At 62.4% G+C, this 54,717-nt stretch carries 59 protein-coding genes and 1 riboswitch (2 of these 60 cut by a window edge); of the genes, 36 read left to right on the forward strand and 23 right to left on the reverse strand.

What is annotated here, in order from left to right:
• Window positions 1–177 carry the 5' end (the start) of a cobalamin biosynthesis protein CobW gene (cobW, locus tag LOY53_RS14015; protein WP_099429505.1) on the reverse strand. The gene continues 891 nt to the left of window position 1, outside the view, so 177 of the gene's 1,068 nt are visible here — the first part of the coding sequence; its start codon is at window positions 175–177; its stop codon lies off the left edge, out of view.
• Window positions 178–276: 99 nt separating this feature from the next.
• A riboswitch (cobalamin riboswitch) is annotated at window positions 277–491 on the reverse strand.
• A 111-nt stretch (window positions 492–602) separates the two neighbouring features.
• On the opposite strand from cobW, the gene LOY53_RS14020 reads away from it, so the two are divergent.
• From LOY53_RS14020 to LOY53_RS14040, 5 genes are all read left to right on the forward strand, one after another.
• Complete coding sequence (locus LOY53_RS14020) at window positions 603–980, forward strand: glyoxalase superfamily protein (protein ID WP_099453964.1); 378 nt, start codon at window positions 603–605, stop codon at window positions 978–980.
• Complete coding sequence (locus LOY53_RS14025; RefSeq protein WP_085273476.1) at window positions 977–1,336, forward strand: hypothetical protein; 360 nt, start codon at window positions 977–979, stop codon at window positions 1,334–1,336. Before LOY53_RS14020 ends, LOY53_RS14025 begins: the two co-directional genes overlap by 4 nt.
• Window positions 1,337–1,579: 243 nt before the next feature.
• A complete protein-coding gene (locus tag LOY53_RS14030) occupies window positions 1,580–2,599 on the forward strand; it encodes a branched-chain amino acid aminotransferase (protein ID WP_027594823.1) in 1,020 nt (339 codons plus the stop codon).
• A gap of 158 nt (window positions 2,600–2,757) precedes the next feature.
• On the forward strand, window positions 2,758–3,438 hold the full coding sequence (locus LOY53_RS14035; protein WP_027594822.1) for a response regulator transcription factor: 681 nt from the start codon (window positions 2,758–2,760) through the stop codon (window positions 3,436–3,438).
• Complete coding sequence (locus tag LOY53_RS14040) at window positions 3,416–4,807, forward strand: HAMP domain-containing sensor histidine kinase (protein ID WP_099453962.1); 1,392 nt, start codon at window positions 3,416–3,418, stop codon at window positions 4,805–4,807. The genes LOY53_RS14035 and LOY53_RS14040 overlap by 23 nt, the downstream gene beginning before the upstream one ends.
• Here the strand turns inward: LOY53_RS14040 and LOY53_RS14045 are convergent.
• Window positions 4,720–5,565, reverse strand: a complete 846-nt coding sequence (locus LOY53_RS14045; RefSeq protein ID WP_252824402.1) for a helix-turn-helix domain-containing protein — start codon at window positions 5,563–5,565, stop codon at window positions 4,720–4,722. The two genes, LOY53_RS14040 and LOY53_RS14045, sit on opposite strands and share 88 nt — an antisense overlap.
• Window positions 5,566–5,678: 113 nt before the next feature.
• On the opposite strand from LOY53_RS14045, the gene LOY53_RS14050 reads away from it, so the two are divergent.
• Window positions 5,679–6,569 carry an EamA family transporter gene (locus tag LOY53_RS14050; protein WP_252824404.1) on the forward strand — a complete coding sequence of 297 codons (891 nt, stop codon included), beginning with the start codon at window positions 5,679–5,681 and terminating at the stop codon, window positions 6,567–6,569.
• A 42-nt stretch (window positions 6,570–6,611) separates the two neighbouring features.
• Here the strand turns inward: LOY53_RS14050 and cysS are convergent, their stop codons facing one another.
• Both cysS and LOY53_RS14060 read right to left on the reverse strand, forming a co-directional pair.
• Window positions 6,612–7,994, reverse strand: coding sequence for a cysteine--tRNA ligase (gene cysS, locus LOY53_RS14055; protein ID WP_252824405.1), 1,383 nt, complete (start codon window positions 7,992–7,994; stop codon window positions 6,612–6,614).
• A gap of 9 nt (window positions 7,995–8,003) precedes the next feature.
• Window positions 8,004–9,707, reverse strand: a complete 1,704-nt coding sequence (locus tag LOY53_RS14060; RefSeq protein ID WP_027594817.1) for a glutamine--tRNA ligase/YqeY domain fusion protein — start codon at window positions 9,705–9,707, stop codon at window positions 8,004–8,006.
• Between the two features lie 249 nt (window positions 9,708–9,956).
• On the opposite strand from LOY53_RS14060, the gene LOY53_RS14065 reads away from it, so the two are divergent.
• Window positions 9,957–10,460 carry a peptidylprolyl isomerase gene (locus tag LOY53_RS14065; protein ID WP_252824407.1) on the forward strand — a complete coding sequence of 168 codons (504 nt, stop codon included), beginning with the start codon at window positions 9,957–9,959 and terminating at the stop codon, window positions 10,458–10,460.
• Window positions 10,457–11,179: a UDP-2,3-diacylglucosamine diphosphatase gene (locus tag LOY53_RS14070; protein ID WP_252824409.1), complete on the forward strand. Its 723-nt coding sequence runs from the start codon at window positions 10,457–10,459 to the stop codon at window positions 11,177–11,179. The genes LOY53_RS14065 and LOY53_RS14070 overlap by 4 nt, the downstream gene beginning before the upstream one ends.
• Window positions 11,180–11,220: 41 nt before the next feature.
• Here LOY53_RS14070 and LOY53_RS14075 read toward each other — a convergent pair whose 3' ends face one another.
• Window positions 11,221–13,512, reverse strand: coding sequence for an acylase (locus tag LOY53_RS14075; protein ID WP_258702811.1), 2,292 nt, complete (start codon window positions 13,510–13,512; stop codon window positions 11,221–11,223).
• 197 nt (window positions 13,513–13,709) lie between these two features.
• Here LOY53_RS14075 and LOY53_RS14080 point away from each other — a divergent pair, with 197 nt between their 5' ends.
• On the forward strand, window positions 13,710–14,084 hold the full coding sequence (locus tag LOY53_RS14080; protein ID WP_252824412.1) for a fe2+ zn2+ uptake regulation protein: 375 nt from the start codon (window positions 13,710–13,712) through the stop codon (window positions 14,082–14,084).
• A 36-nt stretch (window positions 14,085–14,120) separates the two neighbouring features.
• Here LOY53_RS14080 and LOY53_RS14085 read toward each other — a convergent pair whose 3' ends face one another.
• A complete protein-coding gene (locus LOY53_RS14085; RefSeq protein ID WP_099453956.1) occupies window positions 14,121–14,309 on the reverse strand; it encodes a hypothetical protein in 189 nt (62 codons plus the stop codon).
• Between the two features lie 149 nt (window positions 14,310–14,458).
• On the opposite strand from LOY53_RS14085, the gene LOY53_RS14090 reads away from it, so the two are divergent.
• The 4 genes from LOY53_RS14090 (at window position 14,459) to LOY53_RS14105 (ending at window position 16,935) form a co-directional block, all read left to right on the forward strand.
• Window positions 14,459–14,917 carry a hypothetical protein gene (locus tag LOY53_RS14090; protein ID WP_252824414.1) on the forward strand — a complete coding sequence of 153 codons (459 nt, stop codon included), beginning with the start codon at window positions 14,459–14,461 and terminating at the stop codon, window positions 14,915–14,917.
• Between the two features lie 250 nt (window positions 14,918–15,167).
• Entirely contained in the window at window positions 15,168–15,575 is a 408-nt protein-coding gene (locus tag LOY53_RS14095; protein ID WP_258702812.1) for a Mor transcription activator family protein, read from the forward strand.
• A gap of 40 nt (window positions 15,576–15,615) precedes the next feature.
• Window positions 15,616–16,314 (forward strand): DUF2589 domain-containing protein, encoded by a 699-nt coding sequence (locus tag LOY53_RS14100; RefSeq protein ID WP_258702813.1) that lies wholly within the window; start codon window positions 15,616–15,618, stop codon window positions 16,312–16,314.
• A 60-nt stretch (window positions 16,315–16,374) separates the two neighbouring features.
• Window positions 16,375–16,935 (forward strand): DUF2589 domain-containing protein, encoded by a 561-nt coding sequence (locus LOY53_RS14105; protein WP_252824417.1) that lies wholly within the window; start codon window positions 16,375–16,377, stop codon window positions 16,933–16,935.
• 9 nt (window positions 16,936–16,944) lie between these two features.
• Here the strand turns inward: LOY53_RS14105 and LOY53_RS14110 are convergent, their stop codons facing one another.
• From LOY53_RS14110 to LOY53_RS14120, 3 genes are read right to left on the reverse strand one after another with little or no spacing between them, the layout of a single operon-like run.
• On the reverse strand, window positions 16,945–20,619 hold the full coding sequence (locus LOY53_RS14110; protein WP_258702814.1) for a translocation/assembly module TamB domain-containing protein: 3,675 nt from the start codon (window positions 20,617–20,619) through the stop codon (window positions 16,945–16,947).
• On the reverse strand, window positions 20,616–22,358 hold the full coding sequence (locus tag LOY53_RS14115) for an autotransporter assembly complex family protein (RefSeq protein ID WP_258702815.1): 1,743 nt from the start codon (window positions 22,356–22,358) through the stop codon (window positions 20,616–20,618). The genes LOY53_RS14110 and LOY53_RS14115 overlap by 4 nt, the downstream gene beginning before the upstream one ends.
• 51 nt (window positions 22,359–22,409) lie before the next feature.
• On the reverse strand, window positions 22,410–23,060 hold the full coding sequence (locus LOY53_RS14120; RefSeq protein WP_099453951.1) for an N-acetyltransferase: 651 nt from the start codon (window positions 23,058–23,060) through the stop codon (window positions 22,410–22,412).
• Window positions 23,061–23,223: 163 nt separating this feature from the next.
• On the opposite strand from LOY53_RS14120, the gene xthA reads away from it, so the two are divergent.
• Window positions 23,224–24,036 carry an exodeoxyribonuclease III gene (xthA, locus tag LOY53_RS14125; RefSeq protein WP_099453950.1) on the forward strand — a complete coding sequence of 271 codons (813 nt, stop codon included), beginning with the start codon at window positions 23,224–23,226 and terminating at the stop codon, window positions 24,034–24,036.
• A gap of 179 nt (window positions 24,037–24,215) precedes the next feature.
• Window positions 24,216–25,463, forward strand: a complete 1,248-nt coding sequence (locus tag LOY53_RS14130) for an IS256 family transposase (protein ID WP_258702816.1) — start codon at window positions 24,216–24,218, stop codon at window positions 25,461–25,463.
• A gap of 120 nt (window positions 25,464–25,583) precedes the next feature.
• On the opposite strand, the gene LOY53_RS14135 is transcribed toward LOY53_RS14130, so the two are convergent.
• Window positions 25,584–26,336: an anti-sigma factor gene (locus LOY53_RS14135; protein ID WP_099453949.1), complete on the reverse strand. Its 753-nt coding sequence runs from the start codon at window positions 26,334–26,336 to the stop codon at window positions 25,584–25,586.
• Complete coding sequence (locus tag LOY53_RS14140) at window positions 26,333–26,854, reverse strand: sigma-70 family RNA polymerase sigma factor (protein ID WP_238214916.1); 522 nt, start codon at window positions 26,852–26,854, stop codon at window positions 26,333–26,335. Before LOY53_RS14140 ends, LOY53_RS14135 begins: the two co-directional genes overlap by 4 nt.
• Window positions 26,855–26,978: 124 nt before the next feature.
• Here LOY53_RS14140 and LOY53_RS14145 point away from each other — a divergent pair, with 124 nt between their 5' ends.
• The 5 genes from LOY53_RS14145 to LOY53_RS14165 all read left to right on the forward strand — a co-directional run bounded on the left by LOY53_RS14145 (window position 26,979) and on the right by LOY53_RS14165 (window position 30,779).
• Window positions 26,979–28,031, forward strand: a complete 1,053-nt coding sequence (locus LOY53_RS14145) for a catalase family peroxidase (RefSeq protein WP_252824419.1) — start codon at window positions 26,979–26,981, stop codon at window positions 28,029–28,031.
• Entirely contained in the window at window positions 28,028–28,561 is a 534-nt protein-coding gene (locus LOY53_RS14150; RefSeq protein WP_252824420.1) for a cytochrome b, read from the forward strand. The genes LOY53_RS14145 and LOY53_RS14150 overlap by 4 nt, the downstream gene beginning before the upstream one ends.
• An 85-nt stretch (window positions 28,562–28,646) precedes the next feature.
• Window positions 28,647–29,852 carry an MFS transporter gene (locus LOY53_RS14155; protein WP_099453945.1) on the forward strand — a complete coding sequence of 402 codons (1,206 nt, stop codon included), beginning with the start codon at window positions 28,647–28,649 and terminating at the stop codon, window positions 29,850–29,852.
• 79 nt (window positions 29,853–29,931) lie between these two features.
• Complete coding sequence (locus LOY53_RS14160; protein ID WP_027594799.1) at window positions 29,932–30,477, forward strand: cupin domain-containing protein; 546 nt, start codon at window positions 29,932–29,934, stop codon at window positions 30,475–30,477.
• 2 nt (window positions 30,478–30,479) lie between these two features.
• Window positions 30,480–30,779, forward strand: coding sequence for a hypothetical protein (locus LOY53_RS14165; protein WP_258702817.1), 300 nt, complete (start codon window positions 30,480–30,482; stop codon window positions 30,777–30,779).
• On the opposite strand, the gene LOY53_RS14170 is transcribed toward LOY53_RS14165, so the two are convergent.
• Window positions 30,752–31,366, reverse strand: a complete 615-nt coding sequence (locus LOY53_RS14170) for a 2-hydroxychromene-2-carboxylate isomerase (RefSeq protein WP_258702818.1) — start codon at window positions 31,364–31,366, stop codon at window positions 30,752–30,754. The genes LOY53_RS14165 and LOY53_RS14170 overlap by 28 nt on opposite strands.
• A gap of 31 nt (window positions 31,367–31,397) precedes the next feature.
• Entirely contained in the window at window positions 31,398–32,129 is a 732-nt protein-coding gene (locus LOY53_RS14175; RefSeq protein WP_258702819.1) for an SDR family oxidoreductase, read from the reverse strand.
• 89 nt (window positions 32,130–32,218) lie between these two features.
• On the opposite strand from LOY53_RS14175, the gene LOY53_RS14180 reads away from it, so the two are divergent.
• On the forward strand, window positions 32,219–32,782 hold the full coding sequence (locus tag LOY53_RS14180) for a TetR/AcrR family transcriptional regulator (protein WP_252824424.1): 564 nt from the start codon (window positions 32,219–32,221) through the stop codon (window positions 32,780–32,782).
• Window positions 32,769–33,362 carry a DUF4157 domain-containing protein gene (locus LOY53_RS14185; RefSeq protein ID WP_252824425.1) on the forward strand — a complete coding sequence of 198 codons (594 nt, stop codon included), beginning with the start codon at window positions 32,769–32,771 and terminating at the stop codon, window positions 33,360–33,362. The genes LOY53_RS14180 and LOY53_RS14185 overlap by 14 nt, the downstream gene beginning before the upstream one ends.
• Window positions 33,363–33,562: 200 nt before the next feature.
• On the opposite strand, the gene LOY53_RS14190 is transcribed toward LOY53_RS14185, so the two are convergent.
• Window positions 33,563–34,555 carry a bile acid:sodium symporter family protein gene (locus tag LOY53_RS14190; protein WP_099429524.1) on the reverse strand — a complete coding sequence of 331 codons (993 nt, stop codon included), beginning with the start codon at window positions 34,553–34,555 and terminating at the stop codon, window positions 33,563–33,565.
• Window positions 34,556–34,674: 119 nt separating this feature from the next.
• Here LOY53_RS14190 and ampC point away from each other — a divergent pair, with 119 nt between their 5' ends.
• Window positions 34,675–35,817 carry a class C beta-lactamase gene (gene ampC / locus LOY53_RS14195; RefSeq protein WP_258702820.1) on the forward strand — a complete coding sequence of 381 codons (1,143 nt, stop codon included), beginning with the start codon at window positions 34,675–34,677 and terminating at the stop codon, window positions 35,815–35,817.
• Window positions 35,818–36,141: 324 nt separating this feature from the next.
• Window positions 36,142–36,474, forward strand: coding sequence for a hypothetical protein (locus tag LOY53_RS14200; RefSeq protein WP_027594791.1), 333 nt, complete (start codon window positions 36,142–36,144; stop codon window positions 36,472–36,474).
• Window positions 36,475–36,520: 46 nt separating this feature from the next.
• Here the strand turns inward: LOY53_RS14200 and LOY53_RS14205 are convergent, their stop codons facing one another.
• From LOY53_RS14205 to LOY53_RS14230, 6 genes are all read right to left on the reverse strand, one after another.
• Entirely contained in the window at window positions 36,521–36,826 is a 306-nt protein-coding gene (locus tag LOY53_RS14205) for a hypothetical protein (protein ID WP_027594790.1), read from the reverse strand.
• A 144-nt stretch (window positions 36,827–36,970) separates the two neighbouring features.
• A complete protein-coding gene (locus LOY53_RS14210) occupies window positions 36,971–37,159 on the reverse strand; it encodes a hypothetical protein (RefSeq protein ID WP_027594789.1) in 189 nt (62 codons plus the stop codon).
• 139 nt (window positions 37,160–37,298) lie between these two features.
• Window positions 37,299–37,619: a YbjQ family protein gene (locus LOY53_RS14215; protein WP_258702821.1), complete on the reverse strand. Its 321-nt coding sequence runs from the start codon at window positions 37,617–37,619 to the stop codon at window positions 37,299–37,301.
• Between the two features lie 61 nt (window positions 37,620–37,680).
• Window positions 37,681–38,568 (reverse strand): EamA family transporter, encoded by an 888-nt coding sequence (locus LOY53_RS14220; protein ID WP_252824427.1) that lies wholly within the window; start codon window positions 38,566–38,568, stop codon window positions 37,681–37,683.
• Between the two features lie 141 nt (window positions 38,569–38,709).
• The gene (locus LOY53_RS14225; protein WP_252824428.1) at window positions 38,710–39,465 is read right to left on the reverse strand and encodes a class II aldolase/adducin family protein; all 756 of its coding nucleotides are present in this window, start codon (window positions 39,463–39,465) and stop codon (window positions 38,710–38,712) included.
• A 41-nt stretch (window positions 39,466–39,506) separates the two neighbouring features.
• A complete protein-coding gene (locus LOY53_RS14230) occupies window positions 39,507–40,550 on the reverse strand; it encodes an ABC transporter substrate-binding protein (RefSeq protein WP_252824430.1) in 1,044 nt (347 codons plus the stop codon).
• A 177-nt stretch (window positions 40,551–40,727) separates the two neighbouring features.
• Here LOY53_RS14230 and LOY53_RS14235 point away from each other — a divergent pair, with 177 nt between their 5' ends.
• From LOY53_RS14235 to LOY53_RS14250, 4 genes are all read left to right on the forward strand, one after another.
• A complete protein-coding gene (locus LOY53_RS14235; RefSeq protein WP_258702822.1) occupies window positions 40,728–42,680 on the forward strand; it encodes an FAD-dependent oxidoreductase in 1,953 nt (650 codons plus the stop codon).
• A 38-nt stretch (window positions 42,681–42,718) separates the two neighbouring features.
• Window positions 42,719–43,321 carry a cupin domain-containing protein gene (locus tag LOY53_RS14240; RefSeq protein ID WP_027594783.1) on the forward strand — a complete coding sequence of 201 codons (603 nt, stop codon included), beginning with the start codon at window positions 42,719–42,721 and terminating at the stop codon, window positions 43,319–43,321.
• Window positions 43,322–43,359: 38 nt separating this feature from the next.
• Window positions 43,360–44,415: a GlxA family transcriptional regulator gene (locus LOY53_RS14245; protein WP_252824435.1), complete on the forward strand. Its 1,056-nt coding sequence runs from the start codon at window positions 43,360–43,362 to the stop codon at window positions 44,413–44,415.
• Window positions 44,416–44,496: 81 nt separating this feature from the next.
• Window positions 44,497–45,702: an NAD(P)/FAD-dependent oxidoreductase gene (locus LOY53_RS14250; protein ID WP_252824437.1), complete on the forward strand. Its 1,206-nt coding sequence runs from the start codon at window positions 44,497–44,499 to the stop codon at window positions 45,700–45,702.
• A 121-nt stretch (window positions 45,703–45,823) separates the two neighbouring features.
• Here LOY53_RS14250 and LOY53_RS14255 read toward each other — a convergent pair whose 3' ends face one another.
• Window positions 45,824–46,435: an FMN-dependent NADH-azoreductase gene (locus tag LOY53_RS14255; protein ID WP_252824439.1), complete on the reverse strand. Its 612-nt coding sequence runs from the start codon at window positions 46,433–46,435 to the stop codon at window positions 45,824–45,826.
• 132 nt (window positions 46,436–46,567) lie between these two features.
• Here LOY53_RS14255 and LOY53_RS14260 point away from each other — a divergent pair, with 132 nt between their 5' ends.
• Window positions 46,568–47,470, forward strand: a complete 903-nt coding sequence (locus tag LOY53_RS14260; RefSeq protein ID WP_258702823.1) for a LysR substrate-binding domain-containing protein — start codon at window positions 46,568–46,570, stop codon at window positions 47,468–47,470.
• A complete protein-coding gene (locus LOY53_RS14265) occupies window positions 47,463–47,822 on the forward strand; it encodes an MmcQ/YjbR family DNA-binding protein (protein ID WP_186702706.1) in 360 nt (119 codons plus the stop codon). The genes LOY53_RS14260 and LOY53_RS14265 overlap by 8 nt, the downstream gene beginning before the upstream one ends.
• A gap of 3 nt (window positions 47,823–47,825) precedes the next feature.
• Here LOY53_RS14265 and LOY53_RS14270 read toward each other — a convergent pair whose 3' ends face one another.
• Together LOY53_RS14270 and LOY53_RS14275 are read right to left on the reverse strand one after the other, a co-directional pair.
• A complete protein-coding gene (locus LOY53_RS14270; protein WP_252824443.1) occupies window positions 47,826–48,230 on the reverse strand; it encodes a DUF1294 domain-containing protein in 405 nt (134 codons plus the stop codon).
• 1 nt (window position 48,231) lies between these two features.
• Window positions 48,232–49,062 carry an undecaprenyl-diphosphate phosphatase gene (locus LOY53_RS14275; protein WP_027594776.1) on the reverse strand — a complete coding sequence of 277 codons (831 nt, stop codon included), beginning with the start codon at window positions 49,060–49,062 and terminating at the stop codon, window positions 48,232–48,234.
• A 296-nt stretch (window positions 49,063–49,358) separates the two neighbouring features.
• On the opposite strand from LOY53_RS14275, the gene mcpP reads away from it, so the two are divergent.
• The 6 genes from mcpP to LOY53_RS14305 all read left to right on the forward strand — a co-directional run.
• The gene (gene mcpP, locus LOY53_RS14280) at window positions 49,359–50,993 is read left to right on the forward strand and encodes a methyl-accepting chemotaxis protein McpP (RefSeq protein ID WP_252824445.1); all 1,635 of its coding nucleotides are present in this window, start codon (window positions 49,359–49,361) and stop codon (window positions 50,991–50,993) included.
• A gap of 99 nt (window positions 50,994–51,092) precedes the next feature.
• Window positions 51,093–51,659 (forward strand): nicotinamide riboside transporter PnuC, encoded by a 567-nt coding sequence (pnuC, locus tag LOY53_RS14285; protein ID WP_238214891.1) that lies wholly within the window; start codon window positions 51,093–51,095, stop codon window positions 51,657–51,659.
• Window positions 51,656–52,207 (forward strand): AAA family ATPase, encoded by a 552-nt coding sequence (locus LOY53_RS14290; protein ID WP_252824447.1) that lies wholly within the window; start codon window positions 51,656–51,658, stop codon window positions 52,205–52,207. The genes pnuC and LOY53_RS14290 overlap by 4 nt, the downstream gene beginning before the upstream one ends.
• A 298-nt stretch (window positions 52,208–52,505) precedes the next feature.
• On the forward strand, window positions 52,506–52,943 hold the full coding sequence (locus LOY53_RS14295; protein WP_252824448.1) for a hypothetical protein: 438 nt from the start codon (window positions 52,506–52,508) through the stop codon (window positions 52,941–52,943).
• Window position 52,944: 1 nt separating this feature from the next.
• Window positions 52,945–53,517, forward strand: coding sequence for an adhesin (locus tag LOY53_RS14300; protein ID WP_252824450.1), 573 nt, complete (start codon window positions 52,945–52,947; stop codon window positions 53,515–53,517).
• Between the two features lie 51 nt (window positions 53,518–53,568).
• Window positions 53,569–54,717, forward strand: partial view of a heme utilization protein gene (locus LOY53_RS14305; protein WP_252824452.1) — the 5' portion only. 351 nt of this gene lie beyond the right edge of the window; the window shows 1,149 of its 1,500 coding nt (coding positions 1–1,149); the start codon lies at window positions 53,569–53,571; its stop codon lies beyond the right edge, outside the window.

Consider the following 54,717-nt stretch of genomic DNA (forward strand, 5'->3'; position numbering starts at 1 on the left):
ACCGATGCTGCACTGTTTGAGGATCTCGCCATCAATGCCCAGTTCGCCAAATTCATTGACGATCACCGCGATACGGCGGCCCTGGGCGTTGTCGAGCATGTGGCGAAGCAAGGTGGTCTTGCCCGAACCGAGGAAGCCGGTAACGATGGTGACGGGGAGTTTGGCCAGTGTTTTCATGTCGCGATGCCCTTGGCAAGATGGCGCGGGCATGCAGGACGAAAGCCACGGGCCAGGTCGGCCGGGCTTGTTCGCCACCGGATCACCCCGCCCGGTTGAAAGTCGAAATCGCCTCGAGGCAGGTCTCCTGGCTTGCACCGTACCTGCCGTGCTTTGAATAGCAGGGCTGGAGGGCGCGACGCCTTCCCGCGCGCTTGCGCAGTGGCTGTGTCGGCCCGTTGTCGGTGCTTACAGTTGCGGGGGCAGCCGCGGCTTGTACCGCGTTCCCGTCTTAGCTTCGGCCTGGCCGAAGAACCTCGAAGTGGCAAGGCTACGCAGTGGCTGGCAGGTGGTCAACCATTGCCGTCGGCCATTGCGCGACAGGCGCACAAGCAACGGCGCATCTACGCTACAGTTGCACCTTCATCAACGGCCAAGGACGCCCTATGCCGCTCGCCCCCGCCATCCCGGTACTGCGTATTTTCTCGGTCGAAAAAGCCAAAGAGTTCTACCTCGACTTCCTCGGCTTCAGCCTGGACTGGGAACACCGCTTCAGCCCGGACCTGCCCCTGTACGCGCAAATCCACCGCGATGGGCTGATCCTGCACCTAAGCGAACACCACGGCGATGCCACCCCGGGCTCGACCGTGTTCGCCCGCCTCGACGACCTGCGCGCCCTTGAGCGCGAACTGCAGGACAAACGCTACGGCTACGCCCGCCCCGAAGCCGAGCGCCTGGACTGGGGCCTGCAGATGCAGGTCCATGACCCGTTTGGCAACCGCCTGCGCTTCTGCCAGCAAATCGATGATGAGGCCGCGCAATGAAGGCCATGGGCAAGCGCGAAATGGCCCGTGTGGAGCGTGAGCTGGTGGTTTGTTTGACGGAGGCCTGCGAAACGGCCAAGGCAGAGATTGTCGGGTTCACCTGGCTTACCCATCACCTTGACCCCGACAGTTTTCCTGCCAGCCTGCGCATTACCTGGGTATTTGAGCGCGAGGCAGACAAAGCTGCAGCGCTGGCTGGGGTGGCCAAAGCGCGGATGCTGGCGTTGACCTGTCAGGCGCTTGATGAAGTGGGGATACGGCTGGATCACCCGGCCTGGCATGTGCGCTTTGACAGTGAAGAGGCTTGTAGCCGTAGCCACGGCGGGGATTGGGGTAAGCGGTTGCGGGGGCGCTGAGATAGAAGTAGTGGCCCGGGTGTATGGCGGAGGGTCTTCGGCGCTCTCGAGATCGAGCCCCGCGCGGGCGGCGCTCGGCCTCATAGCCGCCGCAAAACCCCAGACATACGCCCTCCCCCCACCCAATCGCACGCTGTTTCGTGACTGGCCGTTCCCGATCCGCGACGGATGTATTATCGTGGCGTGGTGCGCATATAACAGCAGCCCGAGCGATCGGGCATCTGCAAGACAATCGAGGGTGTCATGAGTAACGAGAGCATTAACTGGGACAAGCTGGGTTTCGACTACATCAAGACCGATAAACGCTACCTGTCCGTATGGCGCAATGGCGAGTGGGACAAGGGCACCCTGACCGAAGACAACGTACTGCACATCAGTGAAGGCTCCACTGCCCTGCACTACGGCCAGCAGTGCTTCGAGGGCCTGAAGGCCTACCGTTGCAAGGACGGCTCGATCAACCTGTTCCGCCCGGACCAGAACGCCGCACGCATGCAGCGCAGCTGCGCCCGCCTGCTGATGCCACACGTGCCGACCGATGTGTTCATCGAGGCGTGCAAGCAAGTGGTCAAGGCCAACGAGCGTTTCGTGCCGCCCCATGGCAAAGGCGCCCTGTACCTGCGCCCGTTCGTGATCGGCACCGGTGACAACATCGGCGTGCGCACCGCCCCCGAGTTCATCTTCTCGGTCTTCGCCATCCCGGTTGGCTCGTACTTCAAAGGCGGCATGAAGCCGCACAACTTCCAGATCTCCAGCTTCGACCGCGCCGCCCCGCAAGGCACCGGCGCGGCCAAGGTCGGTGGCAACTATGCCGCCAGCCTGCAGCCGGGCGCTGAAGCCAAGAAGGCCAACTTCGCCGACGCCATCTACCTCGATCCGCTGACTCACACCAAGATCGAGGAAGTCGGTTCGGCCAACTTCTTCGGCATCACCGCCAACAACGAGTTCGTGACTCCGAAATCGGCCTCCGTGCTGCCAGGCATCACCCGCCTGTCGCTGATGGAACTGGCGTCCTCGCGCCTGGGCCTGAAAGTGATCGAAGGCGATGTCGAGATCAACAACCTCGACCGTTTCATCGAAGCAGGCGCTTGCGGTACCGCTGCGGTAATCACCCCGATCGGTGGCATCGAGTACAACGGCAAGCTGCACGTCTTCCATGACCTGGAAAAAGTCGGCCCGGTAACCCAAAAGCTCTACAACGAGCTGACCGGCATCCAGAGCGGTGACGTCGAAGCACCAGCAGGCTGGATCGTCAAGGTCGCCTGAGGCGCCATGCTAGCCTGACAAAGGGGCATGCCAGATGATGGCATGCCCCTTTTTTTGGCTGCAGGGTCGGGCCCGATCCGCCAGATGAATTTTTCTTAAATCGCCGTTTGTCTATTCTTTGGCACAATCAAGCCTCTATTCGCCGCCCAGGAACCAGCATGCCACGCGTACTGACCATCGAAGACGACGCCGTCACCGGCCAGGAAATCGTCGCCGAACTCTCCAGCCACGGCCTGGACGTGGATTGGGCCGACAATGGCCGGGAAGGCCTGGCCAAGGCGATTGCCGGTGGCTACGACCTGATTACCCTGGACCGTATGCTGCCCGAAGTCGATGGCTTGACCATCGTCACGACCTTGCGCAACCTGAAAATCGCCACGCCGATCCTGATGATCAGCGCCCTGTCCGACGTTGACGAACGCGTGCGTGGCCTGCGTGCCGGGGGGGATGACTACCTGACCAAGCCGTTCGCCTCGGACGAGATGGCCGCCCGTGTCGAGGTGCTGCTGCGCCGCAACAGCGTGCCGATGACCCAGACCCGCCTGCAAGTCGCCGACCTGCAGCTGGACCTGATCAGCCACGAAGCACGCCGCGGCGAGCACACCCTCAACCTGCTGCCGACCGAGTACAAACTGCTCGAATACCTGATGCGCCACAGCGGCCAGGTGATCACGCGGATGATGATCTTCGAGGAAGTCTGGGGCTATCACTTCGACCCGGGCACCAACCTCATCGACGTCCACATCGGCCGCTTGCGCAAGAAGATCGACTCGCCCGGCCAATCGCCGCTGATCCGTACGGTACGGGGCTCCGGCTATGCCATTGCTGAACCCGTCTAAGGGCTGGAGCTCGTCAACCAGCCGCTTGCTGGCGCTGTACAGCTTCCTGTTCGTGGCCTGGAGCAGCATCCTGATGGGGGTGCTGTACTTTGAGGTCTCCAGCTACCTGAACAAACTGACCCGCCATTCCATGCTGCAGCGCCAGCACCTGTTCGCACACATGAGCGGCAAGCAACTGGACGACGCCTTGATTGCCAGCCAGGCCTTCGAAGAGCGCAGCTTCGACGCCTACGGCCTGTTCGATGCCCAACTCAACCCGCTTGGCGGCCGCCTGCGCACGCTGCCTTCAGAGCTAGGCTTGGACGGCAAGGTGCATGAGCTCAAACGCTGCCTGGACGCCGATGACCCGCACATGCCACGCGACAGCTGCGACGCCGTGGCCATCAAAGTGCAGGATGGCCGTTGGCTGGTGCTGGTACGGGACAATGGCTCGTTGTTCGTGGTCACGCGGATCATCCTGCATGCCCTGCTCTGGGGTATTTCCCTGACCTTGATCCCCGGGTTTGCCGGCTGGTACCTGCTGCGGCGCAGGCCGCTCAAGCGCATCCGTGCGATTCAGGCCCAGGCCGAGCTGATTGTCGCCGGTGACCTCACCCACCGGCTACCGCTGTCAGCCCGTCGCGATGAGCTGGACATGCTTGCCGCCATCGTCAATGCCATGCTCGACCGCATTGAGCGGTTGATGCACGAGGTCAAGGGGGTGTGCGACAACATTGCCCACGACCTGCGCACGCCGCTGACCCGCCTGCGCGCGCAGCTGTACCGAATCCGCCAGCAGAGTGCCACCGACTCGGCGCAGGCCGAGGCGCTGGACCAGGCAATTGGCGAAACCGATACCTTGATGGCGCGCTTTCGCGGCTTGTTGCGCATCAGTGAACTGGAGGACCGTCAGCGGCGTGCGGGGTTTGTACAGCTCGACCCGCAGGGTCTGTTGGTAGAGCTGCACGACTTCTACCTGCCACTGGCCGAGGATGGCGGTATTCGCCTCGAGCTTGAGCAGCCCGCACAACTACCGGCGCTGCACGGTGATCGCGAACTGTTGTTCGAGGCACTGGCCAACCTGGTGGGCAACGCTATCAAGTTTACCCCGGAAGGTGGCCGCGTGCGCGTATTAGCGACGCAGGACGACCAAGGCCTGCACATCGCCATCGAGGACAGCGGCCCGGGGATTCCTGAAGAGGAACGTACGGCGGTACTGAAGCGGTTCTATCGCAGCGAGGAAGGTCACCGGCACCCAGGCTTCGGGCTGGGCTTGTCGATCGTTGCCGCGATCGTCGACCTTCATGGGTTTGGGCTGGAGGTAGGCGCCAGCGAACTGGGCGGCGCCAGGCTGGCACTGCATTGCCCATTGACGGGGGCATCGAAGTAGCGGCTGGGCACCTCGCCCAGCAAGCGCTTGAACACGGTCGCAAAGGCGCTCGGGCTGCTATAGCCAAGCGCCAGCGCGACGCCGGTGACCGGCTCTCCTTTGCCAAGCCGAACCACGGCGTCCAGCAAGCAGGCCTGCTGGCGCCATTCGATAAAGCTGACCCCGGTGTACAAACGAAACTGGCGTGTGAACGTGCGCCGACTCATGCAGGCCCAGTCCGCCATGCCATCGATGCCTGTTTGCAGCGAGGGCGCCGCCAGAAACGCTCTGCATGCCCGCGCAAGGCGCGGCTCCTCGGGGATCGGCGCATTCAGCGAGAGCGCCGGCATGTCGGCAATCTCATGCAGCAGCAAGCCCATCAAGCAGGCATCACGCCCCTGCAAGGGGTACTGCGCAGGCACGTCGATCGCCTTTTCAAGCAGCTGCTGCACCAAAGGGGAAACCGCAAAGACCTGGCAATGCCCAGGTAACCCAACCCGCTCGGCGGCCTGTGGGCAAATATAGGCATTGAGCATGGTCACCGGGCCCCGCATCTGCATGGCATGGGCCACTTGCGCAGGTACCCAGATGGCCCGCAACGGCGGCACGGCCCAATTACCTGACTCGGTTGCAACCGTGATCACGCCGCAGGCGGCAAAGGCAAACTGCCCCCGGCCGTGGCAGTGCATAGGGAACAGTTCGCCATCGGCAAAGGCCTTTCTCGTCACCACCACATCACAAGGCGTGTCGTCGTACAGCGTATCTTCAACGTAGGTCATGGCCTGATTTTAATTATATTCGACCTTGAATTGAAAGCGGGCCAAACCGTCGCGGCGGCATAGTGACTGAAGCGTCAAGGCGCACTGCCGCGACCTCAGAAGATTGCCAAACCATGCACAGAAAACACCTGATCCTTGCCGTCCTGGTCACAGCCCTGTGGGGCCTCAACTTCCCGGTCACAAAACTGGGCTTGGCCCACGTCGACCCACTGCTGCTCACTGGCTTGCGCTTCGCGCTGTGCGCATTGCCATGGGTGTTTTTCATCAAGCGCCCGAAGGTTGCCGTCCGCTGGTTAGGTGCCTATGGCCTGATCTTCGGCGTAGCCATGTGGGCACTGATCAATCTCGGCATCGCCATGGGCGTGCCACCGGGCAGCGCTTCGCTGCTGATTCAGTTCAGTGCATTCTTTACCCTGGCGTGGGGCTGCTTGCTGTTTCGCGAGCCCCTGTCCGGCCCGCAACTGGTCGGTATCGTGCTGGCGGCGACCGGCTTGCTTGGCATCCTCGCAACAAGCCCGGGCAAAACCACGACAACAGGGTTGCTGCTGGTCTTGATCAGCGCGCTGGCCTGGAGCATCGGCAACGTCATCATCAAGCTGTCAAAGGTGAAGGAGATCTTTGCCTTCGTGGTATGGGCCAGCCTATTTGCGCCAATACCCTTGCTGTCGCTCACTTGGTGGCTGCATGGCGCAACCCCGTTCGTGGCACTGGCAGCGCAGACGAATGCTGTCGTGGCCTTTTCCCTGATATTCCAGGTGTATGCCGCGACGCACTTCTGCTATTGGGGATGGAATTACCTGTTGCGCGAATACCCGGTGTCCACGGTAGCGCCGCTGTCGCTGCTGATTCCGGTATTCGGCATCGTCAGCTCAGCCTTGATTGTGGATGAGGTGCCTAGCGGCTGGGAGTGGCTGTGTATTGCCCTGATCTTGTCGGCGCTGGCGGTCGGCATGAAGAAAGGGCCAGCGGTGTTGGGGAGAAAACCGCTGCCTGCTGTTTCGTAGCGTGTCGCGAAAGGGCTGCGTGGCAGCCCCTCGCGCCATTGATCAGTCGGCCAAGCGCCAGGTAGTCCCGCCCTTGCCGTCTTCCAGCACCACGCCCATGGCGGTCAGCTGGTCACGGACACGGTCGGATTCCGCCCAGTTCTTGTCTGCACGCGCCTGCAGGCGCGCCTGGATCAACGCTTCCACTTCAGCCGCATCGACCTTGCCTTCTGCGCCTGCACGCAGGAAGTCATCAGCCTCCAGCTGCAGCACACCCAGCACATCACCCAGCTCACGCAGGCGGCCAGCAAGGCCCGCTGCCGCGTCGAGATCGCTGTCGCGCAGGCGATTGATCTCGCGCACCAGGTCAAACAGCACGGCGCAGGCTTCGGGTGTGCCGAAGTCGTCGTTCATCGCCATGCTGAAGCGCTCGACAAACACCTCGCCACCCTTGGCCGCCACCCGTGGCAAGCCGCGCAGAGCGTGGTAGAAGCGCTCCAACGCGCCTTTTGCATCGCGCAGGCTGTCTTCGGAGTAGTTGATGGCACTGCGGTAATGGCTGGCCACCAGCAGGTAGCGCACTACCTCCGGGTGATACTTCTCGAGCACGTCACGGATGGTGAAGAAGTTGTTCAACGACTTGGACATCTTCTCGCCGTTGATACGGATCATGCCGCAGTGCATCCAGGCATTGGCGTACTGCTTGCCGGTGGCCGCTTCGCTCTGGGCGATCTCGTTCTCGTGGTGCGGGAACTCCAGGTCGCTGCCGCCACCGTGAATGTCGAAGCTCTCACCCAGGCAGCAGGTGGACATCACCGAGCACTCGATGTGCCAGCCCGGACGGCCCGGGCCCCACGGCGATTCCCAGCTCGGCTCGCCCGGCTTGACGCCCTTCCACAGCACGAAGTCCAGCGGGTCCTGCTTGGCCTCGTCGACCTCGATGCGGGCACCGATGCGCAGGTCTTCGATCTTCTTGCGCGACAGCTTGCCGTAGCCGACGAACTTGCCTACCCGGTAATACACGTCGCCGTTACCTGGCGCGTACGCGTAGCCCTTGTCGATCAGCGTCTGGATCATGGCGTGCATGCCCGCGATGTGATCGGTGGCACGTGGCTCCTGGTCCGGCGGCAGGATGTTGAGGCGGCGCTCGTCTTCGTGCATCGCGTCGATCATGCGGGCGGTCAGCGCGTCGAAGGTCTCGCCGTTCTCGTTGGCCCGGTTGATGATCTTGTCGTCGATGTCGGTGATGTTGCGCACATAGGTCAGCTCGTAGCCGCTCTTGCGCAGCCAACGGGTGACCAGGTCGAAGGCCACCATGCTGCGGCCGTGGCCAAGATGGCAGTAGTCGTACACGGTCATGCCGCACACGTACATGCGCACCTTGTTGCCATCTAGCGGCTTGAAGGCTTCCTTGGTTTTGCTCAGCGTGTTGTAGATGTTAAGCACGACGGTTCCTTAGCTGCCCCAGGAGTCACGCAGGGTGACAGTGCGGTTGAACACCGGGCGACCCGGCTGGCTGTCCTTGAGGTCGGCGCAGAAGTAGCCTTCGCGCTCGAACTGGAAGCGGTCTTCAGGCTGTGCCTGGCCCAGCGACGGTTCGGCGCGGCAGCCGGTCAGCACTTGCAGCGAATCTGGGTTGATGTTGTCCAGGAAGCTGCCGCCGTCCTCGGTCTTTTCCGGGTTTGGCGAGCGGAACAGGCGGTCGTACAGGCGCACTTCGCACTCGACGCTGCCTGCGGCCGGCACCCAGTGGATCACGCCCTTGACCTTGCGGCCTTCCGGGTTTTTGCCCAGGGTGTCCGGGTCGTACGAGCAACGCAGTTCGACGATGTTGCCGTCGGCATCCTTGATGGCTTCATCAGCGCGAATCACGTAGCTGCCACGCAGGCGCACTTCACCGGCCGGTTCCAGGCGCTTGTAGCCCTTTGGCGGTTCTTCCATGAAGTCGTCGCGGTCGATGTACAGCTCGCGGGCGAACGGCAGTACACGTACACCCATGTCTTCCTTCGGGTGGCGCGGCAGTTCGAGCTGCTCGACCTGGCCTTCCGGGTAGTTGGTGATGACCACCTTCAGCGGGCGCAGTACGCACATGGCACGTGGCGCGGTGCGGTCGAGGTCGTCACGGATGCTGAATTCGAGCATCGACATGTCGACCACGCCGTCGGAACGATTGGTACCGATCATCTCGCAGAAATTGCGGATCGACGCCGGCGTGTAACCGCGGCGGCGGAAGCCGGACAGGGTCGACATGCGCGGGTCATCCCAGGCATCGACGTGTTTCTCGTCGACCAACTGCTTGAGCTTGCGCTTGGAGGTGATGGTGTAGTTCAGGTTCAGGCGGCTGAACTCGTACTGACGTGGGTGCGCCGGCACCGGCAGGTTGTCGAGGAACCAATCGTACAGCGGACGGTGGCCTTCAAACTCCAGGGTGCAGATCGAGTGGGTAATGCCCTCGATGGCGTCCGACTGGCCGTGGGTGAAGTCGTAGTTCGGGTAGATGCACCACTTGTCACCGGTCTGGTGGTGGTGGGCATGACGGATGCGGTAAAGAATCGGGTCGCGCAGGTTCATGTTCGGCGACGCCATGTCGATCTTGGCCCGCAGTACGCGCTCGCCGTCCTTGAACTCGCCGGCTTTCATGCGTGCGAACAGGTCGAGGTTCTCTTCGACGCTGCGCTCGCGGAACGGGCTGTTCTTGCCAGGCTCCTTGAGGTTGCCGCGGTATTCCTTGGCCTGATCAGGGGTCAGGTCGCAGACATACGCCTTGCCACGCTTGATCAGCTCGACCGCCCAGTCGTGCAACTGGTCGAAGTAGTTGGAGGCATAGCGCACGTCGCCGGCCCAGTCGAAGCCCAGCCACTTGACGTCGCTCTGGATGGCGTCGATGTATTCCTGGTCTTCCTTGGCCGGGTTGGTATCGTCGAATCGCAGGTGGCAGACGCCACCGAATTCCTTGGCCAGGCCAAAGTTCACGCAGATCGACTTGGCGTGACCAATGTGCAGGTAACCGTTGGGCTCCGGCGGGAAGCGGGTGACGATGCTGCTGTGCTTGCCCGAGTCCAGGTCGGCCTGGATGATCGGCCGCAGGAAGTTCGCAGGGACAGCGGGGGCGCCTTTGGCAGCGGCGTTGGGCGCGTTGTCGGCAGTGGGCTTGCTCATAGGATCCTTGAATGCACGTGTCCGGCCTGGGTAGGCCGATTGAATCAAAGGGCCTATCATAGCCGAAGCAGTCAAGCTGCTGACAGCCGGGCTCGGACAAACTGGCGTGATTTATCACGGCTTTTTGCCGCAGGCTGGCAAAATGGCCTGTGCGCGCCATTGTGTCGCGATCGCCTGATACTGCGTCAGGTGATAACCCGCGCACTGCGCACCCTAATTCCTTAATGCCTTGAAAGAGCGAATTTCAGCATGTCCAAAGTTAAACTGAGCACCAACCACGGCGACATCGTCCTGCAACTGAACGCCGAAAAAGCCCCGCTGACCGTTGCCAACTTCCTGGCATACGTTGAAGCCGGTCACTACTCGAACACCGTGTTCCACCGTGTGATCAAGGGCTTCATGATCCAGGGCGGCGGTTTCGAGCCAGGCATGAACGAAAAGCGTGACAAGCGTGCCAGCATCCAGAACGAAGCCGACAATGGCCTGAAGAACAAGAAGTACAGCATCGCCATGGCCCGCACCATGGAGCCGCACTCTGCCTCGGCGCAGTTCTTCATCAACGCTTCCGACAACGACTTCCTCAACCACAGCGGCAAAAACGTGCAGGGTTGGGGCTACGCGGTATTCGGCGAAGTGATCGAAGGCCGTGAAATCGTCGACGCCATCGAAAAAGTCGCCACCGGTTCGAAAGCGGGCCACCAGGACGTACCGAAAGAAGACGTGATCATCGAGAAAGCCGAGATCATTGGGTGATACTGCTGATCTCCGATCTGCACCTGCAAGAAGAACGCCCGGATATCACCCGGGCGTTTCTTGATCTGCTCGACGGCCGTGCGCGGCATGCCAACGCGCTGTATATCCTGGGCGACTTCTTCGAAGCGTGGATCGGCGACGATGCCATGACGCCGTTCCAGCAGTCGATCTGCCAGGCCATGCGCCAGTTGAGCGACAGCGGTACGGCGGTCTACCTGATGCATGGCAACCGTGATTTCCTGATGGGTCAGGACTTTTGCGATGCCGCAGGCTGCACCTTGCTGGCCGACCCGAGCGTTGTCGAACTGGGCGGTGAGCAGGTGCTGCTGATGCATGGTGACACGCTGTGCACCCGGGACGTGGCCTACATGAAGCTGCGTCGTTACCTACGCAACCCGTTGAGCCTGTGGATTCTGCGGCACCTGCCGCTGTCCACGCGACACAAGCTGGCGCGCAAGCTACGCAGTGAAAGCCGCACGCAAACGCGCATGAAAGCCACGGAAATCGTCGACGTCACGCCAGCGGAAGTACCCAAGGTGATGGCGGCGCACGGTGTCAGGACGCTGGTTCACGGCCATACCCACCGGCCGGCGATTCACAAGCTAGTGGTGGACGGGCAACCGGCACGGCGCATTGTGCTGGGGGACTGGGACCGCCGGGGCTGGACCCTGCAGGTCGATGAGCAGGGCTTTCAGTTAACGCCGTTTGAGTTTTCCTGAATACCCGGAAATCTGGGGCCGCTTCGCAGCCCCAGATTCACTTATCTATCCCCTTCGCTGATCACTGTCTCGCGATACTCAGGATCTGCCTTTATCTGCGCCTCGGTAAACGGAATCATTGCCAACAGCTTGGCCGAGAACGCCTTGGTCTGGTCATGCGCATGTGCAGAGCCCGCCTCGCTCGACTGGGAAAACGCCAGCAGCCCGCGCGCCTGCGGCCCTTGTTCGGTAAAGCTGACCAGTTGCAGGTAGCTGGTACCACTGACCACCAGGCGCTTGCCCGGCCCATGCGGCACACTGTGGATCGCGTTATACACCCCAAGCCCCTGCGGCCCGCCAGGCACCGGCGTACCATCGATAGCCTGCTGCACCTGCCCCCAACGGCTATCGCCCCCTACCCCGCTTTTGGCCACTTGCTGCTGGGACGCCAGCGCCGCCTGGTGCAGCAGCTTGCGCACTGCCGCCTGCTCGACCGCGAGGCCACGCGGCGTATGCTGCGGGTCGGCCGGGTTGAACGCTACCCGCCAGCTTTCAGGGTGAGCCGCCAGGGCCTCGAGCATGTTTTCGAAATGCACCAGGCCAACGCCGCTGTCCAGGTCTGCCTTGCCATTCCAGGCGACCAGGCTGGCACAGACAGGCTGCACATCTGCCTCGGCACCCTTGCACCACGCCAGCAGGTCCGGCAGCAGCAAACTCGCGAGGTAGACTTCATCGTCCATCACCATGCGCTGCAGGTCGTCTACACCCAGCTTGGCCGTGCCTTGCAGGCGCTGCAGGGCAAAACGCCCACGCATGCCGAGCGGCTGGTCATCGCGGCTGACCAGCGGCGAAAACCCGGTCAACGGCTGAGCCGGGTTGGCCATCCAGGCAGGGTCGTTGGAGTTCTGCACGAAGTCCTCGCGCTCGAGGCTCGGCAGCAATCGTGCCGGGAAGATGCCGGGCTGCGCGGCCTGCGCGTCGACCTTCCACTGGCAGGCACTGCGCGAGCCATCGAGCACCACCATGCGCCCTTGCGCCTTGGGGTTGCCGCACTCACTCAGCAGTTGCTGGTCGACGTACGGCACCACCGACTGGTTCAGGTACAGCGCCCCGCCCCCCTCATCGACAGCAAGCGTGTTAACCCAGGGAATGCCCTGTAGCTGCTGCACCGAGCCCTTCAACGCGTCCAGGCTGTCGGCGCGGTTGATGCGGTACCACTGCTGCAGCACCCGCGTATTGCCCAGGTTGGCGTCGCGCAGGCTGTAGGCCGCGTGCACGTCCCAATCCAGGCGCCCAGGCCATTGCACCACTGGCCCGAATTCCGAGCTGTAGACCTGGCGTTCTACCTGGCTCAAGGTGCCATCCTCGGCCTTGACCGTGACGCTGACGGCCTGCCGCATCAGCGGCAGTGACTTGCCATCGAGCAAGTAGCGGGTCGGGTCCTTCGGGTCGAGCTGAAGGCGGTAAAGGGTGAAATGATTTGACGTGTCGACCGTATGTGTCCAGGCCAGATGCCGGTTGAAGCCGATGTTCACCACAGGCAAGCCCGGTAGTGCCGCCCCCATCACATTCAACTGGCCCGGTATGGTCAGTTGCATCTGGTAGAAGCGCATGCCGCCCATCCAGGGAAAGTGCGGATTGGCCAGCAGCAGGCCGCGGCCATTGGCCGAGCGCTGCGAACCGACGGCTACCGCGTTGCTGCCGCGCTCTGAGGCAAAACGCTCCTGCCGGGCCAACGCCGTGGCAAAGCCTGTGGCCTCGCGCTGGCTGGTCAGTGAGGGAGGCTGTGCCCCTGCCAACGCTTCGGCGAACTGTCCTACGCCCCCCTCAGCCAACAGGCGACGGGTCAACTTGATCAAGTCTTCGCGGGTGATCGGCCGCACCCAGTCCCCCTTCCCGCACTCTGCCGGCAGGCCTTGGCTGCGGCGCTCGGCGAGGGCACGGTTGAAGCCGCGTGCATAGCCATCGAGCAGATCACGCACCGGTGCCGGTTGTGCCTGCAGAAATGCCCCCACAGCGCTCGGCGTATTGAGCCAGGTGAAGAACAGGTCGCTGGCAAGGTTATCCCGTTGCTCGACGGTCTTGGCCTTGGCACCGAAGTGCCGCGATCGCTCGCCACTAACCGTCAACACTTCGTTAGCCAACAGGCAGAGATTGTCCTGCGCGTAGGCATAGCCAATGCCATACCCAAGGCCGCGCTCATCCTTAGCCACGATGTGCGGCACTCCGTAGCTGGTACGCCGAATCTGCGCACTGGCATCCGTGCTGGCGGGCTGCGCCAGCGCGGCAGTGCTGAAGGCTACCAACGCAGCCGCCAGCCCTGCGCGGGTCATGGGACGAGAAATTGAGAACACGGGCACACCTCGGATCCAGGGGTCATCCCGATCAGACGAATGGCTGAATGAAAATTTTACGTATTACAAGGCGATAGAACGTCTTGATCAGGAACAGGCATATTTTTTTTCGAGCGGGCTGCAGATTTTCCGTTCTCATTCGTCCTAGTAAGTGAGGCAACCACATTTCGGGTTAGTCCACGAAAAGGAGCATTCACATGTACAACCCGCAACCCTCAATGCAGGCTGCACGCGTACCCGGCAAAGCGCCCAAAGGACAGGACGTTTTTGTCGAAGAACGTGTCGGTAACGAACAGATTCGCGAACTCTTACGCACCTTTGGCCTGCGCACCAGCCTGATCCGCTTGAAGGTGATCGATGCGTTGCATGCAGCCGACCGTAATGGTCGCAGCATTGGCGTGCGTGGCGTGCACGCGCAATTGGAACAACTGGACATTCCGCTGTCGTTCCTAAGTGTGCGTGAAGTGCTCAAGCGGCTGTGCGCCGAAGGCGTCATCAACCTGGGCAGCGACAAATGCTACAGCCTCAACCCCCAGGCCCGCGCCGTGCTGGATCAAGCGTCCCCACGCTGAGCGTACGGCCGGCCACGCCTGGCCGGCCCGCACAGGTCAGGGCTTGACCTTGCGCCGCAGAATGCCGTTGATGACCACCACGACCACTGCAATGGCGATCGCCAGCATCTGGAAGGTCTGCTCACTGATCGTGCCCTGCTTTTGCAGGTGGGACAGGCCAACCATGAGGCCCAGTACCACCAGGATGATCAGAAGTGAATATTTGAGGCGCTGCACGTGTGTCATTGAAAGTTCCTTGCAACATCAGGGGCAAAAGGCTCGCAGCGAGCCGCGGCAATGATACAACGCCCGCCCGCACCGGCGCTGCATTTCCTGCTTAGCGTGGTGCCATTCGCCTGAAAGCATGGGCCCTCATCGCCCGTGCCGGAGGCACCATGTACAAATCCCTGCTGCTCGCATCCCTTGTTGTGACGCCCCTCCCTCTTTACGCGCTGGACACGCGCCAGACGCCCACCGAACAGTTGCTCAAACTAGGCAGTGAACTGGCGGCCAACGCCGGGTCCAGTCAATGGCAGCAGCTCTGGTACAGCGTTCGCGAAGCGGGTTACTTGCAGGCTCATGCCACCCAGGTGCACTTCAGCGTGCCGGCAACCCTGCTACCGGAATTGGCCCGACAAACGCTGGCACAGGCCGACCAGGTGCACGCCGTGCAGCAGACCCGGGCACTTTATCGCCGAGATTTTCCCGGTCGCATTGTAGGAAAACGCGCCGAGCACGCGTTCAGCGCGCTGTGCCTGCTGGTCGACTGGCGCGCCCTGCCCCAAGGCATGAGCACAACCCCCAAGGCATACCTGAGAAGCGCAAGCCTGCTGAGCAGCTATCCGTGTGACTGAGGGTCACTGGCCCCAGCAGGTACGCCACGGCGTGTCCTAACGGGAATTCAACGGCTGCAGCAAATAGTTGAAGGCAAGTCCTACAAGAACGGAAATCACTGCCTGCAAGCACTGTTCAACGAGGCTACAAACCCCAGCCTATATGGCGCCTAGCGACGCACCTTGGCTCTACCTGAGAATTCAGTCACGCCTTCGACCCAACGTCGCAGGTGATCGCTTACCACATCTACACCGAACGATGGAGCGTCGCATGGAGTTACCAGACCTTACCCGAATAGACATCAGCCAGTTACCCCATTCACTGCAAGCGCTGATCGACTGCATCGGTATCGACAATGCATTCCAGCTCACCTGCGCCTATGGCGGCAGACCCAAATACATCCCCAAGCACCGCGAGCGCACCAAGCTCGCCGATGTGCTCCCGGCCGACGCGCTCGATGCGCTGATCAAGCGTTTCGCTGGCGTGGCCCTGGAAATCCCCAAGGCCGACCACTTCATGCGCCAGTTGCGCAACCTGCAGATCCAGCAGGAAAGCGCCGATGGCTTGTCGCGCAGCCTGCTGGCCGACAAGTACGGCCTGAGCCTGCGGCAGATCGGCAATATCCGCCGACAGGACCCCCTATGTTCGCTAGTCGATAACCCTTGTGGTCGCCACTGACGGCCACGTTTGCAGCACCCATTAAAAAGAGAATCCAGCTATGTCCCTAGACAACAGCCTCATCGGATCCGTCATCAATGCCTTGCCGATGGACCGCATGATCGCAGGCCCCCTGCAAGCCATGGTTCAGGCACAAGTTACCGCGAGCAAGTCCTACGCCGACTTCCTGATGCAAGTGTGCGTTCAGGAAGGCAAGGCCGTCGCCATCCAGTTCGACTATGACGAAACCATCGTCGATGAACAGGGTGAGTACCAAGGTGTCGTCAGCAAAACCATGAAAGTGCCGCTGGTAGCGGCGATCACCCACCCGAACATCGCCATCGAGGAAGGTAATGTCGAGTTCGAACTGACCATCAACCAGATGTCGGAGGACGTGACCGACAAGAACTTGGCTGCAACCGCAACCGGGTCGCTGGGTTGGGGGCCGTTCAAACTCAACGTCAAGGGCAGCATCAGCCACAAGTCCACGCAAACCCGCAAGACCGACACCCGTGCCCGCTATGCCTTCAACACAACCCTGAAACGCCAAGACCCGCCTGAAGCGATGATGAGGGTCATCGACTTCCTGACCGAGGCCGCCACCAAACCCACTGTCGTGAAGTCCACAAAGCTCAATAGCCCGGACATGATCTCGCAAGCCGACACGCTCAACGGCCTCACGAACGCTATCAAACCAGCGCCCGCCGCCCAGAACGGGCCTGGCAACCAAATAACGCCTGGGGCACCTGCTGCTAACTGAAGTCGGTAACGATCGCCCCCTCGCAACAGGGGGCACCCCCTGAACCCAGGAGCCGAACGTTTGGACAAGCCCCTTGCCCCCATGACATCCATCGATCTACGCGAGATCACACGCGGCCTGCAAGAAGCCGCCAGCGCCACCAACAGCCTGATAGCGCAGCAGTACATCAATCTGTTCGATCAATTCTTCGACTGCGACACCGACGCACTGGGTGCGCCCATGAAGGCCAAGATGGTCGAAATTGCCATGGATGAGCAGCACATCATGCGTGTGCCCTTGTTCGCACTGGTGTCGCCCAAGGGCCTGGCGCTTGAGCGCATGCAGGTTGACCTGTCGGTCCGCGTCAAGGGCACCGAGGCGCAGCAGGCGCTGCTGGCGGCCAGCGAGACGAACGCCGCCAGTTTCAAGGTGACCATTGGTAGCCAGGGCCGTCAGGGCGACAGTCGCGACCCTGACGAGGTGCAGATCCGCATGCAGTTCCAGGCCAGTGAGCCGCCTGAAGCGCTTAACCGGCTGATCGAGGAATACACCAGCCTGATCACACCGGTGCGCATAGCCAAACCCACACCCTCGCCTACTCCCGATACCAATGAATTCGTCGAAGCTGCCACGGTCCGCTGACCGCGGCGATCAGAAGTCCCGTTTGTAGAAGATGTCCAGCGAGCTTGCCAAGCCGCTGGCAGCCTCCAGGTACACCATCCGGCTCAACTTGTAGCGCAACGCGATAGTGTTGGCAGGCTCGAACACCCCCACCCCGTAACGCAAGCTCAGCTTCTCGGTCAGGTTGCCGCTGGCGACCACACTGGTGGTATTGCCTGAGCCTTCGGTATCCAGCTGGAAGTCATCGATACCCAGGCTCGATGCCAGGCTGCCGGTAATGCCGGCACTGCCTGCCAAGCCCAAGCCCAGCGCGGCCTCGGCGAGCATGTTGTTGTCCTCACCCGACGTGCCCAAGGGGCGGCCCAGCACCAGGTACGACAGCGCCTGTTCCTGGCTCATGGCAGGTTCGGAGAACACCTGCGTGGTGGGCTGCTCGGCACTGCCGCTCAAGCGAATGCCGGCAATGACGTCATCGACTTTGCGAATCGCTTCGATGTCCAGATACGGTTGGTCGATTGGGCCGGCGAACAGCAAGCGCGCCCGGCGTATGGTCAGGCGCTGCCCGTAGGCGCGGTAACGACCATCGGCCAGGCTCAGCTCACCGCGGGTATCGAGGTTGTCGCCGATATGCACATGGCCCAACAGGTTGGCCGTGAGACCAAAGCCTTTGAACGACAGCTTTTCGCGCCCGACATCGACATCGATGTCCATGGCCATGGCCATGGGCGGCTTGCCCTCTTCGGTCTGATGGCCAACGATGACGGTGTCATCAGATACCTTCACCGTCGAGGGCGGCAGCTCGCGGACTGTGATCTTGCCTTTTGGTACCTGCACCTTGCCGGTTATCGCCAGCTTGTCGTCGATCAGGCGCAGGTTCAAGTCCGGGGCGACTTCCAGCGTCGCATAGGGCTCGACCGTCACCGGCAATTGTTGCCCCTGCAAACGCAGGTCCATGCCCAAGGCCTGGCCCCAGGTCAGGTTACCGGACAGTTGGCCGCGCCCCGCCTCGCCACTGCGCCAACCACCGTTGAGCTGGACTTGTTCACCGGCGATCGTAGCCTGCAACGACAGGTCTTGGAGGCTCACCGGCAGTTCGGCACCACTGACCTCGCCCTGGCTCAGTACCAAGTTGCCGTTGACCTGTGGTGCCAGCAGCGTACCCGACAAATTTCCGCTGCCATTCAACTGCCCGGCCAGGCGCTCGACCATGGGCACGAACGGCCGGGCAGCCGAGAGGTCCAAGCCCGCCAGGCGAAAATCGCCCGACAATGGCTTGTTTTTGCCCAACGGGTCGAGGCGGGCATTCAGGCTCAGTTCCCCCAGGCGCTCACCCCGGAAATTCAAGCGGGTATCAATGCGGCGAGGTGCCAGGGTGCTGTCCAGGCGCAGCGCCTGATAAGGGAAATCGATCCAGCGCCCCTTGTCGCGCACGCGCAAGGTGCCGCCACTGGCGTCGACAACAATGCTGCCTTTAGGGCCGCTGGCCGGGATATCCAGGTTGACGTCGGCATTCAGCAGGCCCTGCCAGGCAAAGTCCTTTGGCAGCCACTGGGCCAGGCTGTCCAGCGGGAACTGTTTAAGGTGGTAGCGCAAGCGCGGCTCAGGTGCCAGGCGCTGGTCATCACCACACAGGCTGGCCTGGCCGGAACGCCAGCAATGGGCACCAAAATCCAACTGGCCGCTGGCCAACCGCTGCAGGCGTGCCGGTGCCTGCAACTGCCAATCCTGGCCACCAGCCTGGATTCGGCCACTGGCCAGGCGACCACGCCAGTCGCCTTTGCTCAACTGGCCGTCCAGGCCCAGGTTCAACTTAAGCTGCGGGCCGTCGAGCGCCAGGGTCAAGGCTTGCTGGCGAATGTCGCCTTTGCCATTGGCCTGCAAGGTGCCGAGTGCCGTGTCACCAAGCTGAATGCCGCCGGCCTTGAGGTCGATCACACCACGTTGGGCGCTGTCCAGGCGTGCATCCAGGTCCAGGCGTTGAATACGGTTTTCGGCCTGCGCCAGCTGCTGGCCCTGCAAGGTGAGCGTACCTTGGGGTGCCTTCAAGGTGCCGGCGACGTCCAGCCGGCCCTTGACCTGCCCTTGCAACCTCGGCCATAGCTGCCCCAAACGCGGCAAGTCGAGATCCACGCGCCCGGCCAGCCGCTGCTGCAGGCTGCCACTGCCGTTGATGCGGTTGTCACCGAGCTGTATAGCCAGGGCACCGAGTGTCCAGCTTTCTCCTGCGCCTTGGGCTTCAACCTTGAGCACTGCCGGCTGCCCGCGCAGGCGACCTTTAAGGTCGAGCTGGGCATCGAGCTTGAGTGCATCTCCCTTCATTTCACCTTTGCTGCGCAGCGGCCCGGCCAGGGTGCCGGGCAGTTCAGCCAGCCAATACGCGGGGTCGAGCGCCGAGAGCTGCAGGTCGACATCCCACGCCAGCGTATCGGCGAAGCGCACGGCGACGCTGCCTTCTGCCTTGCCTTGCCCAGCGCTGAGCGCCAGCTGCGGCAGTTTCACTTGGTTCAAATCACCTTCAAACGGGCTGGCCAGCGAAAAGGCCCCCGCCGGGCCGTCAAGATCACCCTTGAAGGTGCCTTGATAATTGCCATCGCGGTAGTGGACCTGGGCATTGAATTGCTTGAGCGTGACGTCAGGCGGCGTCTCCAGCGGGTACAGGCGCAACCACGGGAAGTCCAGCCAATCGAGCTGGGCATCGGCAGTCAGACCCTGTTGCCAGTCGGCACTGGCCTGCAGTTTCAGCCGCTGGTTATCGCTGGCGTTGAGGTCCAGGGCATCGACCTTGGCCCCTTTGCTATCCACCCGCCCGGACAGGACCAAGGCAATCGGTGACTGCTCAGCCGGCAAACTGGCTGAGCCCGACAATTTATAGCCCTTGAGCAAATCACCTTTGGCAGTGAGCTCAAGCTGATTGAACTGCAGGGTATCTGGCAGCGACCCGGTCGGTTTGAAAGCGTCGGAACGGACCTGCAGCGTTGCCGGCAGGTGCTCGGCCAACGCTTGTAGCTCACCGTTCAGCCGTGCATCGAGGTAACCCGAGCTGGTGCCTTCGAGGGTGAGGGTTTTCTGCAACTCGCCGTGCGCGGTCAACGCCAGTTGCCAGCTTTTACCCTCTACCGCAGGCAGTTGAACTTGCCCTTGCAGCTGCACAGGCCAATCACCCTCAGGTTGCAGGTCGCCTTGCAGGTCCAGGCGCAGGTCATCGCGTTGCAGGTGCAGGCGGTCGATACGCATCCCCGTTTGGGTCCAGCGGGCGGCCAGTTGCACATCACCCAGCAGGTCGCTGCCGTCGAGTCGCAGTTGGCCAACCTTGACCTCGCCCAGCTCGATGGCGACCGGCAAACGCAGGGCTGGGAGTTGCAGCGGGCCGCTTTCAGCCGGTGCATCGCTGGGTGCAAACGCCATATCGATGCGCTGCGCCTGCAGTTGATCGATACACAAGGTGGCACGCAGCAGGCACGCGGGCGACCACGTCAACAGCGGGGCCTGCACCTCGACCTGGTTACCGCCCTCGACCCAGCTCAGCTGGCTGGCTTGCCAACTGCCCGCCAGGCGCCCTTGGAAGTCAGCGACCTGCAACCCCGGAACCCTGGCCAGTGCCCAGCGGCTGCCGCTTTCGGTCCCCACCAGCACGCCCAGCGCCAGGCCCACGGCCACTGCCCCGCCGAGCACGCCCAGCAGTACGAATTTGAACACACGTGTCACAGCTCAGGCCCCATGGAGAAGTGCAGGCGAATACCGCCCTCGTCATCGAGGGCCTTGGCCAGGTCCAGGCGCAGTGGCCCAACCGGTGAAACCCAACGCACACCAATGCCCACCCCGGTCTTGAGGCTTGGCAGCTCGAAGGTGTTGAACGAGTTGCCCTGATCGACAAAGGTTGCCACGCGCCACTTTTCAGTCAGTGAGTACTGGTACTCGACGCTGCCAGCCACTAGGTAGCGGCCACCGATGCGGTCGCCGTCGCTGTTTTTCGGCGACAAGGTCTGGTAGTCATAGCCGCGCACGCTCTGGTCGCCACCGGCGAAGAAGCGCAGCGAAGGCGGGATGTTGTTCTTATAGCCGTTGGTGGCGCTGCCGCCGAATTGCACCCGGCCGAGGAAGCGATGGTTATGGCCAAGCGTGGTCAGGCCCTTGAGCAACACGTTGCCATGCAGCAGGTTGGTGTCGGAGACCAGGCCTTCCTTCGCCACCTGGGTATCGAACTGCAGGCGGTAGCCATTGTGCGGGTCAATGCGGTTGTCGCTGCGCAGGTACGAGAAGCTGACGCCCGGCATCAGCAGGTTGCTCAGCCCCGAGTCGTCGCCCAGGCGGTACTCTTCACGCTGGTACTTGAGCGAGATGACCCGTTGCCAGCCACTGGGCAACTTGCTGTGCCATTCCGGCCCGACGGTGAGCAGCTTGCTGAGGGTGTCGGTACCGGCGAGCTCCTCATTCTGGTAACCACCGGCAAAGCGCAGTTTGTCGGTCAGCGGCGGGTCGAGCGGCACGTCATACCACAGGCCGACGTTCTGCCGAGGTGCCGACAGTTCGGTTTCCCAGCCGTAGCTGTGGCCCTGAGGATTGACCCAATGTCGCGTCCAGTTGGCCTTGCCACGGGGGCCGACGTCAGTCGAGAAGCCCAGGCCCAGGCCCATGGTGCGTGGCTTGCGGGTTTCCAGGCGGACCTCCACCGGGATGTCCTCGCCCACGGCGGCAGTCGGCGCGGCATCTACCCGCACGCCTTCGAAGTAGCCACTCGATTGAAGGTCGTTGTTGAGTTCGGCAATCAGCTCGGAGTCATAGGGCGTACCCGGCTTGAACGACACCATACGCTGCAGCAGGTCTTCATCCAGCGGTGTGTCACCGCCAAACTTGACCGCGCCAAGGCGGTAGCGAGGGCCGCTTTGGTAGACCAGTTCGATGTCGGCCACCCCCGCCTGGGGGTCGACCGCCAGGCGTTGGCGGCTGAAGCGGCCGGCGAAGAAGCCATAGCGTGAAGCCTGGTTCTGGATCAGCCGTTTGGCATCTTCGTAAAGCCCATGGTTAAGCTGCTCGCCAGCACGCAGTGCCTTGCTGTCGGGCACTCGAAACGCCTTCATCTCGCTGGCAGGCCCTTCGATGCGCACCGTCACGTTGCGCAGGCGCACAGGCTCGCCGGGGGCGATCTGGATTATCAATTGCGGGGCTTGGTCGGCTTTGGCGGGAGGCTTGACCTCGGTATCGATCTGGGCTTGATAGTAGCCAAGTGCCTGCACGGCTTTGCGCGCCTGCTCCTGAGCCCCGCGACTGAAGCGCAGCAGCGCTTCTTCATCGCGGTCACCCAGGTTGCCGATATAGCCTTCGACATTGGCCTTCAGCGCCTTGTTGGCTGGTTTTACCTTCACCAGCAACTCGCTCTGGCCCCATGCTGCGAAACTGGCGACCCAGAAAACCAGGCCCCAGGTTAATCTTCCTGAATACGTCATGCGGGGCATGCTACCAGAGCCGGGCGCTCAAGGGAGCCGTCTGGCGGCTTGTCAGGCAAAAGCAGAAGTTGAAGACACCGGGTTGGGATGGAAGAACACCCTTTCTCGGATTGGCCCTACGGCAACCTCGCCAATTTCCTCATAGCCCTGACGCTGGTAGAACGCCAGGTAGTGCTCATTGCCGGTGTCCAGTACCACGCCCTGGGTGCTAGGGTCTTCCGCGCACCAGTCATGCACAGCTTGTAACAATTGCTCACCGTACTGGCGCCCCTGGAATTGCGGGTGCACCCCCAGCAGCGGCAAAACGTGCACCTGGTCAGTGGGCAGGCAACTGGCCAATGCCGCCTGGTAATCCATGTAGCGGCGCGTACAGCGCAGGCCGGTACCCAGCATCATGCGCAAACGCCAAGCCCAGCTGTCGGCCACCCCTAGCCTGCGAAGCGGCGGTACGATCAGGGCCAGGGCAATCAGGCGGTCATCCAGCAACAGGCCAATGGCCGGCAGTTGCAGATAAAAGTGCTGGCGTACCCATTCACGCACCATCACGCGCAGGCGGCGCTCATAGCCTGGGCGCTGCGCCTCGAAAATGTAAGCAAAGGTAGGTTCATGGCGGTAGGCGTTATACAGCAGCGAGCGCGCCTCACGGCTGTAGCCGTCGTCGAGTTGGCAGATACGTGCCAGCGTGGCAGTGGTTTCGGGCATTGCGGGCAGTCCTCCTGGAATGGGCTTGCAGTGCCTTGGAGTGTGCTCCACCGCGCATCGTTCAGCCCCTACAGCACGTTAGCAGCAGCACCCCGAACCCGCCATGCTGGTGATGACGCGCGATGTCGGCTAGCATCGCGGCTTTTACCGGGATTGTCTTTCCATGAAGATCGTCTGTTTCAACATCAACGGCCTGCGGGCCCGCCCGCATCAGCTGGCGGCGCTGATCGACAAGCACCAGCCGGACGTGATCGGCCTGCAGGAAACCAAGGTCAGCGACGATCAGTTCCCGCTGGCCGATGTTCAGGCACTGGGCTACCACGTGCATTACCACGGCCAGAAAGGCCACTATGGCGTCGCCTTGCTGTCGCGCCAGGCACCGCTGAGCCTGCACAAGGGCTTTGCCACCGATGAGGAAGACGCCCAGCGCCGCTTCATCTGGGGCACCTTCGCCGATGCCGACGGCAACCCGATCACCATCATGAACGGCTACTTCCCCCAGGGTGAAAGCCGCGACCACCCCACCAAGTTCCCGGCCAAGCAGCGCTTCTACAGCGACCTGCAAGCCCTGCTCGAAAACCAGTTCCGCAATGACCAGCCGGTGCTGGTGATGGGCGACATGAACATCTCGCCCCAGGACTGCGACATCGGCATCGGCCCGGACAACGCCAAGCGTTGGCTCAAGACCGGCAAATGCAGCTTCTTGCCGGAAGAGCGCGAGTGGATGGAGCGCCTTAAAGGCTGGGGCTTGGTCGACAGCTTCCGCCATCTGTATCCGGACGTGGCCGACCGCTTCAGCTGGTTTGATTACCGCAGCCGCGGTTTCGAGGATGAACCCAAGCGCGGCCTGCGCATCGACCTGATCATGGCGTCACAGCACCTGGTGCCACGGATCAAGGCGGCGGGTGTGGATTATGAGTTGCGCGGGATGGAGAAGCCGTCGGACCATGCACCGATCTGGCTGGAGTTGAGCTGACGTGGGTCTGGTGTAAGGCATTGGAGTTGTAGCGCCTGTGGGATCGAGCGCCGCCCGCGCGGCGCTTCGCAGCACAAGGCTGCTCCTACAGTTGTTTCGGGCCAATCAGTCCTGAGACAGAGGCGCGGGGGGTGTCAGAAATTTTGTGTTCGGGCATAACATGAGTAAGAGGTGCATGTATGCCAACCAAAAAGAAACCCCTTCGTGACCTACCAAAAATCCCCAAGGAGCTGCTCGAACAGTTCGGTGAGGGGCTGATGACCGCAGAGGCTATCGAAGACGCTTCTGCGGCCTTCAAGAAGGCCTTGATCGAGCGAGCATTGAGTGCCGAGCTCGGTCACCACCTGGGGTATCCGCCGGGCGCGCAGCGCCCAGAGGATGAAACCAACCAGCGCAATGGTAAAACGGGCAAGACGGTTTTGACGGGGGATGGCCCGCTGCGGCTGGAGATTCCCCGTGATCGGGATGGCAGTTTTGCCCCCATTCTGATCCCCAAGCATGAGCGGCGTTACACCGGTTTTGATGACAAGATCATCGCCATGTATGCCCGAGGCATGACCGTTCGAGAAATCCGCGCTTTCCTCTCTGAGCAATACGGGACGGATGTTTCCCATGACTTCATCAGCTCAGTCACAGACGAGGTGATGGAGGAAATTGGTGCGTGGCAACAGCGACCGCTTGAGCCGATGTACCCAGTCATTTTCTTCGATGCGCTGCGGGTCAAGATCCGAGAAGAAGGCCTTGTCCGCAACAAGGCGATTTACTTGGCGCTGGGTGTTTTACCCGATGGAACGCGCGATATTCTTGGTATCTGGATCGAAAACACCGAGGGTGCGAAGTTTTGGATGAAGGTCTTCAACGACCTCAAGACCCGCGGCGTAGAGGACGTGCTGATCGCCGTGACCGACGGTCTCAAAGGCATGCCAGAGGCGCTAAGCGCAGTATTTCCGGCAACAACGCTGCAAACATGCATCGTCCACTTGATCCGCAACAGCCTCGATTACGCGGCGTGGGACAAGCGCCGTGAGCTGGCCAAGGCGCTAAAACCGATCTATCAGGCCATCAACGCAGAAGCGGCTGAGCAAGCACTGGATGCCTTTGAAAATGGCCCTTGGGGTAAGCAATACCCAACGGTGGTGGCGGCCTGGAGACGAGCCTGGGATCGAGTGATTCCATTCTTTGTCTTCCCGCCTGCGATTCGAAAAGTGATGTATACGACCAACGCTATCGAAAGCATCAACGCTCAGCTACGCAAGATCATCAAGACCCGAGGCCACTTCCCGACGGATGACGCAGCGACCAAGCTGATCTGGCTTGGGCTGCGTAACATCACGGCAAACTGGGGCTCGGCGGCTCATGACTGGAAGAGTGCGATGAATCAATTTGCGATTCTGTACGGAGATCGATTTATCAGGCCGACCTGGTAAAAGCATGGCCTGCCTGACGGCAGGCCGTTATCGGCCCGCACACAAAAAAACTGACACTCTCGAGGCGCGCGGTTCTTTGGCGTCACCTCGGTTACTGGCCCGAAACATCACGCCATCACCCTACAACCCCAACCGCAACGCCTCCCCCACCCCCGCCCCACGCGTATCGTCCGCCGCACTGACCAACGCAAAGTTATACGCCCCATGCGACCAGTACCGTGCCTCCAGTTGCCCATCAACCCGCTGCCCCTCGGGCATGCGTTCATAACGCTCTCCCGGCAAACGAAGAAACAGGCTGATGCGTTCCCCCTTGCCATCCTGAAACACCAAGAGCGCCGCAGGCCCTTGCTCGTTGCTAAGCAACCGCGCGCCCACCGGTCTGAAACCGTAACCCGCCAGGTCCGGCAACTGCCCTACCCGGCTAAAATGACGCCCCAACCAGTCACGCAATTGAGTCGGGTCGCTGGCTTGAATATCCAGCGCCTCGCTACCGGCAAACAACCGATGTGCCTGGACCGCATCGGCCATGGGCAAGTCGACGCTGGCCAACATCGCATCCCGCGCCTGCCAACCGCCCAAACCACCCACACCAATTGCCAGCACGAGCACTGCCGCCGACGCCCAGCGCCGTTGACGACGCTGTCGCAGCCGCTGCTTTAATTGGCCCAGATCCAGCTGCGCAGCCCCCGGCTGTTCACCCAGGCCGGCCAGTGCCACACGCAGCCGCCGCGCATCGCTGCGCCAGCCCTCGACCCTCGCCGCCTCCTGCGGGTTGGCCGCCAGCCAGGCCTTTACCTCTGCCCGGCGAGCAGGCGCCAAGCGCTCATCGATGTAGGCATGCAACTCATCTTCAGTGGGGATCAGGCGTGTCATTTCAGTCTCCGCAAGGCCGGGGGTTGAGGGTTGCCCTCGGTCAGTTCGCGCAAGGCATTGCGGGCGCGCGACAAGCGCGACATCACGGTACCGATAGGGATGCCCAAGGCCTGGGCGGCCTCTTTGTAACTCAAACCTTCAATGCTCACCAGCAGCAGCAAAGCACGCTGCTCCGCTGACAGCCGGGCAAAGGCACGCAGGTCAGCCTGGGCCAGCACGATGTCTTCGATATTGCCGCCAACTGGCTCGCTTTCCACCTCTGCGCGGCCAAACCAGGACAGCCAACGGGCATGCAGGCGGTCGCGGCGTTTGCCGTCAAGAAACAGCCGATAAAGGATGGTGAACAGCCAGGCGCGCAGCGCCTCAGCTTCACGTTGCTGGCCCTGGCGGCTCAAGGCTCGCTCGACGGTGGCCTGCACCAAGTCGTCGGCGCTGCCCGGTTCGCGCGTCAACCACAAGGCAAAGCGGCGCAAACGTGCCAGCAGCTCGCGCCACTGGTGTTCGTCCAGATCGTGCATGGCTATGTCCCGGCCTCTGGGGTTGTCAGTGTAAGAGGCAGACGCCCGGTAACAAAATCTATTCCCGTCGAGGGAATAAGTTTTTCCCTGCAGCGTCGTACCGGCACCTTCACAGAACCGGACGATGATCATGAACTCACCTTTGCACGGCCCCGCCAAGGCCATGCGCCTGGCGGCCATCGGCGCTGTCATGCTGGCTGCCGGCGCAGGCTTTGCCTACGCGGCCGGCTGGATCGGCGCACCTGAACTCACGCCAAAGCGCATCATCGACACCTTCGAGGCCCAGGCCGGGCACTACCCAGGCTACCGCAAGAACCACGCAAAAGGCCTGTGTGTTTCGGGCTACTTCCAGGCCAACGGCCAGGCTGCCAGCCTGTCCACGGCCCGCGTGTTCAGCCAGGCACGCGTGCCGGTTATCGGCCGTTTTGCCATTGGCGGCGCCAACCCGTTCGCGCCGGACACGGCAATCCCGGTGCGTAGCCTGGCGCTGCAGCTCAGCACTGACGATGGGCAAGTCTGGCGTACCGGCATGAACAACCCGCCGGTGCTGGCGGTAGGTACGCCGCAGGCGTTCTATGAACAAGTCCTGGCCAGTACGCCAGACCCTGCCACTGGCAAACCGGACCCGGCCAGGCAACAAGCGTTTTTTGCCGCCCACCCCGAAAGCGCGGCGTTCCGCCAGTGGGCGGCGAGCTACAAGCCAAGCAACAGTTTTGCCAGTACCCAGTATCACAGCATCAATGCCTTCCGCCTCATCGACGCCGCCGGCGCGGCCCAGCCGGTACGTTGGCAACTGGAGCCACAAACCCCGTTCACCGCCCTGCCAGGCCAGGTGGACGACAAACAATACTTGCAGCACGACCTGCAACAGCGCCTGGCCCAAGGGCCGCTGCGCTGGACCCTGCGCCTGGTCCTGGCCGAGCCTGGCGACCCCGTGGACAACCCGGCCAGCCCATGGCCTGCGCAACGCCGCAGCGTGGATGCCGGCACGCTGGTGCTCGAACAGGTCGACGCGCCTGAGCAAGGGGCTTGCCGCGACCTTAATTTCGACCCGCTGATCCTGCCCCACGGCATCGAAGCCTCTGCCGACCCGATTCTGGCTGCCCGATCCGCCGCCTATTCGGAATCGTTTAACCGCCGCAGCCGTGAATCGCTTGGCACTGGAGCCCGCCCATGAAACCTGAAGCCTTCCACCCCCTCGCCCGCCTGCTGCACTGGCTGATGGCGGTGCTGATTGTGGCCATGCTGTTCATTGGTGTGAGCATGGTCAGCGACCTGTCGCTGCGTCATCCCGTGCTGATCAGCTTGCACAAGGCCACCGGCCTGGCCTTGCTGGTACTGGTGGTGTTGCGTATCGGCCTGCGTCTGGCCTTGCCACACCCACCGCTGCCACGCGACCTGCCACCGCTGCAGCGGTTCGCCGCCGGGGCCTCGCATGTGCTGCTCTATGGCCTGATGCTGGCCATGCCACTGCTGGGCTGGGCCATGCTGTCGGCCGGCGGCTACCCGCGGCCCCTGCAATTGCCGGCAATCGCCCCCCATGACCTGCAGCTGTATGCCGTGCTGCGACAAGCCCACGGCTGGGCTGGCTACCTGCTGTTCGCAACGATCCTGGTGCACCTGGGCGCAGCGCTGATGCACGCCTTGGTGCGCCGTGATGGCGTCTTGCGTAGCATGTGGCCTGGCCCTTTGCGTCGCAGCGAATAAGTCGGTGCAGTTCAGGGTGTTCGACAATCGATAATAATGCTTACTAAGATCGGCGCACTTATCGCTGAACTTCTCTGGACTGCCCATGAACGTCGCAAAGGATCCTGCCACTCTCGTGCCTGCCAGCACGCTGGACTTACGCCCACTGCTGCTGGCCAACATGGCCTGCACCATGTCGATGATGGCCTTCGTTGCCCTGATAGGCCCAATCGCTCGCCAGCTCGGCATGGCCACCTGGCAGGCCGGTGCCGCTGTTACCGTCGCCGGGGTGGTCTGGGTGCTGCTGGCACGCCCGTGGGGCCGCGCCGCTGACCGGCTTGGCCGCCGCCGCGTGCTGCTGCTGGGTAGCGCTGGGTTCACGGTGGCCTACTGGCTGTTGTGCGTGTTCGTCGAAGGCGCGCTGCGCTGGATGCCGGGCGCAACCCTGGCCTTTATTGGCCTCATGCTCGCACGCGGTTGCATCGGCGCCTTCTACGCCGCCATCCCAGTGGCTTGCAATGCACTGATCGCCGACCATGTCGAACCGCAGCGCCGGGCGCGCGCCATGGCCTCACTGGGCGCGGCAAACGCGGTCGGCCTGGTGCTGGGCCCGGCACTGGCCGCACTGCTCGCGCGCTACAGCCTGAGCCTACCGTTCCACCTCATGTCGCTGCTGCCGGCCACCACGTTCTTCGTGTTGCTGTTCACACTCAAGCCACAAGCGCTGGCGCACACCCATGCGCCCAGCCCGGTGCAACTGAGCGACCCGCGGCTACGCCGGCCTTTGCTGGTGGCCTTCAGTGCCATGCTCAGCGTCACGGTGTCACAGATCATTGTCGGGTTCTTCGCCCTGGACCGCTTGCAGTTGGGCCCGGCTGACGCGGCTCAGGTCGCCGGCATTGCCCTGACCACGGTCGGTGTGGCGCTGATCCTGGCCCAGGTTGTGCTGCGTCAGCTGGAATGGCCGCCGCTGAAGATGATCCGGGTGGGCGCCAGCGTGTCGGCCGTGGGCTTTGCCTGCGGTGCACTGGCGACTACCGCGCCCTGGCTGTGGGCGTGCTTCTTCGTCGCTGCGGCCGGCATGGGCTTTGTCTTCCCGGCGTTTTCGGCGCTGGCGGCCAATGCCATGCAGGCCTCGGAACAAGGCGCGACAGCGGGCTCGATCGGCGCCGCCCAGGGCATGGGTGCGGTGATCGGGCCACTGGCCGGCACCCTCGTATATGCCCTTGACCCACGCTTGCCGTTCCTGGCGGTAGCCGCGCTGTTGCTGCTGGTCGGGCTATGGCCGATGCCACGCGAACCGCGTGCCTGATAAGCACAGCGCGCAAGCGTGCAGAGTGTGTTTTAATGCGTCGCTCATTATTTTTGACACCTCTGATTACAAGGCGGCTATGGACACGGGGACGCGACTCAAACTGGTGCGTGAACGCAACAACCTCTCCCAACGGGAACTGGCCCGCCGCAGCGGGCTGACCAACTCGACGATCTCGCAGATCGAACAGAACCGCGTCAGCCCTTCGGTCAGCTCCCTGAAAAAACTGCTCGAAGGGATCCCGATGAGCTTGGCGGAGTTTTTCAGCTTCGACGAGCCGGTGCGGGAAGAGCGCTTCGTGTTCCGCGCCAGCGAGCAGCCAGACTTGGGCCGTAACGGCCTGCGCATGCTGTTGGTAGGTGCTAGTGTCGAGGCCCGTCAAATGCGCATGCTGCGTGAACTGTACGCACCGGGCGCCGATTCGGGCGAGCCGATCGTGCATGCAGAAGGCGAAGAGTGCGGCCTGGTCACCCGCGGCACCGTCGAACTGTGGGTCGATGGCCAGGTCAGCGTGCTCAATTCGGGTGATGGCTACTACATCCCCACTACCCTGCCGCACAGCTTCAAAAACATTGGCCAGGATGAGGCCGAAATCATCAGCGCCAACACCCCGGCGAACTTCTGACCGTGAACCGCCCAGGCACCGTGAACACACGGGTCGCGTATCAGCGCTTACGTGACGCAGCCCTGGGCGTCCACCCCTTGCACATCAGTGCCCAACGGGGCGAAGGGCTGGTCGATGTGCTGATCGAAGGCTGGCAGTTGACCCTGGCCGTGGATGCCGAAGGCCTTGCTCAATGCGTTCACTGCGTGGCCCCCAACGGTGATCAGGCCGGCCTTGAAGACTGGCACCGCTACGGCACCAACCCCACCGACCTGCTCAGCCTGTGGGAACGCACTCAGCTGGAAGCACACCTGGCCGGATGACGCAGCGCGTCCTCGACAAAATCCAGGCGGTCTTGCCCAAAGAACATCTCATCACCGACAAAGCAGGTCGGCGCACCAAATACACCGCGCGCAACGGCTTCCTCGGTCGCCTGCTTCAGGGCCGCCTTCACCGGCGCGTCGTTTGCCAGGGCAGTGAGTGCGGCAAGGTCAAAGCCGGCCTGTTCCAGCGTTTGCTGCAACACAGCCGCGTCACCCAGGTTGAGTCGCTCGGCCCACAGGCCGTTGAACAATGCCCGCAACAGTACCTCAAAGCGCTCTGGTGCTTGCAGCTGTGTGCCGATTACTCCGCGCATCAGCATCAGGGTATTCATCGGGAAGCCCGGGGGTAAACCGAACGGCACACCGTAGCGCGCTGCGAAGCGTGCAAGGTCGGTGAACATGTAGCGGCCCTTGGCTGGGATCATTGCCGGCGAGGCATTGCCGGTGGCCTGGAATACCCCACCCAACAGCATGGGCCGATAATGCAGCGTCGCGCCATGGCGGTCACAGATACCCGGCAGCTGGGTCCACGCCAGGTAGCTGGCGGGGCTGCCGAGGTCAAAGCAGAATTCGACGGTCTTGGTCATGGGTAGGGTCCTTGGTCGATGAGGCGGGGGCTTACCAGCGTTCCATCCAGGGGCGCAGATCCAGTTCGAATGTCCAGGCATCTCGCGGTTGGGCGTGGAGGAACCAGTAGCTGTCGGCAATATGGGCCGGGTCGAGGATGCCATCCTGGTCCTTGAGGGCGTAGCGCTCAGGGAAACTGTCGCGGATGAACGCGGTATCGATTGCCCCATCCACCACTACATGGGCGACATGGATATTGCGCGGCCCCAGCTCACGCGCCATGCTCTGGGCCAATGCCCGCAGGCCATGCTTGGCACCGGCGAATGCGGCAAAGCCCGCAGCGCCGCGGGTACCTGCAGTAGCGCCTGTGAACAGAATCGTGCCGCGCTCACGCACCACCATGCGCCGTGCGACCGCCTGCGCCGTCAGAAACCCGGCAAAACAGGCCATCTCCCAAATCTTGAAGTACTTGCGCGGCGTTTCATCAAGAATGCTGCAAGGCACATTGGCGCCGATATTGAAGACAAACGCCTCGATTGGGCCGATATCGCGCTCGATGGTTTCAACCAGCGCGGCCACCTCTTCCTCCTTACGCGCATCGGAGCCAAAGCCATGGGCCTGGCCGCCTTCGGCGTGGATCTCGTCCAGCAGCGGTTGCAGCTTGTCCGCCTGACGGCGAGTGACGCAGGCCATGTAGCCCTCCCGCGCGAAGCGCTTGGCGATCTCGCCCCCCGTGGCATCCCCTGCGCCGATCACCAGCACTACTTTCTGTGGTTGAGTCATGTGCGCCCCTTTGGTGAATGATCGTTTAGTAAACGAACGCTATGTTATGATCGCCCCTATCGTCAAGCCAAGCGCACAGAGGCAATTGAATGCGCTATACCAGCGACCACAAGCAACAAACCCGCGAAAAGCTGCTGGCCACCAGCGGTGCACTGGCCAAACGCGGCGGTTTCACCAGCACTGGCGTAGCCGGGCTGATGAAAGCCATCGGGCTGACCGGCGGTGCCTTTTACAATCACTTCCCTTCCAAAGATGATCTGTTCACCGAAGTCGTTCGCCTGGAGTTGTGCAACAGCCCGCTGGCGCGCCTGGCCAACCAAGGTGCCAGCCGCGAGCGCCTTGGCCGTTGTCTGCAGCAATACTTGAGCCTGGCCCACCTGCACAATGCCGAAGGGGGCTGCCCCTTGCCGCCGCTTGGGGTGGAAATCGCCCGGGCAGATCACCCGGTGCGCGAGGTGGCCGAACATTGGCTGGTCGAGCTGCATAAGGCCTGGAGCACAACACTGGAGGATGAACAGCTGGCCTGGGTGTTGATCAGCCAATGCGTCGGTGCGCTGCTGATCGGGCGCATGCTTGCCAGCGAAGCCGTGCAGTCCGAAGTGCTCGATGCCAGCCGCAGCTTCGTCGAAAAGGCCTTGAATGAAAGCCGTTAACCTGTTGCTTGGCCTGTTTTTGAGCGTGCCCGTGTTTGCTGAAGAGGCCTGCCCTCCAGGGCAATACCAGGTCTGCCTGATGGGCTGTTTCTGTGCGCCAGTCGACCCAGGCCAGGCTGGGCAGATCCTCAAAGACGTCGAAGCCATGGCCTCAACCAGCCTGGCCTACGCGTTGCGCCAGGCCCGCGACGAAGCCAGCGCCAGCGGCAGTGAGCCGATCCCGCTGCACATCCGCGCCCAGCTCGAACCCTGGTATGACTTTGCCGTGCTCGATGCCGCGCGCTTCAGGGTTGGCGATGAACAGCAGATGAGCGCAGCCAACGCGATGCTGCAAAACCCCGATGTGAATGCCGTGACACTGATCGACACAATCATCTTCCGCCATGCCAGCGATGCTGAAGACAATGTGGCGCTGTGGGCGCACGAGCTCAAGCACGTGCAGCAGTACCAGGCATTAGGCGTCGATGAGTTCGCCCGGCGCTACACGCGTGACTTCAATGAGTTGGAAGGCCCGGCCTACAAGATAGAGGCGGAGGTTGCCAAGGTATTAAGAGCGCGCAGCTCCGGCCAGGCCAGGTGATGCAATAAAGTACCTCAAGAACAGCACATAACTACCTGAATTATTAGGTATTTTTTGGAGATCACAAGGCCTGAGCCTGCGCAATTACCTGGGGGAGCGGCGGTGCGGCGGTCCGACTTGCCCGCGAAGAGGCCGGAACAAGCACCACAAAACAGTTGCTCTCACACAGTCAGCTGTACGTCCACCTATACCCTTGTCTATCAGGACGACACAGGGGCCTTCTCACCCACATCCTCACGGCTGGCATAACGCTGCGCCAGCACCGCGCACACCATCAGCTGGATCTGATGGAACAGCATCAGCGGCAAAATCATCGCGCCAATGCCACTGCCCACGAACAGCACCTGAGCCATCGGCACGCCGGTCGCCAGGCTCTTCTTCGAACCGGCGAACAGAATGGTGATGCGGTCTTCAAGGTCAAAGCCCAGCACCTTGCCAAGGAAACGGGTGCCATACAGCACCACCGCCAACAAAATCCCGCAGACCACGAACAGCCCCGCCAGGTGCTGTGGCGAAACCGTGTGCCACAGGCCCGTCACCACCGCTTCACTGAACGCGGTGTACACCACCAACAGGATCGACCCCTGGTCCACGACCTTGAGCCAGCGCGCGTTGCGCTTGACCCATGCACCAATCCAGCGGCGGGCGATCTGCCCAGCCACGAAGGGCACCAGTAGCTGCAGGGTGATTTTCAGTACGGCATCCAACCCCGACCCGGTGTCACCGCTGGCGCCCAGCAACATCATCACCAGCAGTGGCGTGAGGAAGATGCCCAGCAGGCTCGAAGCGGCAGCGCTGCAAATGGCGGCCGGCACGTTGCCGCGGGCCAGGGAGGTGAATGCGATGGCTGACTGCACAGTGGCCGGCAACGCACACAGGTACAGCACGCCCAAGTACAGCTCATTGCCAACCAGCGGCACGAACAGCGGCTTGAACGCCAAACCCAGCAAGGGGAACAGTACAAAGGTGCAGGAGAATACCAACGCATGAAGGCGCCAGTGCCCGGCCCCGGCGATGATCGCTTCGCGCGACAACTTAGCGCCGTGCAGGAAGAACAGCAGGCCGATGGCCAGGTTGGTCAACCAGCCAAAATACACTGCGCCGTCACCCGAGCAGGGCAGCACGGTGGCGATCAGCACCACCCCGAGCAGCGCCAGGGTGAAATTGTCGAATAACATCCGCAAATACTTCATCACAGGTTCCGTCTTGTCATTGTGCAAGGGCAGACGATAAGGTCTGCGACTTTTCTTTGCTAACGCCGGAACCCCCACAGGTGTCGATGAACGGACACAACCCCACAAAGGACCTGCCCATGTTGCTCCCTCGCCTGGCCGCACTGACTGCTGCCATCACATTCGCCATGGGACACGCAACCGCTCAGGCTGACGACACGCTGCAAGCACGCGTCGACCCCCTCATTCGCACACTGATGCAGGAGCAAGGCATCGCCGGCATGGCCGTGGCGGTGTACGCCCACGGCCAGGCGCACTATTTCAACTATGGCGTGGCCAGCAAGTCCGAGGGTACGCCGGTAACCCAAGACACCCTGTTCGAGGTCGGCTCGTTGAGCAAGACCTACACGGCTACCCTCGCCGCCCTGGCCAGCGCCGAAGGCAAACTGGACCTTGAGGCCCCGGCAAAACGCTATCAGCCCGCACTTGCCGGGGTGCCACTGGGGGACGCCAGCGTGCTGGAACTGGGGGCTTACAGCGCCGATTGCCTACCGCTGCAGTTCCCCGATGAAGTGCAGACGCCGCAACAGGTCGTGGACTTCTTGCGTCACTGGAAGCCTCGCGCCGCGCCAGGTACCCAGCGCTGCTATTCCAACCCGAGCCTAGGCCTGTTCGGCGATTTGGCGGCACGCGCACAGCAGCGCCCCTTCGCGGAGTTGATGAGCCAGGGCCTGCTGGTGCAACTGGGCCTGAAACACACCTACCTGCAAGTGCCCGCCAGCGCCCAAGGGCTTTATGCCCAAGGCTACGACGCACAAGACCGCCCGGTACGCGTCAGCCCAGGCCCTTATGCCGATGAAGCCTATGGCATCAAGACCAGCGCCAGCGACATGCTGCGCTACGTGCGCCTGCAGATGCAGCCAGACGGCCTGCCCGCAGCACTGCAAAACGCCATCGCGATCACCCATAAGGGCTACTTCCAGGTCGGCGCCATGACCCAAGGCCTTGGCTGGGAGCATTACCCTTATCCGGTTGCGCTAGGCACCCTGATCGATGGCAACAGCCCTCGCCTGATCCGTGAGCCTCAGGCCACCACCCACCTCGTCCCTGCCAGCCCAGCCCTGCGTGAGGCCTGGTACAACAAGACCGGCGCAACCAGTGGTTTTGGCGCGTACGCCGCTTTTATTCCTGCCAAAAACATGGCCGTGGTGTTGCTGGCCAATCGTAATTATCCCAACGAAGCCCGCGTGCGTACGGCCTTCCAGATTGTCGAGGGGCTGTGAAGGTAACGGCCGGTTTTTCGGCGGCCAGCGCTTGGATTGTCGAACAAAATGACAAAAATGTAGTGCTTAAAAATATTCACTACAAAACTGTTGACGCCGTTCATCGCGCTTGGGCATGATTGAGTCGTCTCCCCGATCGGGAGCGGTGGCAAGGGTGTTCCAGACGGCCTGCGCGGTAACGCAGGCCGTCCGTGGAGAGGGAACTGTCCAAAAGGCAGCGTGTGAAAGCCCCTGTTGCGATGCTGCTGTAGCAGCCTTGGTAGTGCGCTACACCGTGGTAGCGCCAACTGTGAAAATCACCTACGAATGGGTAATGGGGGCTTTATGATGAACTTGAACAACAATCCCACAATCGACCAATTGGCCCAGCTGTTCGCCGTGCGCAAGGACAGCCTCGACGACCATCTGCTGTGGGTCAGCCAAACCGGTGAAGTGCGTCTCGACCGCCTGCCACCGAACACCATCGAAGCTGAATTCGAAGAGCACCTGCCCAGCATGCGTGCACGCTTCAAGGTCTACCGCCGTGGCCAAGGCTACGTCGGCAAGAAGGCCGCTGCCGATACCGAGTTCGTTGGCCGCGTACTGCAGACCCTGCAACAAGAATGGCCCGCCGCCCGTGAGCGGCAGGCAGTCAAGGTGATCGAACCGCTCAACTGAGTGGCTAACCGCACCCTCAAGCCCGGCCCCAAAAGGCCGGGCTTTTTCATGCCCGCCTGCGCGGTTGCGCCATGGCTGGCAGCGGCAAAGCGCCAGTGGCCAGCGCCCGAGCCCGCTCGACGCCCCAAACCAGCGCACGGGTCATGGTCTCGCCAGGGCGCGAGGGGTAATACTCTTCCAGCACTGCCCGGCCATTGCCGGCGTACACCCCGAGGAACAACTGGGTGGCGCCAAGGCGCGATAACCGCACCTGCACATCCAGCGTGGTGCCGTCACTGAGTGCTTCATCGTGGCTGCGGCTGTGCAGTTGAGCGTCGGCCCACTGCCAATAGGTCTCTTCCCTGACTCGCATGAGCGTTCAATCTCCGTTTGCTGAAATGCCGCGCCAGAAAACCACATCTTCGCAAGCCCTGCGAGCGCAACCCAGCGATGCCATGAGCAGCGTCAACGAATGGCAATAAAAACCCCGCCGTTTGGCGGGGTTGCTGGAGCGGGATCACTTTTTCAGCGGAACCCGCGGCATGAAGCGGCCCTTCTTGGTGCGCTGCAGATGTGCAGGCTGAAGCTGTTCCGAATCATCCAGCGTCATGTTGGCGAAGCCCAGACGGAATGCCGACTGGCCGCAACGCACCTGGCTGTTGATCGGGAATGCGTCGTTCAGGTCTTCAAAAAAGGATTCGCTCATGCCCAGTCTCCCTCCAGTGGTGGTCGCGCCGGCAAGCAGATGGATTGCCTAGGTGAACGCGGCCGGTAAAAGTGAGACTAGCTGGTCATTTGCAGACTGCCTGGCCAAACGCTTTACGCCCGACCAGTGGCACATGGCCTTACTTCAGGCGGACTGCCGTGCCGGTGGCGAACACCACAACCATGCCACCCTGCACCGATGGCATGCTGATTTCGAAATCCACACCGACTACGGCATCAGCATTCAACTGCCGTGCGTGCGCTTTCAACTCTTCGGTAGCCTGTTCGCGGGCCTCGCGCAGTGCGCTCTCCAGGGTTTGTGAGCGGCCACCGAAGAAGTCGCGGAACCGCGCGAAGAAATCCCGCACAAAATTGATGCCCTGCACGGACTCAGAACTGACGACGCCCAAGTAGTCGGCAATCGGACGGCCTTCGAGCTGGCTGGTGGTGGAGATGATCATGAAAGTGCTCCGTTGGCCTGGCGAAAAGCGCCAATTCTAACAGAGCACTGGCAGCCCGGCGTCAGGAGACGCTGGCCGCACGTAGCCGCTGGCCGATCTTCGCGCCAAACACATTCACCAGCAGCCCGACCATCACCAGCAGCGCGCCCCACCCCTGCAACACAGTCAGGCGTTCCCCTAGCAACCAGGCCGAGGAGCTCAAGCCAATCACGGGGACCAACAGCGAGAAGGGCGCGACCTTGCCCGCCGGGTGGCGCGACAACAGCTTGCTCCACAGGCTGTAGCCGAGCATGGTGGCGACGAATGCCAGGTACGCTAACGCCAGTACCGAGTTCCAACCGATGTTGGCCAAGGCGTGGCCGATGCGCTCAGGCCCTTCCAGCCACCACGACAAAGCCAAGAATGGCAACGGTGGAATCAGCCCGCCCCAGATCACCAGCGCCACCAGGTCGACCGACCCGAAACGCCGCGTGATGATGTTGCCCACGCCCCACATGGCGCCCGCGCACAGGGTCAGCAACAGCGCAAGCATCGGCACATGGCCGCCGTCTTCACTGCCAATCAACGCCAACCCGCTGGCCGCCACCAGCAGCCCCAGCAGGCTGGCAAGGCGCAACCGCTCACCCAGGAACAACGCAGCGAAACCCAAAGTGAAAAATGCCTGGGATTGCAGGATCAACGACGCCAACCCCGGCGGCATACCGCTGTACATGGCCTGGAACAAGAAGGCGAACTGCCCCAAGGAGATCGTCGCGCCATAAGCGATCAGCCAGCGCCAGGGCAGCTTGGGCCGCTTCACCAGCAACACCGCCGGGAAGGCCACCAACAAGAAGCGCAACGCCCCCAGCAGCATCGGCGGCAGCCCATCCAGGCCGACCTTGATGACCACGAAGTTGACTCCCCACGCAACAATCACCACCAGGGCGATCAGCAGGTCCTTGAGCGGCATTGCGACATCCTTCTTCCGGCTTTCTAGACATATTTCGTTACAGCATAAGGCTATTCCTTTTCCAGGGACCAGCACAGTTAGGGCAAAGGGTTGCGCAACAGTGTCACTGTTACAGTCTTTATACGCCGTGGCATTCAACCATCAGTCGCGGTAACCCGGCGCCACCCGCTCCAGCATCCGCAGCAGCGCGCCCCACGCCAGCTCCACTGCATCCGGGTCCGACAGTTCGCCTTGCTTTAAGCCCTTCAGTGGCGCATTGAACTGCTGCTCGGTACGCTCACACACGGCGGCCGGCGGCAGTAGCAATTGCCCGGCACTCTGCGCCGCCAACTGGATCTCGCAGGCTTTTTCCAGGTAGTACATACGCAGGAAGGCTTCGGCCACAGAACGCCCGGTGGTCAGCAACCCATGGTTACGCAAGATCATCACCGGCCGGTCACCCAGATCGGCTACCAAGCGCTGTTGCTCATCCAGGTCCAGGGCGATGCCTTCATAATCGTGGTAGGCAACTTTGCCATGAAACTCCATGGACATCTGGTTGACCGGTAGCAGGCCACATTCCAGTGCCGCCACCGCACACCCGGCCCGGGTGTGGGTGTGCAGCACGCAGTGGGCGTCTTCGCGAGCCGCATGAATAGCACTGTGAATGACAAACCCGGCCGGGTTGACCGGGTGTGGCGTCGCCTCGACTGGCTGCCCATGCAAGTCGATCTTCACCAGGCTGGACGCTGTGATCTCGTCGAACAGCAAGCCGTAGGGGTTGATCAGAAAGTGGTGCTCCGGCCCAGGCACGCGCAGCGAGATGTGCGTGAAGATCAGGTCGCTCATGCGAAAGTGAGCGACCAGGCGGTAGCAGGCCGCCAGCTCCTGACGCAGGGTCTGTTCGGTAAGGGTCATTTCTCGTTCGTCCTGTTAGAAAGGCAGCTGTGAACACTAGGCTATTTGGTAGCCCAAGCATTGAATCGCTGCTCCAGCTCTTCGCCATGGTCGACCCAGAACTCCACGTTCATCGCCAGCGCCCCCTGCAGGTTCTGTGGCGAGGTTGGCACCCAGCCGGCCAGCGCCGGGGCGAGCCTGGCCGCTGCCTGAGTATTGGTCGGCCCATAGGGGATCTGTTCGACGTAACGCACCTGGGTATCGGGCTGGTTGGCATAGGCGATCAGCCGCTTGGCCTGGTCGACATGCCGCGAGCCCTTGATGATCGCCCAATAGTCCATGCCATACAGGCTGCCCGGCCAGACCAGTGCCAGCGGGCTGCCCTGCTGCGCTGCCACCGCGATGCGGCCACTGTAGGTAGACGTCATCACCACATCACCGGCGGTCAGCCACTGGGCCGGCTGGGCACCCGCGTCCCACCACTGGATATAGGGCTTGAGCTCAGTGAGTTTGGCAAACGCGCGGTCAACCCCGGCTGGCGTTGACAGCACCGTGTACACGTCCTCGACCTTGACCCCATCAGCCAGCAAGGCGAACTCCAGGTTGTACACCGCACGCTTGCGCAGGCCACGTTTGCCTGGGTACTTGCTGACGTCCCAGAAGTCAGCCCATGAAGACGGTGCCTGCGCCAGCTTGTTGCGGTCGTAGGCAATCGCCACGCTCCACACCAGTGCGGCAGAACCGCAATCCTGCGCGGCATCCGGAATCAGCTCGGCGGCATGGCCCAGGCGCTGCCAGTCCAGCCGCTCATAGATGCCCTCCTCACAGCCGCGCATCAGGTCGGGCCCCTCGATCTGCACCACGTCCCAATCGACGTTGCCAGTATCGGCCATGACCTGAATGCGGGCCATTTCGCCGTTGTATTCGCTCTGGATCAACCTGCTGCCGTCCTGGGCACTGAAAGGCTTGAAGATCGCCTCGTCCTGGGCTTTCTGACCAGCGCCGCCATAGCCGACCACGACCATCTGCGGCGCAGCGTGCGCACTGCCCAAGCCAAGGGCCAGAAGCGCTGCGCAAAGGTAGGTTCTGCGAGGGAATGCATGCATCGAGGTTTCCTCCTGCCGGTGCCCAAGGGCCCGATTTCTTGTTGTTGTGAGGTCACGCCCTCACCAGTGAGGGTGAAGAAAACCTAGCCGTGCCTCAGTAAAAAAACAAGTTGATTTTTTACTAGGGGTACACTTTTATAAACAAAACAAGAACAACACCGCACCGGAGCCGCCCGTATGCAAACCGCCTTTCCCCACCTGTTCGAAGCCTTGCAGATTCGCGGCAAGCGGCTGAAGAACCGCATCATGTCCACCGGCCACGACACGTGCCTGCCCACCGATAACCTGGTCAACGACAAGCTGATCGCTTACCAGCGTGACCGCGCCGCCGGTGGGGTTGGCCTGATCGTGCTGCAGGTGGCCGGTGTGCATGACAGCGCCCGCTACACCTCCCACGTGCTGATGGCCACCGACGATGCCTGCATCGAGGGCTACCGGCGCCTGGCCGAGGCCTGCCATGAACACGGCACCGTGGTGCTGTCGCAGCTGTTTCACCCGGGGCGGGAGATCATGGAATCTGCCGACGGCTTGCTGGCAGTGGCCTATTCGGCCTCGTCGGTGCCCAACGAGCGCTTCCGGGTGATGCCGCGCGCGCTGGACCAGCCGATGATCGATGAAATCATCCAGGGCTATGCCAGCGCCGCTCGCCGCCTGCACCAGGCGGGGCTGGATGGCGTCGAAGTGGTCGCCAGCCATGGTTACCTGCCTGCGCAGTTTCTCAATCCGCGGGTCAACCAGCGCACCGATGGTTACAACGGCGGCCTGGAGCAGCGCCTGAGGTTTCTGCGCGAAGTGTTGGCGGCGGTGCGGGCGGCCACCGACGAACACTTTATCGTCGGCCTGCGCATCAGCGCCGACGAGCGTGACAGTGAAGGCCTAAGCGAAGACGAGTCGCTGGCGGCCGCCGAAGCGTTGCAAGGCCAACTCGACTACCTGCACATCGTCGCCGGCACCTCGGCGTCCCTGGGGGGCGCGGTGCATATCGTCCCGCCCATGGCCATCGAGCCAGCCTACCTGGCGCGCGAAGCCGGCACGTTCAAGCAGCGCCTGGCCATTCCGCTGTTTGTCACCGGGCGCATCAACCAACCCCAGGAGGCCGAGCTGATCCTGGCACGCGGCCAAGCCGACGTGTGTGGCATGACCCGCGCATTGATCTGCGACCCGCTAATGCCGACCAAGACCGAGCATGGCCGGGTTGAGGATGTGCGCGCCTGCATTGCCTGTAACCAAGCGTGCATCGGGCATTTTCACCGCGGCCTGGCAATTTCCTGCATTCAGCGGCCAGAAACCGGCCGCGAACTGCAGTACGGCCAGATGACGCCCACCCCGGCCCCCAAGCGCATCCTGGTTGCGGGCGGCGGCCCCGCAGGCATGAAGGCGGCCGCCGTCGCCGCCGCGCGCGGCCACCACGTCACCCTGTATGAGGCCGGCCCGCAACTGGGTGGCCAGGTGCTGCTGGCGCAACTGCTACCCCGGCGCAGCGAGTTTGGCGGCGCCAGCACCAACCTGCAGCGGGAAATGGCCCTGGCTGGCGTGGAGGTGGTGCGCAACACACGGGTAGACCGCGCACTGGTCGAGCGCGAGCGGCCTGACCTGGTGATTGCCGCCACCGGCGCCACGCCCTACTGGCCGGCATTCGAGCGCGCCGGCGAACTGCAGGTAGTGGATGCCTGGCAAATCCTGCGCAACGAGGCCAGCCCAGGGCGCTCGGTCCTGGTCATCGACTGGCGTTGCGACTGGATCGGCCCGGGTATTGCCGAGCGCCTGACGCGCGAGGGGCATCAAGTGCAATTGGCGGTGAACGGCACCCATTGCGGCGAGAACCTGCCGCTGTACGTGCGCGATCTACTGGCTGGCGAGCTGCACCGCCTGGGTATTCCCATCACGCCCTACGCCCGCCTGTATGGCTGCGATGACAACAGCGTGTACCTGCAGCACACGGCCAGCGGCGAACCGATGATCTTCGAAGGCATCGACACCTTGGTGCTGTGCCTGGGCCACCAGCCAAACGACACCTTGGCGGCGGAGCTGGCCGGCCTGGTCGAAGTTCGGCGCATCGGCGACTGCCTGGCACCGCGTACCGCCGAGGAGGCGATTCACGATGGCCTGACGGTTGCCTGGGCGCTCTGAGGCTGTACATACTGCCGTTTTCCGACGGACCGACGTGCATGAGCCAACTCCCGCAGCCCCCCTCCGCCACCGACGACGGCAGCGCCGCGCCGCAGTTTCTGGGAACCCGCATCCGCGGCCTGCGCAAGCGCCGCGGCATGACCCTGGCGGAGTTGGCCACACAGAGCGAGCTGACGGCCGGCTACATCAGCCAGTTGGAGCGCAACCTCTCTTACCCGTCGATTCCGGCACTGTTCAACATCGCCCGCAGCCTGGGTGTGACCATCCAGTGGTTCTTTGCCAGCGAGGCCAGCACTGCGCCAGAGGACCAGGGCTACGTGGTACGCCGTAACAGCCGCCTCAGCGTGCATTATGAGGACGGCATCGTCGACCAACTGCTTACACCCCAGCCCAACCGCGAGCTGGAGATGCTTCACTCGCGCTTTCCACCGGGCACCTACAGCCAGCAGAGCTACAGCCATGACGGCGAAGAGGCAGGGTATATTCTCAGCGGCAGTTTTGAACTGTGGGTGGGCGAGCGCTACTTTCAGCTGGGCGAAGGCGACAGTTTCAGCTACTCCAGCCAGGAGCCGCATCGCTATGGCAACCCAGGGGACGTGGATGCCGTGGTGATCTGGGTGATCACGCCACCGACCTTTTGAGCCCGCCAAGCGGTCACTTTCGATCAGGCCATCCGCCAATGACTGAACACGCCCACCAGCTTGAGCCTGCGCTGCAACCGGTCGACCACCCTCGCGTCGTGGTCTTCGTCGCCTATCCGCACATGGGCCTGCTCGACCTCACGGGCGCCCAGACGGTGTTCTGGGCCGCCACCAAGGCCATGGCCGAACGCGGCCGCCCAGGCTATCGGGTACACACCGCCAGCCTTGACGGCGGCCTGCAGCAAACCGCTGAAGGCCTGGTGGTGGCGACAGAATCCTTGGACACCGTGATGGCACAGGTTGTCGACACGCTGATCGTACCCGGTGCCCCGGACATCATCCGCACCCTCCCCGACCACGCGCCGCTGGTGGCCTGGCTGCGCCGCGCCGCCATGCAGGCCAGGCGTACTGCTTCGGTGTGCAGCGGCACATTTCTGCTGGCCAGCGCCGGCTTGCTGGATGGGCGCCGCGCCGCCACCCACTGGGCCATGTGCGAGGTATTGCGCCGCGACTTCCCGGCGGTGCAGGTAGATCATGAGTCGATCTTCGTTCAGCAAGGCGCGGTGTGGACCTCGGCCGGGGTCAGCGCCGGCATCGACATGGCCCTCGCCCTGGTCGAACTGGACTGCGGCCGTGAAGTGGCGATGCAGGTGGCACGCGAGTTGGTGGTCTTTCTCAAGCGCCCCGGCGGCCAGGCGCAATTCAGTGAACTGCTCAAGCTGCAGGGGCGCGATTGCAGTGAGTTCGAAGCGCTGCACCTGTGGCTCAACGAACACCTTGGCGAGCCACGGCTGAGCGTCGAACACTTGGCCGAACAGGCGCACATGAGCCTGCGCAACTTCACTCGGGTGTACAAGCTCAAGACCGGCCGCACACCGGCCAAAGCCATTGAAGTGTTCCGCCTGGAAGCCGCCCGGCGCCTGCTGGAAAGCGCCGACAGCCACATCGAGCAGGTCGCGCGCCAGTGCGGCTTCGGCAGCGAAGAGCGCATGCGTCTGGCATTCCAGCGTCATCTGGCGGTTACACCGCGTGACTACCGCGCCCGCTTTGCTCGGCCTGTTTCGTTGGCCGAAATTCAGGGTTCTTTGGCCTAGGGCCTGACGCTCGTCGCTCGTAACATCGGTCTCCTCAAACACGGGCTACCTTGAGTACCCGGACATTCCAGGAGCACAACGATGAAGAATATCCTGATCATTGGCGCGGGTTTTGCTGGCCTCTGGAGCGCCCTGAGCGCCATACGCCAGTTGGACTTGAACGGTCGCAATGATGTCGAGGTAACGCTGCTCGCGCCGCAGGCCGAACTGCATGTACGCCCGCGCTTCTACGAACCTGATGTACATACCATGGCCGCGCCACTGGAGGCGCTGTTTGAGGCAGTAAACGTACGCTTTGTGCAAGGCACGGCCTTCCACATCGACGAAGCTGCCAGGCGCGTGCGCTATCGCACGCAAAGCGGTACCGAGTGCGAGCTAGCTTATGACCGCCTGATCATGGCCTGCGGCAGTGTGCTCAACCGGCCAGACATGGTCGGTATCGAGCATGTTTTCGATGTCGACAAAATCGACAGCGCGGCGCGCCTGGAGGCGCACCTCAAGTCCCTGGCCAGCCTGCCGGACACCCCTGCCCGCAACACCGTGGTGGTGGCCGGGGGGGGCTTCACCGGCATCGAGACTGCCACCGAGTTGCCCGCGCGCTTGCGCAACATCCTCGGTGAACAGGCCACACTGCGTGTAGTAGTCATCGACCGTGGCGCCAGGATCGGCGCGGCCTTGGGTGATGGCATTCGCCCCGCGATCGAGCAGGCATCCGAGGCCTTGGGGGTGGAATGGATCTGCGGCGCAACCGTGGCCTCGGTGGACCCCGACGGCGTACTGCTGGATAACGGCCAGCGGATCGATGCCAGTACCGTGATCTGGACGGTGGGGTTCAAGGCCAACCCATTGACCGAGCAGATCAGCGGTGACCGGGACCGCCAAGGTCGGCTGCACGTGGACGGCAACCTCAAGGTCAAGGGTAACCACGCGGTCTACGCGGCGGGGGACGTTGCTTATGCCGCCTGCGACGAGGCTGGCAACTATGCGGTGATGTCTTGCCAGCATGCGATCCCGCTGGGCCGCTACGCCGGCAACAATGCCGTGGCCGAATTGATCGGCGTGACACCGATGACCTACAGTCAGCCCAAGTACGTCACCTGCCTCGACCTGGGCGCCTGGGGCGCAGTGTATACCGAAGGTTGGGAGCGCAAGGTGTCGCCACCGGAAGACAAGGCAGAGGCCAAGGTGCTCAAATCGCAGATCAACACGGTCTGGATCTACCCACCGGCCGCGAACGATCGTGCGGCGGCGCTGGCGGCGGCTGACCCGACGATACCGGTCGCCTGACACAGCCGAATCGCCGGCAAGCCGGCTCTCACAGGTACAGCGCCAGAACTGAGGTTGGCGCTATCTCTGTGGGAGCCGGCTTGCCGGCGATGGGGCGCAAGGCGCCCCCCTTTTACTGCAATCAGGCAGCTGCGAACAGCTCGTTGGCAATCTGGGCCTGTGCGGCATCGATGGCCTGGCTGCGGTGCTCTGGACCGTAGGCCAGGCCGTGGGCGCGTACGATTTCCAGGTCGGTGACACCGATGAAACCCAGGAACACCTTGAGGAAGTCTTCATGGCCGGCACCCGTCGGCTGGCCCGCGTGCAGGCCACCGGCGGTGGATACCAGGATGACTTTCTTGTTACCGCACAGGCCTTCTGGGCCGGCCTCGGTGTAGCGGAAGGTCTTGCCGGCAACGGCTACGCGGTCAATCCAGGCCTTGAGCTGGGTCGGCACGGTGAAGTTGTACATCGGCGCACCGATCACAACGGCGTCGGCGGCGAGGAATTCTTCCAGGGTTTCGGCGCTCAGCTTGGCTTCGAAGGCCTGGGCCGCATCGCGCATGTCTTCAGCGGTACCAGCGGCCACCAAGGTAGCAGCGGAGAAGTGGGCGATGGCGTCGGCAGCCAGGTCGCGGTAGACCACGTCCAGGCTTGGGTCGGTGGCTTTCCAGGCTTCGACCACTTCGCGGCTCAGCTGGCGGGAGGCGGAATTGTCGCCCAGGATGCTCGAATCGATGTGCAACAGTTTCATGGGACTCTCCTGTAATGAAGACCGCGGCATTGGGCGATCACGATGGGGAGAATCCTACCGGGATGACGAATAGCTGATAAGCAGGCAAAAATGCGTTAGTTTGTCCCACAGATGGAACAGTGAGACATTCCCATGCAAGACCTCAACGACCTCTTCTACTTCGCACGCGTGGTCGAAGCCGGCGGTTTCGCCGCTGCCGGGCGCCAGCTGGGCATCCCTAAATCACGCCTGTCACGGCGCATCGCCGAGCTGGAGGAGCGCCTGGGCACACGCCTGCTGCAGCGCACCACGCGGCAATTGAAGCTGACCGCTGTGGGCGAGCGCTACCTGCACCACTGCCAGGCCATGCTGCTGGAGGCAGAAGCCGCCGACGAGGCCGTCGCCAGCATGAGCAGCGAACCACGCGGGCGGCTGCGGGTGTCCTGCCCGGTAGCACTGGCACATGCGTTTCTGCCGGACGTGATCAGCCGTTTTCTCGCACAGTATCCACTGGTGCAACTGGACATGGTCCTGCTCAACCGCCGGGTCGATCTGATTTCTGAAGGCATCGACGTAGCCTTACGCGTGCGTGATCTGGGCGACGAGGATCCGGCCCTGGTTACCCGCCGGCTGCGCCAGGCGCAGATGCAACTGGTCGCCGCACCAGGCTTTGCCGACCACATTCGCGAGCCGGGCGAGCTGGCCTCATTGCCGGTGCTGGGCGCGGCCGAAGCTGACCGGCTGGTACACTTTCGCCTGCTCGGCCCGAATGGTCGCCAACAGGAAATTGCCCTGGAGCCACGCCTGGCCATCGATGATTTCGTAGTGCGCAATGCGGCGGTCCGCGCCGGGTTGGGCTTCACTGCGCTACCCAGTATGTTCTGCGAAGAGGAACTGGAACGTGGCGAGCTGGTGCGGCTGCTGCCGGACTGGTCATTGCCGGGTGGGTATCTGCAGGCGGTGTACCCTCACCGGCGCGGCGTGTTGCCGGCCGTACGGGTATGGATTGATCATCTGGCAGCGTCGTTCGAGGCCTGTGGGGAGCGTTATGTCTAAGCAGAAAATGACCGAAGACCAGGTGGCGGACTTTTGCCTGAGCCTGCCCGGTGCGCGGGAAGACTATAAGTGGGGCGGTATCCGGGTGTTTTCGGTCGCGGGCAACAAGATGTTCGCGGTGCTCGACCTGGCGGGCGCGGGGTTATCGTTCAAGGTCGCCGATGAGCTGTTTCTGGGCTACTGCGACCGCCCCGGCGTGCGTCCCGCGCCCTACCTGGCCCGGGCGCGGTGGGTCAGCATGGCGCCGCCTTACCCCATGGGGCGCGACGAGCTGTGTGACCTGCTGCAGCGTTCGCACCAATTGGTGGTGCGAAAGCTGGCGAAGCGGTTGCAGGTGGGCTTGTTGATCTGATGATCAGATGGCGGAGAGCAGGTGGCGCCCCAAAAACAGGTAATCCACCCAGAACACCTGATGCAGCAGCACAATCCCCCAGAACACCAGCTGATACGACAGCTTGCGCGTCTTGTGCCGGAACATCTGCTGGGCAACCAGCGCCCCAGGCCAGCCGCCACACAGCTCGCTGGCATGCAGCACTTTTTCTGGCGTGCGCCAGGCCTGGCTGCGTGCCTGTCGTTTGTCCTGCCAGTACAGCAGCAGGCTGATCAGGCTTACCGCCGGGTAGAGCGCCAACGGCAACCAGGACTGATCGCTCCAGGCCATCTGCGCCGCGCCCAGGCCCGGCAGCAGGCACAGCGCGCCCAACACCAGCAGTTTCAGGCGCACATTACGTACGCCCTCCTCGCTTTGAGCTTTGGCCATATCAACCGTGCGCCGTCGACCAGTCGACCCAACCGAACTGCCAGGTGGCCAGTATCAACAGGCCAAAGGCAATGCGGTACCAGGCGAACGCTGCATAGCTGTGGTTGGCGATGAACTTGAGCAACGCGCGCACAGCGATCATGGCAAAGATGAACGAGGTCACGAAGCCGATGGCGAACACCGGCAAGTCGCTTGGCTGGAACAAGTCACGGTACTTGTAACCCGAGTACACCGCTGCACCGACCATGGTCGGCATCGCCAGGAAAAACGAGAACTCGGTCGCGGCCTTGCGCGACAGCCCAAACAGCAGGCCACCAATGATGGTCGAGCCGGAACGCGAGGTACCCGGAATCATGGCCAGGCACTGGACGAAACCAATTTTCAAGGCATGGCTCCAGCGCATTTCGTCAACGTGGTCAACCTCCACGCGGTGCTCACGGCGCTCGGCCCAGAGCATGATCACGCCGCCCACCACCAGGGCCGCAGCCACGGTGATCGGGTTGAACAGGTATTCGTGAATCAGGTCGGCGAACAGCACGCCCAACACCACCGCCGGCATGAACGCCAGCAGCAGGTTACCGGTGAAGCGCCGCGCCGTAGGCTGGGTGGTGAGCCCAAAGACCACGTCGAGTATCTTGCGTCGGAATTCCCACACCACCGCCAGGATGGCGGCAAGCTGAATGATGATGTTGAACGCCATGGCCCGTTCGCCACCAAAGCCGATGAGGTCGGCGACGATGATCTGGTGCCCGGTGCTGGAGATCGGCAAGAACTCCGTCAACCCTTCGACCACGCCTAAGATGATTGCCTGAAAGGCAGTCCAAAAATCCATCATTCCCCCGATGGAGCGCTGCTGCTGCAGGCCCCTTGTTCTTGATTTACTTGAAGTTGCCGCACACGGCCCGGCTGTTTTACAGCGACTGTTGGGCGTAACGCCAGTGGAAAAGTTCACGCCACCTAAAGGTTTCATCTTGCGCGGCCGAAATCCTATCAAAGCCGCTTTGCAATGGCTTGCTCCGTTGCTGCAGACTACGACCAGACTAGCACTTAGCCATTAGTCGAGTGGGGGCTTGTCGCAAAGCATGCTTGGATGCACCTGAATAACAAGAACAAGGCGGGAGTGCCTGGATGAAAACCCTGAGATCGATGTCGATCAGCCGTCGTCTGTGGCTGATTCTGCTGGTGGCGGTGGCGATGCTGGTAGTCCTGGGCCTGCTGATGCTGCGCCAGATCCATGGCGACCTGTATCACGCCAAGGCGGAAAAGACCCGCCATGTGGTGCAGACCGCAGCCGGTGTACTGGCCTATTACCAAGGCCTGGAGGCGGCCGGCACGCTGAGCCGCGATGCCGCCCAACAACAGGCGTTGCAGGTGGTGCGCGCCCTGCGTTACGACCACGACGATTACTTCTGGATCAACGACCTGGGGCCGAAGATGATCATGCATCCGGCCAACCCCAAGCTCGACGGCCAGGACCTGTCTGCCATTCGCGACCCCGACGGCTTTGCCGTGTTCAACGAAATGGTCAACCTCGCCCGCAGCCAGGGCGCCGGCCCGGTCAACTATCGCTGGCCCAAACCCGGCGCCAGTGAACCGGTGGCGAAAACCTCTTATATACAGCTGTTCAAGCCGTGGGGCTGGGTTATCGGCTCAGGCGTGTACATCGATGACGTGCAGGCCGAATTTGCCCGGCAATTGCGCGACGCATCGCTGGTCGGCCTGGGCATCGCCCTGCTGATGGCACTGGTGGTCATGCTGATTGCCCGCAGTATCGCCCGCCCCTTGCAGGAGGCCGTGCAGGCCATGGGCACAATCGCCAGTGGCGAAAGCGACCTGACCCGACGCCTGGACACCCACGGCCGTGACGAAATCACGCACTTGGGCGAGCACTTCAACCGCTTCAACGGCAAGCTTCAGGGCGTGGTCGGCCAGCTGCAGGGCGCCGCCCATGACCTAGCCAGGTCCGCCGGCCATGTCGGTGACAACGCCGGGGCGGCGCAACAGCACAGTGCCCAGCAATCACAACAGATGGAGCAGGTGGCCACGGCCGTCAACGAAGTCACCTACGCCGTGCAGGATGTGGCCAAGACAGCCGAGCAGGCCGCCGGGGAAATGCGCGCTGCGCAGCAACAAGTGCAGCATGGCCAACAGGCCATTCACGGCAGCCTGGAACAGATCGATCGGCTGTCGGCGACCATCGACCAGGCTGTCCAGGTGATTCGCGACCTGGCCGGGCACAGCACGCGCATTGGGGGTGTGCTAGACGTGATCCGCTCCATCGCCGAGCAGACCAACCTGCTCGCCCTCAACGCGGCTATCGAAGCGGCACGCGCCGGTGAACAGGGCCGTGGCTTTGCGGTGGTCGCCGACGAGGTTCGCCTGCTGGCCCAGCGCACCGCTCAGTCCACGGCCGAAATCCATACCATGATCGAGCACCTGCAAGGCCAGTCGGACGCGGCAGTGCGGGCTATCGACACCAGCAGCGAGGCTTCGCGCCAAACCATCGAGCAAGCCCGCGAAGCCGGTGCCAGCCTGGATGCCATCAGCCAGGTGCTGCACAACCTGACCGCGCTCAACGCGTCCATCGCCAGTGCCACCTTGCAGCAATCGCATGTGGTCGAAGAGATCAACCGCAATGTGCTGGATACCGCCGGCTTGTCCCAGCAGACCGCCGAGGCGGCGCGCCAGTCAAGTGATGCAGGCGCGGCGCTGGGGCGGTTGAGTGAGGAACTGGAGCAGCTGCTGCGGCAGTTCCGCGTGTAACCCTGTGGGAGCGGCCTTGCCGGGGCGCTCCTGCACTACTCCTTCCATTATCGACAAGCTACAATCGCGCCCCTCTTATCGCCTCTCCAAGGATCGCCGATGTCCGGCCTTGAACTCATCGCCGCCGTACTCGGCGTCACCGCTGTCTGGCTCACGGTCAAGCAGAACGCCTGGTGCTGGCCGATCGGGCTGGTCATGGTGTTGATCTATGGCTGGCTGTTCTTCGAGGTAAAGCTGTACTCGGGCATGTTGCTGCAAGTGGCCTACGCCCTGTTGCAGTTGTACGGCTGGTGGCAATGGAAGCGCCCGGGCCGTGCGCACGATGCCCGCCAGGTGACACGCCTGCACGCGCGCGCGCTGTGCACCGGGCTCGCACTCGGCGCACTGCTCAGCACGGCCCTCGGTGCAGCCATGGCCAACTGGACCGATGCCGCCCTGCCCTGGCTCGACGCCACGCTGACCGGCTTCAGCCTGGTCGCGCAACTGTGGATGGCACAGAAACGCCTGCAATGCTGGCCACTGTGGTTTGTGGTGGACATCGTCTATGTCGGCCAGTACCTGCATCAGCAACTGTATTTCACCGCAGGCTTCTTCGCGGTGCTCACGCTGATCGCCATACGTGGCTGGCTGGAATGGCGCCGTGACCCAGCACTGGTGCAAGCATGAAGGTGCTGGTGCTGTGCGGGCCGGAATCCAGCGGCAAGAGCTGGCTCAGTGGCGTGCTGCAGGCGCATTTCGGGGGCGTGGTGGTCGCTGAATACGTGCGCCACTTCATCGACCAGGAATGCCGCGACACCTGCTACGCCGACATCCCCACCATCGCCCAGGGCCAGCTCGTGTGGGAAGACCGCGCCCGCGCGCAAGCGCCCGAACTGTTAATCCTCGACACCCACCTGCTCAGCAACATGCTCTGGAGCCGCGCCCTGTTCGACGACTGCCCGGCCTGGCTGGAACAGGCCTTGCTTGCTCGGCACTACGACCTGCACCTGTTACTGAGCCCCCAAGGCGTGGACTGGGTTGCCGATGGCCAGCGTTGCCACCCCGACCTGAACGATCGTCAGCGCTTTTTCGACGACAGCCTGCAGTGGCTGCAACGCCATCAACAAGCGCTTTTGGTGATTGATGGCAATTGGCCGCAACGCCAGTTGCAAGCCTTGCAAGCAGTCGCTACGCTGCTTGATAGCGATGCGCCAGCCTGCCCCACCGAGTGTTAAGCCACTGACACACCCTGGTGGGTGATAGTCCCCGCAAATGCGGGGGTTGCCCCTGTTCCGGGGGCAGTGTCAACCTCGTGAAACACCCCTGCAAAAATCCCTCCAGGCACGGCCTGTGCTGGCTTTGCCAGTGCCTGGCCAAATGCTCTGTTTCAGCGGTGATACAAAAAAAGCCGCTCTTCTTCAGCTTTTCTTCCCAACGTGTTGATTCAACAGCATTAACTGAAAGCGGCACACCTTCTGCTCTCTTATTCGCAACGCTGAATAGGGCCAGCGCTCAAAAGAAGGAATTGCCATCGTGGGGAATTTTGATAAAGGCATTTATCGGCTCCTGCTGGTCAGTAGCATCGTCGGATCGGGTTTGAGCCTGCCTGCCCAGGCCGAGAATGGGATCATCACCATTACCCGCGATGTGCAGACGCGCAACGCGACCATCCCGCCGCTGATTCCCGACCCCAGCCCGACCACCGTCAACGCCAACCCGTCGGCGCAGATTCTCAAGCAAACCCATGAGCTGAGCGATGGCGACTTTGCCAACATCAGCAGCGGTGCCGGTATCAGCGCCCTGGTCACGCAACAGACCAACAACATTGGCGGCAACGTCACAAACCAGACGCAACTGCCCAACCTCGCTGCTGGGCGCGGCTCAGGTTCAGGCAACGGCATCTCCAACATGGTCAACTCAAGCGTGCAACGCGGCCTGGCCCCCTTGCAAATCCTGACGGGAGGCAAGTGAGATGAGGCATACGCTGCTGATCCTGGCCACGCTCTGCAGTGCGCCGGCTTTTGCGCAATCCCCCGTGATCAACAACGCCAACATCGACGATTCGGGCAGCCAATACCAGGGCAACCTCACCGTCAACCAGGCAGCCGGCGACCTGCAGCAGCAGGCTAACGCCCGCGCCATCGCCGTGGGCCATGAGGCCAGCGCCTCCACCCAGATACGCCAGCGGCTCGGCACCGCAGTCGACCGCAACATGGATGCCACCGCCAGCATCCAGGGCAATGCTTTCAGCCAAGGCAGCGGCGCCCTGGGCGTCAACCAGAGCGCCGGTGCCAGCACCCAGCAAGCCAACGCACTGCGCATCAGCCTCAGTACTCAACCGCAAAGCATCGACGACAGCGTCCTCATGCAACAGAACGTGGCGCTGCTCAACAACTCCGATCCAGCTGACACCGCACCCGGCCATCGCCAGGTCACGACCAGTGACCAGGCATTCACCGGTAGCCGTGGGGTGATTCAGGTGAATCAGAGTGCCGGGGTGGGAAACCGAATGGCCAACACCTTGAGCATACGGGTCGCGGATTGACCCAAACAGTTAAGAACAACACTTAACCTAAATAAAGTACGGAGAATCACCATGAAACCCTCGATGGCAATCAAGCCTCTGGTTTTCGCAATTGCTGCGGTCATGGCTGTTGCTGTACAAGCTGGGCAAAACGATCGGCGTAATGACCATCACAACGGCCACCACAACAATGGTCAGCACACGCCTCCACCCACCAAGATTCCTGTGTATGCAACGGCCAATGCCTTGGATAGCCAAAGCAGCACCGGCAACAGGATCACCAACCAAGGCACCGTCAACGAAGCCGAGATGAGCAGCTCCGCCACCGGTGCCAGCGGCAACGTCGGGGTCAACGTGGCAGCCGGTAACGGCAACCAACAAGACAACGCCGCCGCCATCGCCAACGCAGCCTCCGACTCGAGCCTGGACAACAGCTTCGTGTTCGGCACCGCCGAAGCCACTGCGGACGTTCGCCAGTTCAGCAACAACAACCGGGTCGACAACTGGTCTACCCAATCGTCTGCGGTGATGAGCGGCTCGGGTGACGGCTCCTCCGGTAACGTAGGCGTCAACATTGCAGGCGGCGACCTCAACCAACAGAAAAACACCATGGCGATCGCCAACACCAATGCGCCATTGGGTAATGCCACCGCAACCGCCTCTGCCGACCAGAACGGCCCAGGCCTGACCGTAAACAATGGCGCCGACCGCACCTACCGTGTGGACACGCTGACCTTCACCACGTCGGCCAGCGGTTCGAGCTCTCGCGATGGCTCGTTCACCTCCAGCGATGACCGCAGCTCATCCTCGAGCTTCAGCGTGGCGGGCGCCCAAAGCGCCAGCAACAATGGCTCTAGCTCCTGGAACTCCAGTGGCTCGGCCAGTTCGAACGCCAGCGGCTCCAACAGCTCCAACGCCAGCGGGTCGAACAGCGCCACTGCCAGCGGCTCCAATAGCTGGAACGCCAGCGGCTCTGCCAGCGCCAACGCCAGCTCGTCCAGCAGTGCCAGCCTGAACGCTACCCTGGCTGCTGCCGCCGATGCGACGCGCACTGTGACCACCGACGATGGCCGTCGTGAACGCACCCGTACCGACAGCTTCGATGCTTCGCTCAATGCGTCGCTCGATGCTTCGATCGACAAGTCGCATGAAAGCGCCTACGACTCGTCGTTCGAAAAAGCGTTCGACTCCTCCTACGACAAGACCCGCAACTCTTCGTAC

The sequence above is a fragment of the Pseudomonas sp. B21-031 genome (assembly GCF_024748985.1).
Classification (GTDB): Bacteria; Pseudomonadota; Gammaproteobacteria; order Pseudomonadales; family Pseudomonadaceae; genus Aquipseudomonas; species Aquipseudomonas kermanshahensis.

Bases quoted from the DNA above. Each gene is read 5' to 3' on its own strand.
- LOY53_RS14020 (WP_099453964.1), top strand. From the start codon at position 603: ATGCCGCTCGCCCCCGCCATCCCGGTACTGCGTATTTTCTCGGTCGAA.
- LOY53_RS14025 (WP_085273476.1), top strand. From the start codon at position 977: ATGAAGGCCATGGGCAAGCGCGAAATGGCCCGTGTGGAGCGTGAGCTG.
- LOY53_RS14030 (WP_027594823.1), top strand. From the start codon at position 1,580: ATGAGTAACGAGAGCATTAACTGGGACAAGCTGGGTTTCGACTACATC.
- LOY53_RS14035 (WP_027594822.1), top strand. From the start codon at position 2,758: ATGCCACGCGTACTGACCATCGAAGACGACGCCGTCACCGGCCAGGAA.
- LOY53_RS14040 (WP_099453962.1), top strand. From the start codon at position 3,416: ATGCCATTGCTGAACCCGTCTAAGGGCTGGAGCTCGTCAACCAGCCGC.
- LOY53_RS14045 (WP_252824402.1), bottom strand. From the start codon at position 5,565: ATGACCTACGTTGAAGATACGCTGTACGACGACACGCCTTGTGATGTG.
- LOY53_RS14050 (WP_252824404.1), top strand. From the start codon at position 5,679: ATGCACAGAAAACACCTGATCCTTGCCGTCCTGGTCACAGCCCTGTGG.
- LOY53_RS14060 (WP_027594817.1), bottom strand. From the start codon at position 9,707: ATGAGCAAGCCCACTGCCGACAACGCGCCCAACGCCGCTGCCAAAGGC.
- LOY53_RS14065 (WP_252824407.1), top strand. From the start codon at position 9,957: ATGTCCAAAGTTAAACTGAGCACCAACCACGGCGACATCGTCCTGCAA.
- LOY53_RS14080 (WP_252824412.1), top strand. From the start codon at position 13,710: ATGTACAACCCGCAACCCTCAATGCAGGCTGCACGCGTACCCGGCAAA.
- LOY53_RS14085 (WP_099453956.1), bottom strand. From the start codon at position 14,309: ATGACACACGTGCAGCGCCTCAAATATTCACTTCTGATCATCCTGGTG.
- LOY53_RS14090 (WP_252824414.1), top strand. From the start codon at position 14,459: ATGTACAAATCCCTGCTGCTCGCATCCCTTGTTGTGACGCCCCTCCCT.
- LOY53_RS14095 (WP_258702812.1), top strand. From the start codon at position 15,168: ATGGAGTTACCAGACCTTACCCGAATAGACATCAGCCAGTTACCCCAT.
- LOY53_RS14100 (WP_258702813.1), top strand. From the start codon at position 15,616: ATGTCCCTAGACAACAGCCTCATCGGATCCGTCATCAATGCCTTGCCG.
- LOY53_RS14115 (WP_258702815.1), bottom strand. From the start codon at position 22,358: ATGACGTATTCAGGAAGATTAACCTGGGGCCTGGTTTTCTGGGTCGCC.
- LOY53_RS14120 (WP_099453951.1), bottom strand. From the start codon at position 23,060: ATGCCCGAAACCACTGCCACGCTGGCACGTATCTGCCAACTCGACGAC.
- xthA (WP_099453950.1), top strand. From the start codon at position 23,224: ATGAAGATCGTCTGTTTCAACATCAACGGCCTGCGGGCCCGCCCGCAT.
- LOY53_RS14130 (WP_258702816.1), top strand. From the start codon at position 24,216: ATGCCAACCAAAAAGAAACCCCTTCGTGACCTACCAAAAATCCCCAAG.
- LOY53_RS14135 (WP_099453949.1), bottom strand. From the start codon at position 26,336: ATGACACGCCTGATCCCCACTGAAGATGAGTTGCATGCCTACATCGAT.
- LOY53_RS14140 (WP_238214916.1), bottom strand. From the start codon at position 26,854: ATGCACGATCTGGACGAACACCAGTGGCGCGAGCTGCTGGCACGTTTG.
- LOY53_RS14145 (WP_252824419.1), top strand. From the start codon at position 26,979: ATGATCATGAACTCACCTTTGCACGGCCCCGCCAAGGCCATGCGCCTG.
- LOY53_RS14150 (WP_252824420.1), top strand. From the start codon at position 28,028: ATGAAACCTGAAGCCTTCCACCCCCTCGCCCGCCTGCTGCACTGGCTG.
- LOY53_RS14155 (WP_099453945.1), top strand. From the start codon at position 28,647: ATGAACGTCGCAAAGGATCCTGCCACTCTCGTGCCTGCCAGCACGCTG.
- LOY53_RS14160 (WP_027594799.1), top strand. From the start codon at position 29,932: ATGGACACGGGGACGCGACTCAAACTGGTGCGTGAACGCAACAACCTC.
- LOY53_RS14170 (WP_258702818.1), bottom strand. From the start codon at position 31,366: ATGACCAAGACCGTCGAATTCTGCTTTGACCTCGGCAGCCCCGCCAGC.
- LOY53_RS14175 (WP_258702819.1), bottom strand. From the start codon at position 32,129: ATGACTCAACCACAGAAAGTAGTGCTGGTGATCGGCGCAGGGGATGCC.
- LOY53_RS14180 (WP_252824424.1), top strand. From the start codon at position 32,219: ATGCGCTATACCAGCGACCACAAGCAACAAACCCGCGAAAAGCTGCTG.
- LOY53_RS14185 (WP_252824425.1), top strand. From the start codon at position 32,769: ATGAAAGCCGTTAACCTGTTGCTTGGCCTGTTTTTGAGCGTGCCCGTG.
- LOY53_RS14190 (WP_099429524.1), bottom strand. From the start codon at position 34,555: ATGAAGTATTTGCGGATGTTATTCGACAATTTCACCCTGGCGCTGCTC.
- ampC (WP_258702820.1), top strand. From the start codon at position 34,675: ATGTTGCTCCCTCGCCTGGCCGCACTGACTGCTGCCATCACATTCGCC.
- LOY53_RS14200 (WP_027594791.1), top strand. From the start codon at position 36,142: ATGATGAACTTGAACAACAATCCCACAATCGACCAATTGGCCCAGCTG.
- LOY53_RS14205 (WP_027594790.1), bottom strand. From the start codon at position 36,826: ATGCGAGTCAGGGAAGAGACCTATTGGCAGTGGGCCGACGCTCAACTG.
- LOY53_RS14210 (WP_027594789.1), bottom strand. From the start codon at position 37,159: ATGAGCGAATCCTTTTTTGAAGACCTGAACGACGCATTCCCGATCAAC.
- LOY53_RS14215 (WP_258702821.1), bottom strand. From the start codon at position 37,619: ATGATCATCTCCACCACCAGCCAGCTCGAAGGCCGTCCGATTGCCGAC.
- LOY53_RS14220 (WP_252824427.1), bottom strand. From the start codon at position 38,568: ATGCCGCTCAAGGACCTGCTGATCGCCCTGGTGGTGATTGTTGCGTGG.
- LOY53_RS14225 (WP_252824428.1), bottom strand. From the start codon at position 39,465: ATGACCCTTACCGAACAGACCCTGCGTCAGGAGCTGGCGGCCTGCTAC.
- LOY53_RS14230 (WP_252824430.1), bottom strand. From the start codon at position 40,550: ATGCATGCATTCCCTCGCAGAACCTACCTTTGCGCAGCGCTTCTGGCC.
- LOY53_RS14235 (WP_258702822.1), top strand. From the start codon at position 40,728: ATGCAAACCGCCTTTCCCCACCTGTTCGAAGCCTTGCAGATTCGCGGC.
- LOY53_RS14240 (WP_027594783.1), top strand. From the start codon at position 42,719: ATGAGCCAACTCCCGCAGCCCCCCTCCGCCACCGACGACGGCAGCGCC.
- LOY53_RS14245 (WP_252824435.1), top strand. From the start codon at position 43,360: ATGACTGAACACGCCCACCAGCTTGAGCCTGCGCTGCAACCGGTCGAC.
- LOY53_RS14250 (WP_252824437.1), top strand. From the start codon at position 44,497: ATGAAGAATATCCTGATCATTGGCGCGGGTTTTGCTGGCCTCTGGAGC.
- LOY53_RS14255 (WP_252824439.1), bottom strand. From the start codon at position 46,435: ATGAAACTGTTGCACATCGATTCGAGCATCCTGGGCGACAATTCCGCC.
- LOY53_RS14260 (WP_258702823.1), top strand. From the start codon at position 46,568: ATGCAAGACCTCAACGACCTCTTCTACTTCGCACGCGTGGTCGAAGCC.
- LOY53_RS14265 (WP_186702706.1), top strand. From the start codon at position 47,463: ATGTCTAAGCAGAAAATGACCGAAGACCAGGTGGCGGACTTTTGCCTG.
- LOY53_RS14270 (WP_252824443.1), bottom strand. From the start codon at position 48,230: ATGGCCAAAGCTCAAAGCGAGGAGGGCGTACGTAATGTGCGCCTGAAA.
- LOY53_RS14275 (WP_027594776.1), bottom strand. From the start codon at position 49,062: ATGGATTTTTGGACTGCCTTTCAGGCAATCATCTTAGGCGTGGTCGAA.
- mcpP (WP_252824445.1), top strand. From the start codon at position 49,359: ATGAAAACCCTGAGATCGATGTCGATCAGCCGTCGTCTGTGGCTGATT.
- pnuC (WP_238214891.1), top strand. From the start codon at position 51,093: ATGTCCGGCCTTGAACTCATCGCCGCCGTACTCGGCGTCACCGCTGTC.
- LOY53_RS14290 (WP_252824447.1), top strand. From the start codon at position 51,656: ATGAAGGTGCTGGTGCTGTGCGGGCCGGAATCCAGCGGCAAGAGCTGG.
- LOY53_RS14300 (WP_252824450.1), top strand. From the start codon at position 52,945: ATGAGGCATACGCTGCTGATCCTGGCCACGCTCTGCAGTGCGCCGGCT.